Annotated in this window: 49 protein-coding genes, 5 tRNA genes and 1 pseudogene; 7 read left to right on the forward strand and 48 right to left on the reverse strand. The window is 58.1% G+C overall.

The genetic code is table 11. The annotated features are described in order from the left end of the window. A pseudogene (locus Q1J43_RS08655) lies at positions 1-127 on the forward strand (ISAs1 family transposase); the annotation flags it as partial. On the opposite strand, the gene Q1J43_RS15895 reads toward Q1J43_RS08655, so the two are convergent. The 15 genes from Q1J43_RS15895 to Q1J43_RS08725 all read right to left on the reverse strand — a co-directional run bounded on the left by Q1J43_RS15895 (position 113) and on the right by Q1J43_RS08725 (position 12,812). Further along, entirely contained in the window at positions 113-520 is a 408-nt protein-coding gene (locus tag Q1J43_RS15895; RefSeq protein WP_366141870.1) for a methyltransferase domain-containing protein, read from the reverse strand. The pseudogene Q1J43_RS08655 and the gene Q1J43_RS15895 overlap by 15 nt on opposite strands. Further along, positions 517-2,658: a methyltransferase domain-containing protein gene (locus Q1J43_RS08660; protein ID WP_301102078.1), complete on the reverse strand. Its 2,142-nt coding sequence runs from the start codon at positions 2,656-2,658 to the stop codon at positions 517-519. The genes Q1J43_RS15895 and Q1J43_RS08660 overlap by 4 nt, the downstream gene beginning before the upstream one ends. A 59-nt stretch (positions 2,659-2,717) precedes the next feature. Continuing rightward, positions 2,718-3,092 carry a holo-ACP synthase gene (gene acpS, locus Q1J43_RS08665; RefSeq protein WP_301102079.1) on the reverse strand — a complete coding sequence of 125 codons (375 nt, stop codon included), beginning with the start codon at positions 3,090-3,092 and terminating at the stop codon, positions 2,718-2,720. Next, positions 3,089-3,844: a pyridoxine 5'-phosphate synthase gene (locus tag Q1J43_RS08670; RefSeq protein ID WP_301102080.1), complete on the reverse strand. Its 756-nt coding sequence runs from the start codon at positions 3,842-3,844 to the stop codon at positions 3,089-3,091. The genes acpS and Q1J43_RS08670 overlap by 4 nt, the downstream gene beginning before the upstream one ends. Continuing rightward, positions 3,841-4,554 carry a DNA repair protein RecO gene (recO, locus tag Q1J43_RS08675; RefSeq protein WP_301102126.1) on the reverse strand — a complete coding sequence of 238 codons (714 nt, stop codon included), beginning with the start codon at positions 4,552-4,554 and terminating at the stop codon, positions 3,841-3,843. Before recO ends, Q1J43_RS08670 begins: the two co-directional genes overlap by 4 nt. A gap of 25 nt (positions 4,555-4,579) precedes the next feature. Next, a complete protein-coding gene (gene era / locus Q1J43_RS08680; protein WP_301102081.1) occupies positions 4,580-5,464 on the reverse strand; it encodes a GTPase Era in 885 nt (294 codons plus the stop codon). After that, positions 5,461-6,129 (reverse strand): ribonuclease III, encoded by a 669-nt coding sequence (gene rnc, locus Q1J43_RS08685; RefSeq protein WP_301102082.1) that lies wholly within the window; start codon positions 6,127-6,129, stop codon positions 5,461-5,463. The genes era and rnc overlap by 4 nt, the downstream gene beginning before the upstream one ends. A 5-nt stretch (positions 6,130-6,134) precedes the next feature. Beyond that, positions 6,135-6,491, reverse strand: a complete 357-nt coding sequence (locus tag Q1J43_RS08690) for a DUF4845 domain-containing protein (RefSeq protein ID WP_301102083.1) — start codon at positions 6,489-6,491, stop codon at positions 6,135-6,137. A 13-nt stretch (positions 6,492-6,504) separates the two neighbouring features. Next, complete coding sequence (gene lepB, locus Q1J43_RS08695) at positions 6,505-7,293, reverse strand: signal peptidase I (RefSeq protein ID WP_301102084.1); 789 nt, start codon at positions 7,291-7,293, stop codon at positions 6,505-6,507. A gap of 12 nt (positions 7,294-7,305) precedes the next feature. Further along, entirely contained in the window at positions 7,306-9,096 is a 1,791-nt protein-coding gene (lepA, locus tag Q1J43_RS08700; RefSeq protein ID WP_301102128.1) for a translation elongation factor 4, read from the reverse strand. A gap of 93 nt (positions 9,097-9,189) precedes the next feature. Further along, entirely contained in the window at positions 9,190-9,432 is a 243-nt protein-coding gene (locus tag Q1J43_RS08705) for a glutaredoxin family protein (protein ID WP_301102085.1), read from the reverse strand. A gap of 1 nt (position 9,433) precedes the next feature. Continuing rightward, entirely contained in the window at positions 9,434-10,876 is a 1,443-nt protein-coding gene (locus tag Q1J43_RS08710; protein WP_301102086.1) for a DegQ family serine endoprotease, read from the reverse strand. A 70-nt stretch (positions 10,877-10,946) separates the two neighbouring features. Further along, on the reverse strand, positions 10,947-11,363 hold the full coding sequence (locus Q1J43_RS08715; protein ID WP_301102087.1) for a SoxR reducing system RseC family protein: 417 nt from the start codon (positions 11,361-11,363) through the stop codon (positions 10,947-10,949). A 46-nt stretch (positions 11,364-11,409) separates the two neighbouring features. Next, positions 11,410-12,009 carry an RNA polymerase sigma factor RpoE gene (gene rpoE / locus Q1J43_RS08720; RefSeq protein WP_301102089.1) on the reverse strand — a complete coding sequence of 200 codons (600 nt, stop codon included), beginning with the start codon at positions 12,007-12,009 and terminating at the stop codon, positions 11,410-11,412. A gap of 125 nt (positions 12,010-12,134) precedes the next feature. Beyond that, positions 12,135-12,812, reverse strand: a complete 678-nt coding sequence (locus Q1J43_RS08725) for an IS4 family transposase (protein WP_366141871.1) — start codon at positions 12,810-12,812, stop codon at positions 12,135-12,137. A 17-nt stretch (positions 12,813-12,829) separates the two neighbouring features. Between Q1J43_RS08725 and Q1J43_RS08730 the strand changes: the two genes are divergently transcribed. Then, positions 12,830-13,075, forward strand: coding sequence for an Arc family DNA-binding protein (locus Q1J43_RS08730; RefSeq protein ID WP_301102090.1), 246 nt, complete (start codon positions 12,830-12,832; stop codon positions 13,073-13,075). Next, positions 13,072-13,467 carry a type II toxin-antitoxin system VapC family toxin gene (locus Q1J43_RS08735; protein ID WP_301102091.1) on the forward strand — a complete coding sequence of 132 codons (396 nt, stop codon included), beginning with the start codon at positions 13,072-13,074 and terminating at the stop codon, positions 13,465-13,467. The genes Q1J43_RS08730 and Q1J43_RS08735 overlap by 4 nt, the downstream gene beginning before the upstream one ends. Here Q1J43_RS08735 and Q1J43_RS08740 read toward each other — a convergent pair. The 9 genes from Q1J43_RS08740 to Q1J43_RS08780 form a co-directional block, all read right to left on the reverse strand. Further along, on the reverse strand, positions 13,464-13,610 hold the full coding sequence (locus Q1J43_RS08740; protein ID WP_301102092.1) for a hypothetical protein: 147 nt from the start codon (positions 13,608-13,610) through the stop codon (positions 13,464-13,466). The two genes, Q1J43_RS08735 and Q1J43_RS08740, sit on opposite strands and share 4 nt — an antisense overlap. An 8-nt stretch (positions 13,611-13,618) precedes the next feature. Beyond that, positions 13,619-15,739, reverse strand: a complete 2,121-nt coding sequence (locus tag Q1J43_RS08745; RefSeq protein WP_301102130.1) for a YgiQ family radical SAM protein — start codon at positions 15,737-15,739, stop codon at positions 13,619-13,621. A gap of 215 nt (positions 15,740-15,954) precedes the next feature. Continuing rightward, positions 15,955-16,030 (reverse strand) — tRNA-His (locus tag Q1J43_RS08750). Between the two features lie 8 nt (positions 16,031-16,038). Beyond that, positions 16,039-16,115, reverse strand: a tRNA-Arg gene (locus tag Q1J43_RS08755). Positions 16,116-16,175: 60 nt separating this feature from the next. After that, a tRNA-Pro gene (locus Q1J43_RS08760) sits at positions 16,176-16,252 on the reverse strand. A gap of 41 nt (positions 16,253-16,293) precedes the next feature. After that, the gene (locus tag Q1J43_RS08765; protein WP_301102093.1) at positions 16,294-17,160 is read right to left on the reverse strand and encodes an HDOD domain-containing protein; all 867 of its coding nucleotides are present in this window, start codon (positions 17,158-17,160) and stop codon (positions 16,294-16,296) included. A gap of 11 nt (positions 17,161-17,171) precedes the next feature. Beyond that, positions 17,172-18,281 (reverse strand): class I SAM-dependent methyltransferase, encoded by a 1,110-nt coding sequence (locus Q1J43_RS08770; protein WP_301102132.1) that lies wholly within the window; start codon positions 18,279-18,281, stop codon positions 17,172-17,174. A gap of 128 nt (positions 18,282-18,409) precedes the next feature. Continuing rightward, the gene (locus Q1J43_RS08775; protein WP_301102094.1) at positions 18,410-19,282 is read right to left on the reverse strand and encodes an alpha/beta hydrolase; all 873 of its coding nucleotides are present in this window, start codon (positions 19,280-19,282) and stop codon (positions 18,410-18,412) included. A 25-nt stretch (positions 19,283-19,307) separates the two neighbouring features. Next, the gene (locus tag Q1J43_RS08780; RefSeq protein ID WP_301102095.1) at positions 19,308-21,659 is read right to left on the reverse strand and encodes a DNA internalization-related competence protein ComEC/Rec2; all 2,352 of its coding nucleotides are present in this window, start codon (positions 21,657-21,659) and stop codon (positions 19,308-19,310) included. A gap of 176 nt (positions 21,660-21,835) precedes the next feature. Between Q1J43_RS08780 and thrC the strand changes: the two genes are divergently transcribed. Continuing rightward, a complete protein-coding gene (thrC, locus tag Q1J43_RS08785) occupies positions 21,836-23,287 on the forward strand; it encodes a threonine synthase (RefSeq protein ID WP_301102096.1) in 1,452 nt (483 codons plus the stop codon). A gap of 19 nt (positions 23,288-23,306) precedes the next feature. Here the strand turns inward: thrC and Q1J43_RS08790 are convergent, their stop codons facing one another. Next, positions 23,307-23,444, reverse strand: a complete 138-nt coding sequence (locus Q1J43_RS08790) for a hypothetical protein (protein ID WP_301102097.1) — start codon at positions 23,442-23,444, stop codon at positions 23,307-23,309. 138 nt (positions 23,445-23,582) lie between these two features. On the opposite strand from Q1J43_RS08790, the gene dinB reads away from it, so the two are divergent. Then, positions 23,583-24,731 (forward strand): DNA polymerase IV, encoded by a 1,149-nt coding sequence (gene dinB, locus Q1J43_RS08795; RefSeq protein WP_301102098.1) that lies wholly within the window; start codon positions 23,583-23,585, stop codon positions 24,729-24,731. A gap of 3 nt (positions 24,732-24,734) precedes the next feature. Here the strand turns inward: dinB and Q1J43_RS08800 are convergent, their stop codons facing one another. The 19 genes from Q1J43_RS08800 to uvrC form a co-directional block, all read right to left on the reverse strand. Next, on the reverse strand, positions 24,735-25,307 hold the full coding sequence (locus Q1J43_RS08800) for a DUF1415 domain-containing protein (RefSeq protein ID WP_301102099.1): 573 nt from the start codon (positions 25,305-25,307) through the stop codon (positions 24,735-24,737). Positions 25,308-25,447: 140 nt separating this feature from the next. Then, entirely contained in the window at positions 25,448-26,899 is a 1,452-nt protein-coding gene (locus Q1J43_RS08805) for a DUF294 nucleotidyltransferase-like domain-containing protein (RefSeq protein WP_301102100.1), read from the reverse strand. Further along, complete coding sequence (locus tag Q1J43_RS08810) at positions 26,880-29,045, reverse strand: exonuclease domain-containing protein (protein ID WP_301102101.1); 2,166 nt, start codon at positions 29,043-29,045, stop codon at positions 26,880-26,882. The genes Q1J43_RS08805 and Q1J43_RS08810 overlap by 20 nt, the downstream gene beginning before the upstream one ends. A 3-nt stretch (positions 29,046-29,048) precedes the next feature. After that, the gene (locus Q1J43_RS08815) at positions 29,049-29,417 is read right to left on the reverse strand and encodes a response regulator (protein WP_301102102.1); all 369 of its coding nucleotides are present in this window, start codon (positions 29,415-29,417) and stop codon (positions 29,049-29,051) included. Positions 29,418-29,529: 112 nt separating this feature from the next. After that, complete coding sequence (locus Q1J43_RS08820) at positions 29,530-32,271, reverse strand: sensor histidine kinase (RefSeq protein ID WP_301102103.1); 2,742 nt, start codon at positions 32,269-32,271, stop codon at positions 29,530-29,532. Between the two features lie 9 nt (positions 32,272-32,280). Then, positions 32,281-32,481 carry a hypothetical protein gene (locus Q1J43_RS08825; RefSeq protein ID WP_301102104.1) on the reverse strand — a complete coding sequence of 67 codons (201 nt, stop codon included), beginning with the start codon at positions 32,479-32,481 and terminating at the stop codon, positions 32,281-32,283. Between the two features lie 110 nt (positions 32,482-32,591). Next, complete coding sequence (locus Q1J43_RS08830; protein ID WP_301102105.1) at positions 32,592-33,038, reverse strand: SRPBCC family protein; 447 nt, start codon at positions 33,036-33,038, stop codon at positions 32,592-32,594. Between the two features lie 87 nt (positions 33,039-33,125). After that, positions 33,126-33,269, reverse strand: coding sequence for a BrnT family toxin (locus Q1J43_RS08835; RefSeq protein WP_301102106.1), 144 nt, complete (start codon positions 33,267-33,269; stop codon positions 33,126-33,128). A 114-nt stretch (positions 33,270-33,383) separates the two neighbouring features. Continuing rightward, the gene (locus Q1J43_RS08840; protein WP_301102108.1) at positions 33,384-34,337 is read right to left on the reverse strand and encodes an aldo/keto reductase; all 954 of its coding nucleotides are present in this window, start codon (positions 34,335-34,337) and stop codon (positions 33,384-33,386) included. 11 nt (positions 34,338-34,348) lie between these two features. Beyond that, positions 34,349-35,662, reverse strand: coding sequence for a hypothetical protein (locus tag Q1J43_RS08845; protein WP_301102109.1), 1,314 nt, complete (start codon positions 35,660-35,662; stop codon positions 34,349-34,351). A gap of 36 nt (positions 35,663-35,698) precedes the next feature. Further along, positions 35,699-36,451 carry an NAD(P)-binding domain-containing protein gene (locus tag Q1J43_RS08850; protein WP_301102110.1) on the reverse strand — a complete coding sequence of 251 codons (753 nt, stop codon included), beginning with the start codon at positions 36,449-36,451 and terminating at the stop codon, positions 35,699-35,701. A 43-nt stretch (positions 36,452-36,494) separates the two neighbouring features. After that, positions 36,495-36,773, reverse strand: coding sequence for a hypothetical protein (locus Q1J43_RS08855; RefSeq protein WP_301102111.1), 279 nt, complete (start codon positions 36,771-36,773; stop codon positions 36,495-36,497). A gap of 64 nt (positions 36,774-36,837) precedes the next feature. Beyond that, the gene (gene phaC / locus Q1J43_RS08860; protein WP_301102112.1) at positions 36,838-38,583 is read right to left on the reverse strand and encodes a class I poly(R)-hydroxyalkanoic acid synthase; all 1,746 of its coding nucleotides are present in this window, start codon (positions 38,581-38,583) and stop codon (positions 36,838-36,840) included. A gap of 214 nt (positions 38,584-38,797) precedes the next feature. Next, positions 38,798-39,106 (reverse strand): acetolactate synthase small subunit, encoded by a 309-nt coding sequence (ilvN, locus tag Q1J43_RS08865; RefSeq protein ID WP_301102113.1) that lies wholly within the window; start codon positions 39,104-39,106, stop codon positions 38,798-38,800. Between the two features lie 2 nt (positions 39,107-39,108). Continuing rightward, positions 39,109-40,791, reverse strand: a complete 1,683-nt coding sequence (gene ilvB / locus Q1J43_RS08870; protein WP_301102114.1) for an acetolactate synthase large subunit — start codon at positions 40,789-40,791, stop codon at positions 39,109-39,111. A gap of 404 nt (positions 40,792-41,195) precedes the next feature. After that, positions 41,196-41,269 (reverse strand) — tRNA-Cys (locus Q1J43_RS08875). Between the two features lie 56 nt (positions 41,270-41,325). Continuing rightward, positions 41,326-41,401 (reverse strand) — tRNA-Gly (locus Q1J43_RS08880). Between the two features lie 70 nt (positions 41,402-41,471). After that, positions 41,472-42,050, reverse strand: coding sequence for a CDP-diacylglycerol--glycerol-3-phosphate 3-phosphatidyltransferase (gene pgsA, locus Q1J43_RS08885; protein WP_301102115.1), 579 nt, complete (start codon positions 42,048-42,050; stop codon positions 41,472-41,474). Continuing rightward, the gene (gene uvrC, locus Q1J43_RS08890) at positions 42,050-43,873 is read right to left on the reverse strand and encodes an excinuclease ABC subunit UvrC (protein ID WP_301102116.1); all 1,824 of its coding nucleotides are present in this window, start codon (positions 43,871-43,873) and stop codon (positions 42,050-42,052) included. The genes pgsA and uvrC overlap by 1 nt, the downstream gene beginning before the upstream one ends. A 23-nt stretch (positions 43,874-43,896) precedes the next feature. Between uvrC and earP the strand changes: the two genes are divergently transcribed. Continuing rightward, complete coding sequence (gene earP, locus Q1J43_RS08895) at positions 43,897-45,081, forward strand: elongation factor P maturation arginine rhamnosyltransferase EarP (protein ID WP_301102118.1); 1,185 nt, start codon at positions 43,897-43,899, stop codon at positions 45,079-45,081. Between the two features lie 39 nt (positions 45,082-45,120). Further along, positions 45,121-45,678, forward strand: coding sequence for an elongation factor P (efp, locus tag Q1J43_RS08900; protein ID WP_301102120.1), 558 nt, complete (start codon positions 45,121-45,123; stop codon positions 45,676-45,678). Positions 45,679-45,737: 59 nt separating this feature from the next. Here the strand turns inward: efp and Q1J43_RS08905 are convergent, their stop codons facing one another. The 4 genes from Q1J43_RS08905 to fliW all read right to left on the reverse strand — a co-directional run bounded on the left by Q1J43_RS08905 (position 45,738) and on the right by fliW (position 48,877). After that, complete coding sequence (locus tag Q1J43_RS08905; protein WP_301102122.1) at positions 45,738-46,508, reverse strand: 5-oxoprolinase subunit PxpA; 771 nt, start codon at positions 46,506-46,508, stop codon at positions 45,738-45,740. Between the two features lie 20 nt (positions 46,509-46,528). Next, complete coding sequence (locus tag Q1J43_RS08910; RefSeq protein ID WP_301102123.1) at positions 46,529-47,548, reverse strand: biotin-dependent carboxyltransferase family protein; 1,020 nt, start codon at positions 47,546-47,548, stop codon at positions 46,529-46,531. Next, on the reverse strand, positions 47,548-48,312 hold the full coding sequence (gene pxpB / locus Q1J43_RS08915) for a 5-oxoprolinase subunit PxpB (RefSeq protein WP_301102124.1): 765 nt from the start codon (positions 48,310-48,312) through the stop codon (positions 47,548-47,550). Before pxpB ends, Q1J43_RS08910 begins: the two co-directional genes overlap by 1 nt. A 127-nt stretch (positions 48,313-48,439) precedes the next feature. Further along, complete coding sequence (gene fliW, locus Q1J43_RS08920; protein ID WP_301102125.1) at positions 48,440-48,877, reverse strand: flagellar assembly protein FliW; 438 nt, start codon at positions 48,875-48,877, stop codon at positions 48,440-48,442. Between the last annotated feature and the right edge of the window lie 227 nt (positions 48,878-49,104).

The raw sequence follows: 49,104 nt of genomic DNA on the forward strand, positions 1-49,104 counted from the left end.
TCGCCTCGTCCTCAATCTTTTCCGCCTCGACACCTCCAAGAAAAAAGGGGGTATCTATACTCGTCGCATTCTCGCCGCTTCTTCCGATGCTTATCGCGCCAGTCTCCTCGGGTTAAAGGGAATTTGATGCAATTGCCCTGCGGTCCACGTAAGGATCATAGCCAAAGCAATTTGCATAGCCATGCTGCTTGAGATACTCGATGAGCAGGCCATTGCTGCAGCCGTAGTCAAGTATCCGATGTTGCTTCCCGAGTCCCGCCTGCACGAGACGCTGCAGAATGACTCGATACCAGGCACGCAGAAAATAGTCGAGTTCCTGGTTTCTAATCGGGTAATTTTCGTAATAAGCGGCCAGATTCTCGACTTTCTCGCAATGCAGGGACCGGCATACGGCGCAGCGCCAAACAAGAAAAGTCCGGTCGCGAAACCGCCTGACATTGCATCGCACTCGCTGGATTTCCGCCGGCATGTTGGTCACGAGGCAGATTGGACAGTGCCGGAGTGTAGTGGTGTCCATCATGCCTCCACTAAGAGTTCTTCGGTACTTGACTGGTCCGTGTCCGCTTTGATATGGGCCACCGATAAATTTTCAGGGCACTCGAAAACGGCCAGCATTGTCGATTTCTTGCGGAAAATCCCGCCAAAGAGCCCGACAAAAAGTATCACCGGGAGGTTCCACCAGCGGGCAAATTTTAATTCAGGCAAGGACACTGTGGCGTCCACAGACCCATCGGTAACTTTATCGAGTGAATGAATCAAGCGTTGGTTTACAAACGGATAAAGCGTGTCCCAAAAATGTTGGCATTGATAGTCGACCAGTTCGAAACCAGCCAATTTAGCCAAACGCAGAAACATGGTTTTTGAGTAGAGGTGCAGGCGGTAAGGCTGGTGAAGTTCATGTTTAAAGGCGCTTAGCCGATTCAGATCCACTCTCGACGCATCCGGAGATTGGATCAATACCCGTCCTCCCGACTTAAGACACTTTGCCACTCCCCTTAGGTACGAGAATGGATCGTCCACCCTGTCTAAACATTCGATCAGCACAATGAAGTCGTAGCGCTTTTCCGGGAAAGACCATGGTCCTTCGGGGGCGGTTGGGCGCGGGAGAATATCAAAGGAGGTCAGGCCGCAGCGCCGAAACACTTCGCGAGCCACCGACGAAAGCGCACCGCTGAAAAGAATCGACGACCCGGCATTGACCCCATAGCTTTTGACGATCTTCACGAGATTACGAAGCGCATGCTCCACGAAATGATTGTTCCCGATGTGATCATAAGGATAGTCCTCGTAGTATTTCTCGAGATCAAGAATTCGCAGGGAGTGGATAGACCGGCAGGCCTCGCAGCGCCAGACCGTGGAGTATTCGTTCTGGTAACGCTGCACATCGCTGGGGACATTGACGATTTCATTGCTGCTCTCCAGCGTCCCGCGTCGGCAAAACGAACAAAAGGTCCTTTGATTCAAATGCAGAAGGGTTTCGCGGAAACGGCGCTGAGTGCTTTTCAGGCTGATTTTTTCGGCAAAGGCCTGAAACCGAATTTTTTCGCGCTGCCTTGCTTCCGTCCAGTAGTGCGCTTTCCTGTGCATCTGCGAGGCAGTCATGGGCAACTGGATTTCTTCACCGAAACGCAGGAGAGCAGCCCGTTGCAGACTCCAGGTTTGCTCCCCATGAAAAGCGAGCCCGAGGAGCGGAACACCATGCGCAAGGCTTGGATAGACCGTGGCGTCTCCACCATGACAGACCAGCAAATCGGCGTGCGGCAAGACCGCGTCCAGATTCACGAAAGCCTTGTTGATGATCTCGGGCGCCAGTTCAATTCCGGGCTTTCCGGCGATTACGACGTTGTAGTCGCGAAATAGCGGATCATTGAACAGGGCAAAAAGACTATCGCTGCTCCAGAAGGTGCCCAGACTGACGAATATCGTTCGCTTGCCCGGATCCAGCCGGGACAGCAACTCTTCCTCAGCCCCTGGATGCTGATGGTATACGGGACCGACGTAAGCGTAGTTGCCGGGGAGCGCCTGCATCGGCGAAAAGTCTTCGATGTCGGTGACCAGGTTCTGTTCTGCCTGCAATTCGTCGAAATAGTCTTTGCGCGGCCCCAGCGAATATTTCTTCCGAATACGCATGAGGCCCTTGTGCATCATGCGAAACTCCAGACTTTCCCCGGCCACCGTCAGCAACCGTAGCAGCCAGGCCGGGCAATGCATCTTCTTCGCCAGTTTGATCCCCGGATGGAACTCCGGTGCCTTGCGCGCCAATCGGCTAAAGTGGGAAAGATGTGCGATCGTCAAGGAATAACAGGTTGTTTGCGCGTATTCGGCGGCCATCCCGAGGGTGATTGAAAAGTCGCTGATGACCAGATCGGGTCTTTGCTCCCGAAGCACCCTCACTTGATCCAGGAAGATCGGTTCGAGTTCTTCCTGCCTGAGCCACGAGTGATCCAGCCTGCTTTCCATCAGCGACATCCGGGCCGCATCGATGGTCTTGCATTCAACGACCCCGAAGCCGCGGTCACGAACCGTTTGGTTGACTTTCGGATCAGCGGAGGCGGCGATGAGAATATTGAAATCCTCTTTCACGGCGTCTGCTAATTGAAGGCAGCGCAGGTAGTGAGAGAATAGGTCAAAAGGAAAGAAGATAAGTTTTCGTTTCATGGAACGATCCTCACAAAAGGCAAGCGTCAAGACTGACCTTGCCCTGTCCGCAAATGCTATTAGCATTCAAGAACAACAAAAGCCAGCGCGAAATCCTGTTCGTCACTGATCGAAAGATAGGCAAGGAGTCCACGTTCGGCTAGATATTGAGCGAGTTTCGGGGCGTAGTCAAAGGCGGGTTTGCCGAGCGTGTTGTGCACCACGACGATATTGGGCAGCGTGGCCGGGTCGGCAATACCGATGCCCAGCGCCTTGCCAAAGGCCTCCTTGGCGGCGAAACGCTTGGCCAGGAAACGCGCCGGGTCTCTGGCTTTTTCGAAGTCGGCGCGTTCGGCCGGCGCCAGCAGCTTTTCCAGCGCACGTTCGCCGTGGCGCTGGTAGAGTTTGCCAAGCCGCGCAATGGCGACGATGTCGGTACCGATCCCGGCAATCATCTGGCGAAGGTTTGCGCCTCGCGCATCAGGCGCTTCATTTCGCGAACCGCTTCGCGCAGGCCGACAAAAACTGCGCGGCTGACGATGGCGTGGCCAATATGCAATTCGCGAATACCGGGGAGTTGAGCAACGGGCTGCACGTTGAAGTAGTTGAGGGCGTGGCCGGCGTTAAAGCGCATGCCATGGCCGCGAATCGCTTCTCCGGCGCTGCGGATCTTTTCGAGTTCGGCGAGCACCGCCGGGCTTTCGGCATCGCGCCCCTTGTGATGGAAGGCATGAGCGTAAGGGCCGGTGTGGATTTCGCAGACCCGTGCACCGATGTGCGCTGCGGCATCGATCTGATCGAGTTCTGCATCGATGAAGACGCTGCTGATGATCCCGGCGGCGGAAAGACGTTCAATGGCTTTCTTGAGCTTGGCTTCCTGAGCCACGATGTCCAGCCCGCCTTCGGTGGTGACTTCGTGGCGGCCTTCCGGCACCAGCATGGCCATTTCCGGCTTGAGGCGGCAGGCGATTTCAATCATCTCGTCAGTCGCTGCCATCTCCAGATTGAGCTTGATTTGCGTCAGGGCGCGGAGTTTCTCGACATCGGCGTCCTGAATGTGCCGACGATCTTCACGCAGGTGAACGGTGATTCCATCCGCTCCACCGAGGTGGGCTTCAACGGCAGCCCAGGCCGGTTCCGGCTCATAGGTTTTGCGTGCCTGACGGATCGTCGCGACGTGGTCAATGTTTACGCCAAGTTCAATCATAGTTCCTGTAACTCCATAAAAATCCGGCGTGTCTCCAAACCCTTGCCGTCGGTATAGTGTGCAATCAGTGTCCGCATCAACTGCTTGGCTTCGAGTAGCGAACGCGGATCGGAAAAATCTTCGCGTGCCAGGTCAATCAGGGTCTTGCCGCTGACCGACAGTGCCGAACTGCCAGAGCGCAGGAGTTTCACCGGGCCATGCGCAATCTCGTAGGTGTAATGCCCGCCAACGTCAATGGGCGTGCCTCTAGCGTCACGCTCAAGCGTCAGTCCATAACCTAGCTCCTGCAGGAACGCCCGCTCAAAACAGCGCAAATCCGATTCCCGCAACGCTCCGGCAAAGCGCTGCAAGGTCTGAGCATATACCGAGAACAAACGCTCATGGGCGTCCTCACGCGGCAGAAGTTGCATCAACAGTTCGTTAAGGTAGTACGCACAAAACAGTGCCTTGCCGGTCAGCAAGGGTTGTCCGCCCTGCCATTCGGCCTTCATCAGAGTTTGCACTTCGCCCTTGCCGGCCCACGCCAATTCAAGCGGCTGAAAGGCCAGCAAGAGGCCGCGCAAAACGGAACGCGGGCGTCGTGCGCCACGCGCCAGCAGAGCGACGCGGCCAAAGTCGCGCGAGAAGACTTCGACAATCAGGCTGGTTTCCCGGAATGGGTAGCTGTGCAGCACAAAAGCGGGCTGGCCGTCGACCTTGTGCCGATGCATCACGCGTCAGTATCCAGCCCGGGATTTACTCGTAGCCAAGGCTTTTGAGCAAACGCTCATCGTCACTCCAGCCAGACTTGACCTTGACAAAGACCTCAAGAAAAACTTTTCCGTCAAACAGACGTTCCATATCCTGGCGGGCTTCCGAGGCTATCCGCTTCAGGGTTTCACCCCCCTTGCCGATGACGATGCCCTTGTGCGCCTGACGATCAACGACGATGGCCGCGCTGATGCGACGCAATGCCCCGTCAATCTCGAACTTCTCAACTTCGACGGTGGCGGCATAGGGCAATTCGTCACCGATCAGTCGGAAGAGTTTTTCGCGGATGTATTCGGCAGCGAGAAATTTCTCGCTCTTGTCAGTGATTTCATCCTCGCCGAACAGCAGTTCTTCATGCGGCAGGTGTTTGCGGGTTTCGGCGAGCAGGTCGTCAAGTTGACTGCCCTTGGCAGCGCTGATCGGAACGATCGCGGCAAAAGTATACTGCTCCGCCAGATTGGCCAGAATGGGCAAGAGCTGGGTCCGGTCCTTCATCTGGTCGATTTTATTCACCGCCAGAATGACCGGGCGTTCAGCCGGCAGAAGCTTGATGACCGCGAGGTCACGAGCGTCAAAACGATCCGCCTCAACGACAAAAATAACGACATCCACTTCGGCCAGCGCCCGCGTCACGCCACGATTCATCGCCCGATTGAGGGCATTGGTGTGCTTGGTCTGAAACCCTGGCGTATCGACAAACACAAACTGGGCGTCGGGATGGGTCAAAATGCCCATGATGCGATGGCGAGTCGTTTGCGCCTTGCGTGAAACGATGCTTATTTTTTCGCCAATAAGGTGGTTGAGCAGCGTCGACTTGCCAACGTTCGGACGGCCAACAATGGCGATATAACCCGATTTTTGTTCGTTCATGGTTGTTGCAGTCTTTCCAGCGCGCTCTGAGCGGCCATTTGTTCAGCAGCGCGACGACTGCCGCCACTGCCTTCGGTTCGAATGCGCAAGGCGTCGATCGTGCAGGAAATCCTGAAATGCTGAGCGTGTGCTTCGCCGTCGGTTCCGGTCAGTGCATACTTTGGCAGCGGCAAACGCCTGCCCTGAAGGTATTCCTGGAGGCGTGTTTTGGCGTCCTTTATCGGTTGCCCAGGAACGATAGCCGCAAGCATGCCGTCATAGAGCCTGACGATGACTGCACTTGCCGCGTCGTAACCGGCATCAAGCCAGGTCGCGCCAAACAAAGCCTCAAGAGCATCGGCAAGAATTGATGGGCGTTGCGGACCACCGCTTTTCAGTTCGCCCTCGCCAAGACGCAGGAAGGTCCCGAGTGACAGCGTCAAAGCCAATTGATGCAGACTGTCCTGGCGGACAAGGTTGGCGCGCAGTCGAGTCAGATCGCCTTCCGCTACGTCAGGGAAGCGATCGAAGAGTTGGCGTGCGATAACGCCGTTGAGAATGGAATCACCAAGAAACTCGAGCCGCTCGTTATGCGGCGAACTGTGACTGCGATGCGTCAGTGCCGTCAGCAACAAGGATGGATCCGAAAACTGGTGGCCGAGCGCCTGCTCGAGTCGATTGGTCATGCGACTTAATCACGCCCCGACGTAGAACCCTGAAAGTCGATCAACAGGCTGATGTTGTAAAAAATCGGGATGCGTTTTTCATAGGAAAACGCAATGACGACATCGTTGCCCTCTTTGGAAATGTCGAGGTCGGCCGGCGTGATCGTTGAAACGTGCTCCACCTCCATGTATTTCGAGAAACTGGCGCGGATTTCCGGGACTGTTTTTCCCGCCGAATTGACGGCAACCGCCTTGGTCGCTTTGAGAATCTTGAAGTAGGTCAAATAATCAGGCGCAACCTTGATGCCAAGCACCGCCACTAGTGCAATTAAAAAGCTCCAGAACAACAAGCCCGAAATTGCCAAACCACGCTGATTTTTCAAAGCAGGAACTCCTCTATCTAAATGAACCGATCCGTTTCAGGTCGCTGAAGTTGAACCACACGAAAAACGCCTTGCCAACGATATTTTCTTCCGGAGCAAATCCCCAAAAACGGCTATCACGGCTATTGTCGCGATTGTCGCCCATCATGAAGTAATGACCGGCCGGCACCGTACAGATCACGCCAGCGTTATTGTAGAGGCAATTGTTACGATAGCGGAACTGTACGGCATCGGAAATAAAGTCGGGGGCGTCGTCATCGTTGAGAATGCGGTGCTCTATGCCATCTGGCTTCTCGATGAACTGTTTCGAGTAGTAAAGCCGCTCCGGATGGCGATAGTCATCCACAGGCGTGGTTGCCACGGGTTGGCCGTTGATGGTAAGACGCTTGTTTTGATAGGCCACCTTGTCGCCAGGAACGCCGACAACACGTTTGATATAGTCGATCGACGGATCTTCCGGGTAGCGAAACACCATGACATCGCCGCGCTGCGGGTGATTGATGTCGATGATTTTCGTGTTGATCACTGGCAGACGAATCCCGTAGGTAAACTTGTTGACGAGAATGAAATCACCAACCTGAAGCGTCGGAATCATGGAGCCCGACGGGATCTTGAACGGTTCGACAAGAAACGAGCGCAGCACAAAAACAAGAAGGATGACCGGAAAAAAACTTGCCCCGTACTCAACCCACCACGGCTCTTTAGCCTCTGCCGTCCGGCGCTTGCTGAAGATGAAAACATCCGCCACCCAGATGGAGCCACTGACCAGCAGCAGGCAGAACAGGATCAACGCAAAATTCACACTAACACTCCCTTACTTTCCGACACGCAGCACGGCAAGAAAAGCTTCCTGCGGGATTTCAACCGAGCCAACCTGTTTCATGCGCTTCTTGCCAGCCTTTTGCTTCTCGAGCAATTTTTTCTTGCGCGAGATGTCACCGCCATAACACTTGGCAAGCACGTCCTTGCGCATGGCTTTGACGTTTTCACGCGCGATGATATTCGAGCCGATGGCCGCCTGAATGGCGACGTCGTACAACTGGCGTGGAATCAGCTCACGCATCTTGGAGGCCAGCTCGCGCCCACGATAGATCGAGTTGGCCCGGTGCACAATCATCGATAGGGCATCGACCTTTTCGCCATTGATCAGAATGTCCAGCTTGACCACATCAGCAGCCCTGAATTCCTTGAAGTCATAGTCAAGCGAGGCATAGCCACGCGACACAGACTTCAGCTTGTCAAAGAAATCCATCACTACTTCGGCCATCGGCATTTCATAAACCAGTTGCACCTGACGCCCATGGTAGGTCATGTCCACCTGGTTGCCGCGTTTCTGGTTACACAGCGTAATGACGTTGCCAAGATAGTCTTGCGGAACAAAAACCGTAATTGTGATGATCGGTTCGCGAATCTCTTCGACTTTTGTCTGCTCGGGAAGTTTTGCCGGATTTTCGACCTGCACGATGTTGCCGTCACGCATCAGGACTTCATAGACAACGGTTGGCGCCGTGGAGATCAGATCCTGATCAAATTCACGCTCCAGTCGTTCCTGCACAATCTCCATGTGCAGCAGACCCAGGAAACCACAGCGGAAGCCGAAACCCAGCGCCTGCGAAACTTCCGGTTCATAGTGCAGCGAAGCGTCGTTGAGTTTGAGTTTTTCCAGCGATTCGCGCAAGGAGTCATACTGATTGGACTCGATCGGATAAAGACCGGCAAACACCTGCGACTTAATTTCCTTGAAGCCGGGCAAGGCTTCCTTTGCGGGATTGTCAGCCAGGGTTACCGTATCGCCCACTTTGGCGGCTTGCAGTTCCTTGATGCCGGAAATGATGTAACCCACTTCACCTGCACACAAGGCTTCCCGTTGCAGCGCTTTTGGTGTGAACACACCGACCTGTTCGCACAAATGGGCTGAGCCGGCAGCCATCAGACGTATCCGGTCTTTTGGACGCAAGGTTCCGTCGACCACGCGAACCAGCATGACGACACCGACATAGTTGTCAAACCACGAATCAATCAGCAGCGCCTTGAGTGGCGCACCGGGATCGCCCTGGGGCGCGGGAATGCGCTCGATAATCGCTTCCAGAATATCTTCGACGCCAAGACCAGTTTTAGCCGAGGCCAGGATGGCGTGTGATGCATCGATGCCGATAACGTCTTCAATTTCCTGCCGGGCGGTATCCGGCGCTGCTGAAGGAAGATCGATCTTGTTGAGCACCGGCAGAACATCGACACCAAGTTCGATTGCGGTGTAGCAGTTGGCGACCGTCTGTGCTTCAACCCCTTGCGAGGCATCGACAACCAGCAAAGCCCCTTCGCACGCCGACAGTGAGCGCGAAACTTCGTAGGAGAAATCGACATGGCCCGGCGTGTCAATCAGGTTCAGGTTGTACACCTTGCCGCTGCGAGATTTGTACTGCAAGGACGCCGTCTGGGCCTTGATGGTAATCCCGCGCTCGCGCTCAATGTCCATAGAATCAAGGACCTGAGATTCCATTTCACGGTCAGACAAACCTCCGCAAAGATGGATGATGCGGTCGGCAAGTGTTGATTTGCCGTGATCGATGTGGGCGATGATTGAAAAATTACGGATGTGTTGCATTCGCATCGTATTCGCACTGCCGCGGCAAAGCCGCGCCTGAAAAAAAAGGTGCCGGCGGGCACCTTTTGTTTGTTTTGCCAGAAGGGGCGGATTTTATCGGATTTTGCCCAATAAATCACGGACTTTGGCTTCTTCGAGGAAGTAATGACAGAGTTCAGCACCCTCATGCAACAACACTGGAACCCGTTCGTTATAAAGCGCTTCAAGCTCAGGATCGGCATCAACGTCAAGAACATCAACGCTGATGCCGAACTCGGCTACCAGAGGAAGCAGCGCCAACTCCATGTCGTGGCACAGATGGCAGTACGCACGCGAGATCAGCGTCAGCGTCGTCAAATCAATCGGCCTTTTTGTCAGGCAGCCCCTTGATGGTAACAAAGGTTTGCAATTCGCCGCGCCGTACCAGCAGCGTGATCGTGGAGCCCTTGTCAAACTGCTCCAGCAATTTGTTGAACTGATCGACACTCCTGATTTCCGTGTTTTCGCCTCGTGCAATGAGTGCCAGGATGATATCGCCGGGACGCAGATCGACTTGAGAGGTGTTGCCGCGTACATTTTCGACCAGCAGACCACCTTTTATCTTCAGCTCACGTTTTTGTTCGCTGCTAAGTTCCGACACGATCAGGCCCAGTCGATTGGCCGCCTGCTCCACCGGTTTAGGATTTTTTCCGCTTCTAGCGGCTGATTTTTCTTCAACAGTTTCTCCGACCACAACCATCAGTTCACGAGTTGCCCCCTTGCGCCACACCTGCATGGCAACTCTCGTTCCCGGCTTGCTTGCGCCAACGATGCGCGGCAAATCGCCCGAAACGTTAACCGGCTTTCCGTCAAATTTGAGAATGACATCGCCCGGTTCGACTCCCGCCTTTTCAGCAGGCCCTCCCCGTTCAAGCGCATTGACGATGGCGCCTTGTGCCTTGCTCAGTCCGAAGGATTCCGCCAGTTCCTTGGTAACCTCCTGAATAACGACACCGATCCGGCCGCGACTGACTCTGCCACTGGCCTTGAGTTGGCTCTGTATCTCCATGGCCACGTCAATCGGGATGGCGAACGAGATGCCCATGAACCCCCCGGAACGGCTGTAGATCTGCGAATTGATTCCAACCACTTCACCCTTCATGTTGAACAGCGGCCCGCCGGAATTACCCGGATTGATCGCCACATCGGTCTGAATGAAGGGAACAAAATTTTCCTGCGGCAAAGAGCGCCCCTTGGCGCTGACGATACCCGCCGTCACGCTGTTGTCAAAGCCAAAGGGTGAGCCAATTGCGACAACCCATTCGCCAACTTTGAGTATTTCTGGATCTCCCATGCGCACAGCAGGCAAATTCGCCGCCTCGATCTTGATCAGGGCAACGTCGGTACGCTTATCGGCGCCAATGACTTTGGCTTTGAATTCGCGCTTGTCGGTCAGGCGAACGAGTATTTCATCTGCCGAATCCACCACGTGGGCATTGGTCAGAATATAGCCGTCGGTGCTGATGATGAAACCGGAACCCAGCGAGCGACTCTGGAATTCGCGCGGCGCCCCTGGCGTACCAGGCAGTCCCGGTTGACGAGGGATGAAACGACGAAAAAAATCAAACATCGGATCGTTTTCGTCAAAGGGAAAGGGTTGCATCCCCTGCCCGTTACTGCGAATCACCTGTGTCGTGCTGATGTTGACGACAGCCGGCCCCTGCTTTTCTACCAGTTCAGTAAAATCCGGCAGACCCTTATTCTGTGCCTGAACCGTCAAGGAAAAAATTACGAAGAAAAATGCCGTAACGATCTGCTTCATGGCGACAAACACCTCCTGTAAGTAAGCAAACGATTTACCAGGCCAGAAGATAGGGGCGAACAGACGAAATTCAATATCGGATATAGGGCTGAAAACGCTGATCAGGCGCGCCGCGCCCTTGAGCATAGCGCAGAGCCAGCCATGCGCAAAACAGGCCGCTGACTGCACCAACAATTGCTCCTGGCTCCCCCGCCAGCGCCGATCCGCCAAGCGCGCCGACGAATAGTGAGAACAGCGGCAGCCCATAGGCCAGCACCGCACTGCGCCGAACGGCGCCTTCGGCTATTGCTATGTTTACCCGGTCACCAACGGCCGATTTCCCAGGATTCAACACGCGAAAAGTGCGCGGCGTACTGCAGAACATTTTACTGATAGTGTTTCCGCCACACCCGCCCTGTTCGTGACAGCGACCACAGCCTGTTTCATCTAAAAGGACAGTTGCAAAATCGCCATCCAGGGCAGTAATGGTTCCGGGTGCATCAATCATGTCGTGATACCTGGATCAGTTACAACCATGCGTAAGGAAACGGCGCCTACCATCGGTGATCCGGAGCTGTATCAAGCAAGGGTCTAAGTTTTTCAGCCACCGCCTCACGCGCCCGAAAAATGCGCGAACGTACCGTGCCGATCGGACAGTTCATTTCCTGTGCAATGTCTTCATAGCTCATGCCTTCAATCTCGCGTAACACAATGGCATTACGCAGTTCTTCAGGCAAAGCCTCCATTGCGGCATTGACCGTTTGACCGATTTGCTTGGACTGCAATAATCGCTCCGGGGTGTTGATATCGCGCAGATAATCAGCGTCTTCGAAGGACTCTGCTTCATCGGCATCGAAGTCGGTCGATGTCGGTGCGCGACGACTCTTGGCAACAAGGTAGTTCTTTGCGGTATTGATGCCGATCCGGTACAACCAGGTATAAAACGCACTCTCACCCCGAAACGAAGGCAGCGCGCGATAGGCTTTGATAAACGCCTCCTGCGCGACATCCTCAACCTCGGCATGGTCGCGTATAAAGCGCGAAAGCAGCCGTCCAAGCTTGCGCTGGTATTTTGCAACCAACAGCTCGAAAGCTTTTTTGTCGCCTGCCTGTGCGCGCTCGACCAGTTCCTGGTCAATTTCGCGTTCGTTCATACTCTGCGGATTCCCTGTCGGACACGGTGTTGTGCTTTTCGCCAGAGTATAGCGCAACCGCAGAGACGGCGTAGCAGCAGCACTAACTCATAGAGGTAAGCCCCCGGCAAAGCTCTGTCTCTTGATCACAATTTAGCCAATCGACGCTGGCTGAATTGGTAGCCCTTGATGCGCTCTTGCAAACGAAACCAGCCATGCCACATGGTGTCCCAGCCTGGACGACCAGTACGTTTGGTCTCAGCAAATCCACCCAACTTGGCCAATGCCAAATCAGCCCAGCGGATAGAAGGGGGCAATGGCGGTGGTGGACGATGCTCGGTCGATACCCACAGAATTTTCCATTCGTCTTCGCTTAGCACCTCGTCGCACTTCCTGTCTTCTTTGCCAACTGGCGCATCTTGGCTTTCACGTAGTTGCAACAGCCGCACAGCAAGAAATGCAGTAATGGCCAACATGCGTTCCAGATTCTCTAGGCTTTGGAAGCGTTGTCGCTCTACACCAACACCGCTTTTCCACGCCTTGTGATACTCCTCGATACGCCATCGGCATTCATAATGCCGCACGACCGTCAACGCTTCCTCGGCACTGTTCACAACGAAGTTGCGGCGAATTCCGTGGTCCTTGAAGTTGCTTTTGAATCTTGCGCGAGCTGGCGATCCAGCATTCGTCCTGCACGTAAAACATCTACTCGCAGCACTTCCAAAATACATATTTTTCAGGGTGCCGAACGGCCCCAAGGGACCGGGCTCGTGAAAGTATTTTCGTCTTGACGAGGTGGTGCAGCGGAACCATAATGGTTTCATTACGGTTGGAGATTAATATGCCTACTACCTTGACGTTAAAGAATATTCCGGATTTCGTATATGACCGGTTAAAGCTTTCTGCACAAGCGCACCGCCGCAGCATGAATAGTGAAGCAATAGTTTGCCTTGAGGCGGTATTGCTACCGGCCAAGGTGACGCCCGCCGAAAGATTGGCTCGTGCTCGGGAACTCCGTGCGGCCTTGCCCAAGGGACAATTTAAGGTGCGTGACATTGCCGAACTGAAACGCGCAGGGCGGCCATGATTGTGGTGGACTCCAACGTCTTAGCGTACCTATACCTACCGGGTGAGCGCACCGTTGACGCTGAGTCGTTGCTAGAGCAAGACCCGGAATGGGCGGCTCCCGTTTTATGGCGTAGTGAGTTTCGTAACATTCTGGCTGGATATGTGCGGCGGAAAACGCTTACGTTTGAGCAGGCATGCAGCCTACAAAGCGAAGCAGAAGACCTTCTCTCTGGGTCGGAGCTTGAAGTTGACTCGCGAGCCGTTCTCGAACTGGTACGTGATAGTGATTGTTCGGCATACGACTGTGAATTCATTGCCTTGGCAATCAAGCTCGACACAACATTGGTGACGGCAGACAAGAAGGTGTTGAGAGCTTTCCCGAACAGAACCATAGCACTGGCTGCTGGCTAGTTGGTGAAGAAGCGCAATGGTAGCGCGATTGCCAATGCCGGTGTCTTCGACAGCCGCCACGGGCCATGAGCTGACTTGCTGGTGTTCCACGCTTCGCGGACAGTGACGCCGCGCTTGCGCAGTTCGCGATAGCCAGATGGCATACTCCGGCTTACTTCGCCCTGCTCTGCAATGCCTTTGTACTTTTGCGGCTTTGCGGTCGCAGTGTATCGATTCGTGTTTGCCGGGACGATTTCTTCGCCGCCCAGGTCTCTTTATGGCGCAGCCCCGTTCCCGGCGGCTGAAACGCCGGAATCAGGTGCTTCTTGCCGTTGCCAATCAGGTCGGCGCGCCCCATCTGCCTGAGCGCATCGCGCAGCAAGGGCCAGTTTTCCGGATCATGGTAGCGCAGGAAAGCCTTGTGCAGACGGCGCATGCGGCCCGAGCGGACGGTCTCGACGGCTTCCGAAGTGCGTGTGACCTTCTTCAGCGGATTGCGTTGCGAGTGATACATCGCTGTGGCAATCGCCATTGGCGTCGGCAGGAAGGTCTGCACCTGGTCGAGCCGGAAATTGTTCTGCTTGAGCCACAACGCCAGATTGAGCATATCCAGGTCGCTGGTCCCCGGATGCGCGGCAATGAAGTACGGGATCAGATACTGTTCCTTGCCGGCTTCCTTCGAGTATTTTTCGAACATCAGCTTGAACTGCTCGTAGCTGCTCATCGCCGGCTTCATCATATGCGCCAGCGGCCCAGCCTCGGTATGCTCCGGTGCGATCTTCAGATAACCGCCAACGTGATGGGTAACGAGTTCCTTGACGTACTCGGGCGAGCGCACGGCGAGGTCGTAGCGCAGGCCGGAACCGATCAGCACTCGCTTCACCCCCTTGATGGCCCGCGCTTTGCGATAAAGCTCGATGAGCGGTGTGTGGTCGGTATTGAGGTTTTCGCAGATACCGGGAAAAACACAGGAAAGGCGGCGGCACGAGGCCTCGATTTTCGTGTCCTTGCAGGCCAGGCGATACATATTGGCCGTCGGCCCACCGAGGTCGGAAATGGTTCCGGTAAACCCCGGCGCCTTGTCCCGAATCTCCTCAATTTCCTTGAGAATCGATTCTTCCGAGCGGCTCTGGATGATGCGTCCTTCGTGCTCGGTGATCGAACAGAAGGTACAGCCGCCAAAACAACCGCGCATGATGTTGATCGAAAAGCGGATCATGTCAAAGGCCGGAATTTTGGCCTCGCCATATGACGGGTGTGGCTTGCGCTGAAACGGCGAAGCAAAGACCGCGTCCATCTCGGGCGTGGTGAGCGGGATCGGCGGCGCATTGAGCCAAACGTCACGCTCGCCGTGTCCCTGAATCAGAGCGCGGGCGTTGCCCGGATTCGATTCGACGTGAAAGGTGCGCGAGGCATGGGCGTAGAGCACCGGATCGGCGACCACCTGCTCGTAGGACGGCAGGCGAATCGCCGTTCGCATCCGATCGAGCCTGGGCATGCGGGTAAGCGACTGGAACTGGATGACCTGCGGCTTGACGCCTGGCGCGTCTTTGTTCAACGCCGGCGAGTTGCTGGCCGATGCGCAGGCTGCACCCTTCTCGGGCTCCATGGCGTAAGGGTCGGCATGCCGGATCAGCGGACCCGGCGTATCGACCTCTGTCGAATCGATCTCCGACCAGTCGCTGCCGGGCAACCAGCCGCGCTGCACCATGAAGGCCGTACCCCGCAGATCACGAATCTCGGAAATTTTTTCACCCGCTCCCAGACGGTGCGCCAACGCGACGATAGCGCGCTCGGCGCTGCCAAAGATCAGCATGTCGGCTTTCGAATCTGGCAGAACCGAGCGCCGCACCTTGTCCGACCAGTAATCGTAGTGAGCGATACGGCGCAGGCTGGCTTCGATCGAACCGATCACCACATTGGCCTGTGGAAAGGCCTCTCGGCAGCGCTGGGCATAAACCACCACGGCACGGTCCGGCCGCTTGTTGGCCTCGGCATTGGGCGTATAGGCATCGTCCGAGCGGATTTTCCGATCCGAGGTATAGCGATTGACCATCGAATCCATATTACCGGCGGTTACGCCAAAGAACAGATTGGGCTTGCCCAACGCTTTGAAGGCTTTGGCCGATAGCCAATCGGGCTGACTGATGATGCCAACGCGAAAGCCCTGAGCCTCAAGCAGGCGCCCGACCAGCGCCATGCCAAAACTCGGATGATCAATGTAGGCATCGCCGGTAACCAGAATGATGTCGCAGGAGTCCCAGCCGAGCAGGTCCATCTCGGCACGCGACATGGGCAAAAAGGGAGCAATACCAAAGCGCTTTGCCCAGTACTTGCGGTAGGAGAAAAGAGGGGCGGGAACGCCGGTCGACACGTCAATTTTGGCGGTAATCATGTGGGGATTCTACAGTGATGGCGGGTCAAGCGGATCGCTCAGGCCGCAACACTGGCCTTTGACACAAATGAAAAAGCGGGATAAGAGGAATCCTCTGTATCCCGCTCTGTTACTGGGGCGACGTACGGGGCTCGAACCCGTGACCCTTGGAATCACAATCCAATGCTCTACCAACTGAGCTAACACCGCCATTGATCTGGCACGCCCGGCGAGACTCGAACTCACAACCCCCGGCTTAGAAGGCCGGTGCTCTATCCGGTTGAGCTACGGGCGCGAATTACGAGACTGTTGGGAAGCTTCTCCCTCCGGTACCGCTTTTTGATACTTTAAATACTGGTCGGGGCGGTGGGATTCGAACTCACGACCCTCTGCTCCCAAAGCAGATGCGCTACCAGGCTGCGCTACGCCCCGAGAAGCGCGCATTCTACAGACTGACCCAGCCAAGGTCAATCTCATGGCGCGGACTCCCTAAGCAGTTGCTGCGCCGTAGCCAACAGCGCAGGACGGCGTTCTTCCGGCAGCATGACCAGGCCATCGAGCAACCAGTCGAGGCTCACTCCGGGGATTAGTTGGCTGGCCTCGACGAGGTCGCTGGCTAGGGCCAGCGTTGCCGTTTCCGAGCTATCAAGCAGATGGCGTGCGGCGTTTGAGCTGGTGCGCGTCAATCGGGCACGCATCGATTCGGCACCGCGCAACAACTGGATCACCAGGGCCGGCAACTTCCACAGATCGGCACAGTGCAGGGTCAGTTGCTTGAAGGTAAAGCCGCAGCTTTGTGTTTGTGCCTGAGCGCTGCGCTGGGCCCGCCCGGAGCGCAGTTCATCTTCTGCCTTTTGCGGAATTTCTGCGGCATAGACCCACAACAGCAGATCGCCGGTGCCGGCCAGCAAGGCAGCGAGCGCAACTTCTTCCGGGTTCACATCCATGCGACCGCTAGACCAAACCCTGGCGATTTGCGCCGCGATTCGGGCGCGTGCTTCGACGGCGAGCAAGCCCTGGTTATTGTCTTCGACTTCCGGGCTTCCCAGCAACAGCGTGCGGAACTCATCGACGCCAAGTTGCATGATGGACGCCAGCGCGGTGGTTGTTTCATGATGCAGCCGATGCGATTTTTTCCGCTCGGCCTCACGCAGCAGGCACAGGCAGAGCAACGGATCCTGCAGGACGATGTCGGCCAGGTCCCTGGGTGAGAGCAGCTCGCCCTCGGCGACCTCAAGCTGGGTCATCAGCAGCTTGGAGCGGCGCATGACGGGCAGCGCCTGGTTTTGAAAGTAGGCCGCCCACTGCCCGACCCCCCATCGACTTTTCCAGGCATCCATCCCGTACCCGCTTACCCTTTCGCCCCGAGCCGCCACAACGAAGTGACTTCCGCCGTGCGCGCCGCGTGCAGCGGGTCAGTCACGTCAGCGCTACGTGGATGGGTCGGTCGCACGTCGGTACGGCCCAGCACCAACAGACCGGCCTGTTCGATCAGCGACAGCAATTCGCTGCGCGAGCGCAATTCCAGATGCTCGGCCAGATCGGAGAGAATCAGCCAGCCCTCGCCAGCCGGCGTCAAATGTGCCACCAGCCCATCGAGAAAACCGCGCAGCATGCTGCTGTCCGGGTCATAGACGGCGTGTTCGAGCGGTGAACTCGGCCGCGCCGGAATCCAGGGTGGATTACAAACGATGAGCGGCGCGCGTCCAGGCGGGAAGAGATTGGCCTGCACCACGTCAACTTGGGCATTCAAGCCCAGACGGGCGATATTGTCACGGGCACAGCAGAGCGCCCGCATATCCTGATCAGTCGCCACAACGCGGGCAACGCCGCGCCGGGCAAGCACAGCAGCGAGCACGCCGGTGCCGGTGCCGATGTCGAAGGCTAGGCTGTTGCTGGCCTGCGACTTGGGCAGTGGCGCCTCGGCGACCAGCGCCACATACTCGCTGCGCACCGGCGAAAAAACGCCATAGTGGGGATAGATACGCTCACCGAGCGCAGGAACCTCGACCCCATTCTTGCGCCACTCGTGGGCGCCAATCAGGCCGAGCAGTTCGCGCAGTGAAGCGACATAGGGCACAGCGCAGTCGCCATAGACTTCAGTGCAGGCCTGCCGAACGTCGGGCGCGCGGCGCAGAGGGATGAGGTGATCGGCGGCAAATGGAATCAACAGCATCCCGAGCGTTCGTGCGCGCTGTGCCTGCGCCCTGCGCTGCAGATGGAAGACTTCAAAGGGCGCAGGCCCAGGCTTGGGCGGCTTACGGTCAACACGCCGCGCCATGGCTTGCAGCAACTGCCGTGCGTTCTGAAAATCTCCCCGCCAGAGCAATGCCGTACCCTCACAAGCCAAGCGATACGCCACATCAGCGCTTTGCGTGTCGTCGGCCAGTTGCACGCGCGCGGGTGGGGCCACACCGGCCTCGGAGCGCCACACGGCAACGCGCGACTCACCCGCCTCCAGCCACTGAAGGGTCGGGCTCTCGTCGCCCGCTTCGCTATAGTTAAATCCAGGCACGCTGCAACCTCAGCTATACGATGAGCGAAGGGTAACACGACCCAAATGAAGTGGATCCTTGCAACAACGACCCCTCAAACGGCCAGCAGAAAACTGCGAACAATGGCGATCTGCGCCTCGTCCATGAACATCGGCGCGTGTCCGACCCCGGGCACTTCGACGACTTGCGGACGCGGCCCGCGCGTGGCCATTGCCTGCGCGGTGTCGACCGTGAGCAGATCGGACCTAGCACCGCGTATCAGCAGCGTCGGGCAGCGGATACGCTCGTAGATCGGCCACAGATCGATGTCTCCGCTGGTTGTGGCTCGTTGGAAGGACTGTGCGATAGCCGGGTCGTAGCACATTTCCAGACGCCCGTCGGCGGACTGGCGCAGGCTGGATTCAGTGAGCTGACGCCAGTGCGCATCACTTAGCGCACCAAAGGGAGCGCTGACCAGCCGGATATAGTTTTCAGCATCGGCGACGCTATCGAATTTCGGCGCACGACCGATATAGTCACCGATGCGCTTGATCGACTCGGCGGAAATGACCGGCCCGACATCATTGAGCAGCAGCCGGGTGATCGGCGAACCGTCGAGACTGGCCAGCACCATGCCGATCAGCCCGCCCATCGAGGTTCCGAGCCAGTGCACCGCCTCCACGTCAAGACGGGCAATCAGCACCATCAGGTCGGCGACGTACTGCGCAATGCCATAACCAGTCGGATCACGCAGCCAGTCACTGCGCCCGCGCCCGACCACATCCGGGCAAACCACGCGGTAGTCTGAGGCCAGGACGCGCGCCAGTTCGTCGAAATCGCGGCCATTGCGCGACAGGCCATGCACACAGACCAGGACCCGGGGATTATCGCGTGCGCCCCACTCGGTGTAGGCCATGCGATGCAAACCGGAGGGCGAGGTGCAACACACGCTGCGCTGGGCGAATTCAAAGGCGGTCTGATTGATCATTTTTTCCCCTTTGCCAGGCAGTCTATCACTGCCCGTACCAGTAGCGTCGCCGCTCATTGCGCCAGGCAGTAACTTCGGCCACCCCGGCGGCAAGCACGATGTGCGCCGCGCCCTGCTGATCGGTTCGCCATTGGTGGCTGGCAGCGTAACGTTCAAGCACCTCGGGACGCGGATGTCTGAAAGAATTGCGGTAGCCCGCTGCAAAGACCACCTGGTGCGCACCAACGGCGGCAATAAACTCCGGCGTCGATGAGCTCTTGCTGCCATGATGCGGGACGAGCAGCACCGCGCTGCGTAACAGCGCTGGCGAACGGGCAAGCAGCGCCTGCTCGTCAGCGGCCTCGATGTCAGCGGTGAGCAGAACGTCGCCGCTCTCACTGCCGATCTTTAGCACACAACTCATGTTGTTTGATTTTTTTGTTTTGATCAGGTAATCAGCGCTCTGCGGATGCAGAACCGAGAAGTGCACGCCATCCCATTCCCAGTTCTGCCCCGCACTGCAAAGCTCGCCGCCCAGTCCGGTAATCGAGGATAACAGTCGGCCTGCCGGAACCGCCGCCTGCACTGCCGTCAGGCCACCGGCATGGTCCTTGTCTCTATGCGATATGAATATCGTGTCGAGCTGTCCGACCCCGATTGCACGCAGATAGGGAACGACAACCCGCTGCCCGGCGTTGGCGTCGGCGCTGTAGAGCGGTCCGCTGTCGTACAGCAACGTGTGTCTGACCGTGCGCACAACGACTGCCAACCCCTGTCCGACGTCGAGCACATCGACCCATACCTCACCGAAGGCCGGACGTGGCGGCGGCCAGAAGAGCGCCGGCATGAGCAGGCACAGTCCTAGCCAACGCGCTGGAAAACCGCGCGGCAGCAGCAGCCAGGACACACCGGCAATGGCCAGCAGCGTGGCCCACAGGGGTGGCGCTGCTTGTTGCCACATCGGCCAGTCGGCCAGCCATTCGAGCAGCGTCATCAACTGCGCCAGCAACCAGTGATCAAGGTAGAGCAAGGGCGGCCACGGCAGCACGGCGAAGATCAACGCCAGCGGGGTAATGACAAAACTCACGAAAGGAATGGCCAGGGCGTTGGCCAGTGGCGAGACGAGTGAGAACTGCTGGAAGAAAAGCAGGAGGAGCGGCAGACTGCCAACCGTCACCGCCCATTGCGTCGCACCCCAGCGGGCGAAGGTGGCGCGCCATCCGCGCGCTTCGCCGAGGCGTGCGCTGCCGACAAACAGCAGCAGCGCCACGGCGCCGAAGGACAGCCAGAAGCCGGTGGCCAGCACCGCCCACGGATCGAGCACCAGCACCACCAGCAAGGCAAGCAGCAGGGTGCGGGAAACGCCAAGATTGCGCCCCGAGCACAGCGCCAGCGCCACTACGCTCAACATGTACAGGGTACGCTGCGCCGGCACTTCGAAGCCGGCGAGCAGCGCATAGACCAAGGCCGCCAGCCAGGCAGCAGCAACCGCGGCCTGCTGCGCCGGCAGCCACAGCAGCAGCCGCTCACTGCGCCGCCACAGCCAATTGATCAACAGCGCAAAAAGCGCGGCGACCATCGTCACGTGTAGGCCGGAAATACTTACCAGATGAGTAATTCCGGTGCGACTGAAGATCGTCCACTGGGCATTGGGTATCGCTCGCTGATCGCCAACCGTCAGCGCAATCAGCACGCCGAGATACGCTCCATCAGGCAAGGTGCTCAGAAAGCGATTGCGCAGGATATCGCGCAGACGTTCAACCACGTAGCCGGGGCGTAGCACGAAGTCGTCCTGACGTTGCATGTCGCCGCTCAAACGAATGCTGCCGGTCGCCCGGATGTTGCGCTCGAGCAGCCAGGCTTCGTAATCAAAAGCATGCGGGTTGGCGTTACCGTGCGGCCGCTTCAGGCGTACCGTAAAGCGCCAGCGCTCGCCGGGACGAACCGCCCTGGCCACACTGCCCTCCTGGGCCAGCTCGGTATCGTCCAGATCATCCCAGGCGTGATACCACGACAGCATGATCCGGCCGGGAACGGTGGCCGCCGGAGTATGCACCGACTCGACATCAAACTCGAAACGCTCGCCACGCTCAAAGCGTTGCGGCAGCGAAGCGATGACGCCGGTCAGTTGAATATCCTTCGTCTCCCAGGCTACGGGCAATTGATCGGCCAGCCGCTGCTGCGCCAGGAATCCGGCCCAGACAAAACCAAGCAAAACGCAGCAGAACGCACCGAGAATCGGCGACAATTGACCGAACGCCCGCTGCCGCCCAGTCGACATAAAAATCCCGGCCAGCGCCAGCGCCGCCAAGCCAGCCATGAGACCGGTGCCGGGCAACTCTCCCTGCACTTGCAAAAATGCGACGCCGCAAGCGAAAGCGAAAATAAAAAGACGCATAGGATACGAACCCACATCAAAGTCGACCTGAAATGCTCCATAGCACATGCTGCTACGATCATTAAACCATGACCAGGACCGTCTGGAGACCCCGCAACTCGTGTGGAGGAGGCACGGTAAGGTGCTAGACTTCCGCCTTAGGAAAATTCTGTCGTTTCATCCATCCGGGAATGACCATGTACTACATCTCGACGCGCGGCGATGCTCAACATTCGTCCAGAAAAACCTTCACTGAAATCCTGCTGGGTGGGCTCGCGCCTGATGGCGGTCTTTATCTCCCGGAGTTCTATCCACAGATAACACACACTGAGCTTGATCACTGGCGCGGGTTAGCGAACGCGTCATACGCCGATCTGGCCTTCGCCGTGCTGTCAAAATTCATTGACGATATTCCTGCCGCCGATCTCAAGGCGCTGATCGACAAGACCTATACCGCAGAGGTGTATTGCAATGGTCGCGCCGGTGACCAGGCCAGTGACATTACACCGGTGCGTTGGCTTGAGCCGGGATTGGGGTTGCTGGAGCTCTCCAATGGGCCGACGCTGGCCTTCAAGGACATGGCTATGCAGTTGCTCGGCAATCTCTTCGAGTACGTTCTGGCGAAGAAAGGCGAAGAAATCAATATCCTCGGCGCCACTTCGGGCGACACCGGATCAGCGGCCGAATATGCGATGCGCGGCAAGCACGGACTACGGGTTTTCATGCTCTCGCCCTACGGCAGAATGAGCGCATTCCAGCGGGCCCAGATGTACTCGCTGCAGGATGCCAACATTTACAACATCGCCGTGCGCGGTATGTTTGACGATGCGCAGGATATCGTCAAAGCTGTCTCCAACGACCACGCTTTCAAGGCCCGGCACAAGATTGGCGCAGTCAACTCAATCAACTGGGCACGTGTCGCGGCGCAGGTCGTCTATTACTTCAAGGGCTTCTTTGCAGCAACCCGGTCCAATGATGAACAGGTCGATTTCGTCGTACCCTCCGGAAATTTCGGAAACATTTGCGCCGGCCACATTGCGCGCATGATGGGGCTGCCGATCGGTCGGCTGGTCATGGCAACCAACGAGAATGACGTCCTTGACGAGTTTTTCCGGACCGGCGTCTACCGTCCGCGCGGTGCGGCAGAAACCTGCACGACATCCAGCCCGTCGATGGATATCTCTAAGGCTTCAAACTTTGAGCGCTTTGCCTTTGATCTCGTCGGCCGTGATCCGGCGATCATCCGCGAGCTATGGGCCAAGGTTGATGCGGGAGGAAGTTTCGATCTCTCAAAAACGCCTTGTTTCGCCGATTTACCCAAGTTCGGCTTTGTTTCAGGCAAGAGCTGCCATGCCGAGCGTTTGGCGACGATTCGCCAGACCTTTGAGAAGTACGGCGTGATGGTTGATACGCATACCGCCGACGGACTCAAGGTGGGGATGGCGGCGCGCACGACCGGGCGACCAATGCTGGTCCTCGAAACCGCGCTACCGGCAAAATTTGAAGAAGCAATTGTCGAAGCGCTTGGCCGCAAACCGGAGCGCCCCACAGCGATGCTCGGTATCGAAAACCTGCCACAGCGGGTCGAGGTGATGGACGTCAGTGTCGATGCGGTGAAACAGTTTATTGCGTTGAACGCAGGCGCCTGATCAGCGCTCTCATGCGAGCCTAGAGATAAATTACAGCGGGAAATACGGCGGCAGCGAGCAAGAGCACCAGCCACTCCAGATTATGCCGCGCCAGAAACCCGGTGAAATGCATGACCAAAACCGTAATGGCAATAACATAAAACAGTGCGAACAGCATTGAACTCCCCCTCTGTTGTCGTGCCGCCGGCAAGCGTCCGCCGCGTTCACTCTGCACCAATTATAGCGGCATCACTTGCCGCTCATGAGAGATTTTCACCGATGGTAAAAATCTCCTGAGACCACTTACCCCTTGCGTATGAACAGCATTCGCCGTATTGCCCACCTCGACATGGATGCCTTTTTTGCCTCGGTCGAGTTGCTGCGCTACCCGGAACTTCGCGGGCAGGCAGTAGTGGTCGGCGGGCGCAGCGCGCACCAGCCGGTCGAGCAGCCTGACGGCAGCCGGCGTTTTTCCCGGCTGCGCGAGTATGCCGGGCGCGGTGTCATCACCACCTCAACCTACGAAGCACGGGCGCTGGGCGTGTTCTCCGGAATGGGCCTGATGAAGTCGGCGCAACTGGCGCCGGAGGCGATTCTTCTTCCCGCAAATTTTGATGCCTACCGTGATTACTCGCGAAAGTTCAAGGCCGCCGTGGCCGGTATTGCGCCGCTGATCGAAGATCGCGGAATTGATGAAATCTACATCGACCTTGGTGACATCGCGGAAGAAACGAAGGTTTTGGCCGAGCGCATCAAACAGGCTGTCTTCGCCGCCACCGGCCTGACCTGCTCCATCGGCATCAGCCCGAACAAGTTGCTCGCGAAAATCTGCTCCGATCTGGAAAAACCGAATGGCATCACCATCCTCGGCATGGATGATATCCCGGAACGGATCTGGCCCTTGCCGGCCAGAAAGATTAACGGGATCGGTCCCAAGGCGTCGGCAACACTGGCCCGGCTCGGAATCAACACCATCGGCGATCTGGCGGCGACACCGGCTGAATTGCTGGTGAGAAAATTTGGCCAGACGACGGGAGTCTGGTTGCATCAGGTGGCACATGGCCTCGACGAACGGCCCATCGTCACCGAATCGGAACCCAAATCGATCAGCCGTGAAAGCACTTTCGAGCGCGATCTGCACGCCAGGCAGGACAGAGCGGAACTCTCCGGACTATTTACCGCGCTCTGTCGGCGTGTTGCTGATGATCTGCAACGCCAGGGCTATGTCAGCCGAACCATTGGCATCAAGCTGCGCTTTGCAGATTTTCATACGCTAACCCGCGATATCACAGTACCGATCGGCCTGAGCGATGGCGATCAGATTCGCAAGGTGGCCGGAGAGTGTCTGAAGCGCGTCCCGCTGACTCAGAAAATTCGGCTGCTTGGCGTGCGCGCCAGCGGACTGGTGCCGGCAGCAGACGCCGTATTGGCTCCGCCTGCTGCTCAGTCGGAACTGCCCTTTTAAAAGTCAGTCCTTGCCGGGCGCATCGACATCGAGGGCCCGCCAGCCTGCCAGACCCATACCTTCGAGAGTTTCGATGTTGCGCTCATAGATTGTTGCCGCTTCCGGGAAGGCCGCTACCGCGCGGTCGAGGCTCGCCTCTCTGATCAAGTGTAGGGTGGGATAGGGCGAACGATTGGTGTAGTTGCCCAGGTCGCCCGGCTCGGTATCGGAAAAGCAGTAGTCGGGGTGAAAATGGGCTACCTGCAAGGTGCCGGCCAGGCCCTGAGTGCGCACCACCACATCGACCAGGTCGAGAAAATCGGTAAAGTCGTCAAAAGCGCCAAGGACATACGGATGAATGAGCAGCGTGGTGTCCGTTTCATCGGGCGACACCGCCGCCAGATAGTGCAACTCGCGTTCAAGATCGGCGAGCAGCGTGTCGCTGTCGCCAGCCTCGCTGAGCACGTAGCGCACCTGCTTCCTGACATGCACCGCCTTGGCAAAGGGACACAGATTAAGGCCGATCACTGCACGCTCAAGCCACTTGCGAGTCGCGGCGACGGCCTCATCAGGGCTTGGGGAGTGAGTGCTGTTCATGCTTTGCCTGTGCGAGGGTGGATCGGACCGGCAGTATATCAACCCGACTTAAAAAACTCTTAAGCCACAAGGGCTGGCGCAGGGTAAATTTGTTCTAACCATCCATCGTCATTCCGGGTCAAGCCCGGAATGACAGCAAATCAGTGGATAGCGTAGTCCCTGGCCAAGCGCTGTTGCAGGCTGCGCGCCTGTTTCAATGACTCCTTGAGAATATGTCGATCGAGTTTGTGCAGGTGATCCGGGTTGACGCGATTGGGCGCCGCCGCGTTGACTCCGCCGCCGATCTGCTTCTCCAGCCGCAGGCGCTGAATATGATAGAACGCGTCGACCAGCGCCGCTGTTTCCCGGGTCGGCATGCCGCTCTTGCTCGCTGCGGCGCGCAGGCGTTCGACGGTATTGGTCTCTGGAACGCCATGGGCCAGCGCATAGATGCGTGCGGCATCAACAAAGGGGCGCGCGCCGTGTAGCTTAAGATCGATGGTATGCGCAAACGCGTGCTTGCCGTCGAAACGAAAGCCCTGCCACCAGTTAAGCGGCGATGCCCAGTTCATGGTGTTATCGACCAGTGCGCGCAGGAAAATCGGATGCGTTGGCGCCCTTTTCAGCAGCCATTCGCGCAATTCGCTGGCCAGCGACTCTTGCCCGTAGAGCACGCGGAAGTCGAAAAAAATTGTTGAGTTGAGCAGCGCGAGCGGCTGCGCCTCCTGCATCCAGGCGCCAAAAGCCGATTGCCATTCGTCGAGCGAAAGACACCAGGCCGGGTTGCTGGCCATGATCTGGCCCTGGCATAGGGGAAAACCGCAGGCATCGAGCGCTTCGTTGACGGCACGTGCAAAGGGCAGGAAGGCTTGGCGCAGGCTCGCCGCATCGTCGGCCGAGGCGGCGGCGAAGAGTAGGCCGTTGTCCTGATCGGTGGCCAGCGTCTGTTCGAGCCGCCCTTCGGAACCGAAGACCAGCCAGCACCAGGGCACGTAGGGCAGATCAAAAGCGCCGGCCGAAAGTTCGATCACCTGTAGCGTGAGCAGATCGTTGAGCGCGCAGATGCGCTGGCAGATCGCTTCGGCGCCAACCCGTTCGGCTAGTAGTTGGGCGGCATAGCGACGCACGCTGGCGGCCAGGGTCGAGAGCGTCGCGATATCCCTGGCCGCCAGAATGTCTGCCACCAGATCGGCGGCGCTGGCGCCGGGCAGGGCATAGAGGTCGGCCTGCGAAACAACGTTGAAATAGCTGCCATCCACCTCGGTCAGCACCAGGTGGCGGACGCCACGGCGCACCATGACCACGCTCGCCTGATGCGCGGTGGCATCGGCCGGCAGGGTGATCAGACCGCTGGTCATGACTACGGCGATTGGCGCTTCGAGGTCGCCGGCTTCAATGGCGATGCGGCGCAGCACGTCGCGCAGCGTGACGATACCGAGCGGCACGCGGCTGGCCGGATCAACGATGACCATGGCATCAGTGTGCATCGCGTCGAGCTGTAGCAGGGCGTCGCGAACGCTCACCGAAGGCGGCACACAGAGCGGCGCCGCGCTGCAAAGATGGCGCAGCGCGGTGTAGGGCGAGAGCGATGTTCTAGTATTTGATCCGGGCATGAAAGGTTTTTTCACTGGCGGCGCGCGCCTGACTGAGCGTGTGAATTCCCATCGCGGCGAGCAGCGGCAGCATTTTCAGAAACACTTCAGCGGTCACCATCGCATCGCCGAGCGCCGTATGACGACCGACTACCGATACGCCCAGGCGTTCGGCAATCGCTTCGAGGCGATGCGACTCCTGGCTGGGATGCAGCACGGCAGAAAGCAGCAGCGTGTCAAGCACCGGCTGGTCGAAGCGCAGGCCAAGGCGTTCTTCTTTCAACTGCAAAAAGCGCATGTCGAAAGCGGCGTTGTGCGCGACCAGTACGGTGTCGGCACAAAAAGCGCGAAAAGCGGGTAATACCGCGACAATGGTTGCTTGCCCAACGAGCAGGTTCGGCGTGATGCCATGGATGCGGATCGACTCCTCCGACAAGGCGCGCTGCGGATCGACGAGTTGGTCAAAGCATTCCTGGCCAAGCAGACGGCGATTGACGATGCGTGTCGCACCGATCTGGATGATTTCGTCACCGCCAGAGGGATCAAGACCGGTGGTTTCGGTATCGAAGACGGTGTAGGTCAGTTCGGCCAGCGGGCAGTCGTCGAGTTGGGGGCTGGCTGCCGAGCGGGCAAACAGATCGAAGTCGTAGAACTCCGGCCGGCTGCCGCGGCGCGCCAGTTCCTTGCTGCGCGCTGAGTCTCTGGGCGCTTCGACAATCGGCAGCAGGATGCGAAAGTAGGAGCGATGCGAAACGCGTTGGCGCTGAAACCAGATCTCGCCATGGCAACGATCAACCACATCACGCACGGAAAGCGGCGTCGCCTCACCGCCGGTATTCATCGAATCCATCTCCCAGCTCATCGCCGCTTCGTTGCTCATCGAGGTGCCGGCCCACATCAGATCGAGCTGCGCCAGCCGCCCGTCACGCGACAGGGCGAGCAGCACATCACGAATCTCGTATTCATCATGCAAGCGTGCGGCGAGAAAGCTCAGCGCCTGCAACAGCCCGTAGCTGTCGACACGCAGCCAGATGCTTTCATCGACGCTTTCGACCCGCCCGAGCACCGGGCAACGCTCGCCGATGCGCCCGACCGCTGCCGCCAGCAGTTCTGCGCCGAGCATGTCCTCAAGCGGCCAGCGCACGCGCAGATCGTTCGAGAAGGCGGTGGCCGCATTTTCCAGATGCTGCGACAGCGCGCGCGCCTCGTCGCGAATGACGCCGAGAAAACGCACGCGCTGCTCCGGCGTCATGTCGGCGAAGTCGGACAGGGTCTCTGCCGCAGCGCGGATGTTGCCCAGGGGACCGCGCCCACCCTCGGTTAGCGACTGGATCAGCGCATCGCGACGGGCATCACGCTCGTGGTCAGCGGTGATGTCGTCAAGAATCAGGACAAAACCGCTGAGCGCATCGCCAGCCGCCAGCACCGGCGACATGTGTGCGCGCAAGAGTTTTCCGCCGCGCGTGGCGGTCACGAAATGCGCGCCACTCGCCGCTACGCTGGCCGAAGCCTCGCCGGGAGCATGTTGCAGTCTTTCCAGCGCATGAGCGATCAGGCTACGATCAAAAACCGTGTAGATCGAACGACCGAGCCCGAGCGGTTGGGAACCAATGAACTCGCTGGTCCCGGCCGTACCCTCCGGCCCGCTCAATTCTTCGTTTGCCCGCTGGTTATAGAGCAGCACGCGACCATCAAGATTGCAGACGACGACGCTCTGGTTCAGGTCAGACATCAGCGCCGCCAGGCGACTGCGCTCTTCCTCCAGCGAGGCCCGCGCCTCGCGAACACGCGCGACGACATCGCTGTCCAACCGGTCACGAACGCTCGCCAATTGATTGACGGCCTGCCCGAGCGCTTGCAATTCAGGCGCCAGATAGTCGCTGACCCGCACCCCTCCGTGCGCGACCAGTGCGCAGGTCTCTTCGGCCAGACGACTGCTGGCGCGCACGTAGCGGCTATAAAGTTTGTGCAAGACGACCACGGCCACCACACAGGCGAGCAACAAAATCATCAGAATGGCGGCCACGCGGTCGCCAAAACTCATCGTCGCTGCGCCGCCGTCGCCCGAACCGACCTGCATCAACGCGACGACTGCGACGACCTGCGCCAGCAAAAAGAGGCAGGCCGCCACCCCGACGAACACCAGCTTTCGGGGAAAATTCAACACGCCCTAGACCCCCAGCAAGGAACGCACCTGTAGCACCAGTTCCTTGGTTGAAAAAGGCTTGGTGACATAGGCATCAGCCCCCAGGCCAAGGCCCTTGCTGACTTCCGTCTCACGCCCCTTGGCCGAAAGCATCAGGATGCGCATGTCATCAAGATCGTGATCGGCACGCAGTGCCTGACACAGGTCAAAGCCGTTCATCTTCGGCATCATCACATCGAGCAGAATGAGGTCGGGTTTTTCTTCACGCGCCTTGACCAACGCCTCTTCGCCATCAACCGCAACGAGTACGTCAAAGCCTTCCCTACGCAGCAAAAACTCAAGTGAAATGACGATATTCGGTTCATCATCGGCAATCAGCACTTTCTTGTTCATCGCGCCTCCTCGACTGCAAAAAACAATCAAACTTTACAAAACTCATATCGGCCACATCACTTCAAGTCATTGCTTCTCGTTGTGCCCGTTGCGTTGTTGTGGTTAAGCTTTTTCAAACCCCATTATCCGGCGCGAAAGGCAGAAAAAAACGAAAAGTCGCGCCCTCGCCGGGTACGCTGTCGACCCACAGGCGACCGCCGAAATGTTCGATGATACGACGACTGATCGGCAAACCGAGGCCGGTTCCGGCTGGCTTGTTGGTTAGTGAATCGCCAACCTGGCGGAATTTTTCAAAAATGACCTGCTGATCCTGCACGCGAATCCCTGGGCCGTTGTCGGCCACGCCCACCTCAAGGCCCTGGGCGCCGGCGCGCAAGCTCACGCATACCCGACCTGCATTGAGCGGAAGAAACTTCACTGCATTGGACAACAAATTGAGCATCACCTGAATCAGGCGGTCACGATCCGCCAGAATTGAAGGCAAGCCGCTTTGCAGATCAAGCTCGACGCGTGCGCCCTTCTCGTTGAATAGCTGACTCGTGGATGCCACCGACTGTTCGATGACTTCTTTCAGGTCAAGCGCACTACCACGCCAGTCGGCATTGCCTGATTCGATCTTGGCCAGATCGAGCGTCTGGTTGATCAAGCGGGCCAGGCGATCGCTCTCGCTGACCACCAGCCCAAGAAAGCGCTCGCGCTCGGCCAGACGCATCTTCGGATCGTCGCGCAGCATCTCGGTAAATGCGCGTATCGAAGTTAGCGGCGTGCGTAGTTCGTGAGTCACTGACGACATGATGTCGTCTTTGACGCGATCGAGTTCCTGCAGACGTTCGTTGGCGCTTTTCAGGTCGCGCGTGGCGGCTTCCAATTCGCGTGACTTGCGCTCCAGTTCGCGACTGTAGCTGCGTAACTGCGACGCTTCATCGAGGATGTTCATCACTTCGGACGCACTGAGCGGCTCCTCTTTGGCTACCGAAGCAACCATCACCCGAGCCGACGCGCTGCCAATGGTTCCGGCGAGCAGGGACTCGGCAAAGTGCACCAATTCAGCATCGGCCTCTAGCGCATCGATGGCTACCTGACCATGGCGCTTGGCATAGTCGGCAAACGCCGATTCAGCGCGCTGCGGGCCAAGGAAGCGACCGACCAGCGCGGTAAGATCGCTGACCTTAGCCAGCCCGCGCCAGAGCGCTGCACCAACCGGCCGCGCATACTTCAAGGCGTCGACAAACAGCCTGGCCTGGCTAGCCTCGGCTGCTGTCGGCGAGCGCATAATGGACACAGCAACGTAGGCGCCAATGTTGGCAAAAAAACTCCAAAACAGGCAGTGTGAAATCTCGTCGAGTCCGTCCAGGCCAAACAGTTGCTGTGGTCGCAGCAGGTTAAAGCCGAACGGCCCCTGCGTCAGGAAATCGGTGGCCAGCCAGCCCGACTTGGCAAATGACGGCAGCAGCAAAGTGTAAGCCCATACCAGAGAACCGGCAGACAGACCGGCCAGTGCGCCACCGCGCGTGCCGCCGCGCCAGTACATGCCGCCGATCATGGCCGGGGCAAACTGGGCCACCGCCGCGAAACTGATCAGACCGATGGCGACCAGCGCGTAGGCTTCGCCAGCCAACCGGAAGTAGAGATAGCCGAGCAGCAGGATGACCAGGATCGCCCCGCGGCGGATACGCAGCAGCAGTCGCGAAAGATCGCTGGCCTCGGCCAGCGCCGCGCCGCGCAAGTGGATCAGAGCCGGCATCACCAGATCATTGCAGACCATGGTCGACAGCGCGATGGTTTCGACGATGACCATGCCGGTCGCCGCCGACAGGCCGCCGATAAAAACCAGCAGGGCCAGCCCTTCCTGATGGTGTGCCATGGGCAGGGTGAGCACGAAGGTGTCGGCATCGACACCCTGCCCGGAAAAATGGAGCAGGCCGCCCAGTGCAATTGGCAAGACAAAGAGGTTGATCAGCAGCAGATACAGCGGAAATAGCCACGCCGCACGCTTCAGATGCGATTCGTTAACGTTTTCAACAACGGCGATCTGAAACTGGCGCGGCAGGAAGAGGATGGCCAGGCCAGCCAGCAGAGTCAGCGAGAACCACCCGGTATAGCCCTGGCCGGAGGGGATGGCAGTACTTAAACGACGCAGGCGATCGTCGTCGGCAGCGTACTGGAAGATGTCGGCAAAACCGTCGTAGATACCGTAGGTGACGTACAGCCCGACGGCCAGGAAGGCCAGCAGCTTGACCACTGATTCAAGCGCAATCGCCGCCACCATGCCCTCGTGGCGTTCGGTGGCGTCAAGGTGGCGGGTACCAAAGACAATGGTGAAGGCGGCCAGGATCAGCGCAATATAGAAACTCATGTCGGCGAACACCGGCAGTGCCGTGCTGCGACCGGGCATGACAATTTCCGGATAATTGAGCAGCAGGCTGACGCTACCCGAGACGGCCTTGAGTTGCAAAGCGATGTAGGGAACGATACCGACCACGGCGATCACCGTGACCAGCCCACCGAGCAACAAGCTCTTGCCGTAGCGTGAGGAAATGAAGTCAGCAATCGAGGTAATCCGGTTGGCCTTGGCGGTACGGATCATCTTGAGCAGCAAAAACCAGCCGAGCGCCATAACCAGCGTCGGACCAAGATAGATGGGCAGGAAACCAATGCCCGATACCGCAGCACGACCGACACTGCCGTAGAAGGTCCAGGTCGTGCAATAGACAGCCATCGACAGCGCGTAAATGGTTGGGCTGGAGATGACCGAACGTCCCTGATCAGCGCGCTTGTCACCCCACCAGGCGATGGCAAAGAGCAGCCCGAGGTAGAGCAGCGAAGCGACAACAATGACCGGGCCGTTGAGCATTGGCCTAGCCTACTCGCCGCGCCGTTCGGTGAACCAGGCCATCAGCGCAATCAGCCCGGCCCAGGCGGTAAAAACATAAACATAGATCAGCGGAATGCCAAACAGATCGACCCGGCGATCGAACAGGGAAAGCAGCGGATAGTTGAACAGCACACAGCCGCAGAGAAATACGGCCACCAGGCGCTCACCGGTAAGTATTCCACGCCGCATAGTCTCCCCCCGCTCTGAAGGTCGTTGGCTTTACTGAGATGCCGAATATGTAGTTGAGGGGTGCTGCGCGGCTTCTGGCGCAGTCCATCTCGAACGCAGTTAACCGCTAGCTAGCCTGAAATCTCGGGCTCGATGAGTGTGGCAAGCTGTGCAAGAGACTCCTGCCAGCCGAGGTAGCACATTTCGACGGGAATGACTTCAGGCAGTCCTTCTTGCAGGATGTTGATCTCCGTGCCGCAGGACACTTTCTTAAAAGTCACCGTGACCTGTAGTTCACCGGGTAAGTTCGGGTCATCGAATTTATCCGTGTAGCGAATTCGCTCGCTGGGAACAAGTTCGAGATACTTGCCACCGAACGCGTGTTCGTTCCCTGTGCTGAAATTCGTGAACAACATCCTGAAAGTTCCACCGACCTTGATGTCCATGTGGTAAACCTTGCACGTAAAACCGTAAGGAGATATCCACTTTGCCATCGCGTCGGCATCCAGAAACGCCCGATAGGCGCGCTCCGCAGGTGCACGAAACACGCGATGCAGTCGCACGGTACCTGTGGACATAGTCAATTCTCCTTTCAATGCGATTTTGAGTGGCCGATAGATATTACAGCTTTGCATGCGCCTCGGCGAAGATCTAACGCCCAGCGTTCAAATTCCGGGGCGATTCACCTGGGCATTGGTGCAGCTTCGTTCATCGTAAAACACGGTCTTGGCTTCATCGAAGCTCACTCTACGCTTTTTGACGTTAGCTTCGGCCTTCGGCTCGTCCCACTCGAAATGAAGTGTAGTCACGCGCTAAATATAACCACAATGTAGTTACACGCCCAGGTCGGCCGAGCGTACTGTTAACGCAGAGTAGCCTTTTGGAGTCGAACGAATAGCGCGGCTTTCAAAACCTCGCCAAGGTCAACCCAGCGATTCGTAGAACTCGATCATTTTCCTGCGCAGTGCAGCATCCGGCAGGCGGCCGCGCCCGGCGTTCAGGTTGTCGAGCATGTAGTCGGGCTTGTCGGTACCGGGGATAACGCAGGTTACGGCGTCGTGCGCGAGGATGTATTTCAGGAAGAACTGGCCCCAACTGGCCGCATCGAATTCCGCAGCCCAGGCCGGCAGCGCTTTGCCGTGAACGGCGTTGAACAATTTTCCGCGGCCAAACGGCAGGTTGATCAGCACCGCCGTCCCGCTGTCGCTGGCGGCCGAGAGCAGGCGTTGTTCAACGCTGCGATCGGCCAGCGAATAGTTGACCTGGACAAAGTCCGGCTTCTCGCGTTGCATCAATTCGATCAGGCGATCGTGAGCATAGTCAAGGTAGTGGGTGATTCCGATATAGCGGCAGATTCCCTGCCCCTTCCACTCGCGCAACTGGGCAATCTGCGCTGCGGCCTCGCTGTCGCGATTGCCGACGTTGTGCAACTGCATCAAGTCGACCCGGTCGGTTCGCAGGCGGCGCAGCGATTGCAGCATTTCGGCCTGTGCCGGGGCTCGGTCGGTCGCGCGCACCTTGGTCGCCAGGAAGCTCCGGGAACGAGCGCCGAGGTCGGCGACCAGGTCGCCGACGACGCCCTCGGCCGTGCCGTAGGATGGCGCCGTGTCGATCAGGCGGCCGCCGCCGGCGAGCATCGCCTGCAGCACGGCACGGCGTTCGCTGCGTTGCGCGGCATCGTCGCCAACGTCGAAAACGATTGACGTCCCGAGACCGATGACCGGCAACTGTTCGCCGCTGCTCGGGATAACGCGGGTCAGCAGGGACTCGGCCGCCCAGGCCGAGAGCTCTGGCATGGCGCTGGCTACGGCACCGCCAACGGCCAGTGCGAGAAAGTTCCGGCGTGAGGACAATGCTTCACTCGAAAAATGGCTCATTTCAGATTCCTTTACTGAGGGAAATCCCGATGCCCCAAAAAATTCTGCTGCCGCGCACGGCGCTCGTGTGCTCGACCCAGTGCGATGGCCAGCACTGCCCAGGCCAGCGCCAACGGCAACGTCACCAGCGATATCGCACCCAGTTCGAGACCGGTAGCGCGCAGTGCCGCGAACAGCCAGCCGTTGAAGGCATCGGCGCCGCGAAAGACAACAATGTCGATGACATTCTTAGCCTTGTATTTTTCGGCACGTTCGACGACGGTGAATAGCACTTCGCGCGCCGGATTGGAGATGGCGAAATTGGCGGTGCGTTGGATGGCCTGGAAAACGATGACCACGATGAGCGTCGGCGACACCACGAGGGCCAGGAAACCGAGGCCGAAGACACAGGGCAAAAAAGCCGCTGCAGCGCCAACGCCGAAACGTGTAAGCAGACGCCCTGTGGCGAGACATTGCACGGCTATCGTCAGGATGCCGATCGAGAGGTCGATCATGGCAAAAATGCGAACGCGCACTGCCGGATCGTCGGAGGCCGCCGCCACGATGCTCGCCTGCTGAAAATATAGAAAGGTGCCGGCCAGTGAAAGCAGCGCGACCCACAGCGCAATGCCACCCAGATAGGGCGAGCGCAACAGAAGAAGGATGCCGTCCAGCCAGCGTCCGCCAAGCCCCTCGGGTTCGAGTGGGGAAGCTGGCAGGGCGGCCACATCGAGTTGCGTAGCCGCTATCTCCAGTTGCCGGGCGCAGAGCACAGCCAGTTCGAGAAAGAGCGCCGCAACGATCAGCAGATTCACCGGCCCGAGCGGCGCCGCCAAGCCAACCGTCAACGCCGGTCCGAGCAGCGCTCCGGCAGAGCCGCCGGCGGCGATGAAGCCGAACAGCCGCTTGCCCTGTTCGCTGCCAAACAGGTCGGCCATGAACGACCAGAAGACCGAAACGGTAAACAGACTGAATACACTGATCCAAACAAAGAACACCCGTGCCACCGCAAGCTTGCCAACGTCGAAGGTCAGCAGCAGCCAGAAGAGAACAATGTTGGCGACGAAGAAATGGTAAACCAATGGAATAAAGCGTCGCCGTGGCAAGAGAGCAACGACGGCGCCGAACAGCGGGACGGCGCCAAGCATGACGATGAAGGTGGCAGTGAATAGCCACTGTAGGTTACGCACTCCACCGGCGATTCCCATTTCATCGCGCAAGGGGCGCAAGATGTAGTAACCGGCGAGCAAACAGAAGAAGTAGGCAAAGGACCACAGCAGCGCCGAAATTTCACCAGGACGCACCGCAACCAGACGCTCTAGCCAGCGATGCGGTAGCGCTGCCATTTTTGAATTCACAGTCCCTTGATTTTCTGGATTCCCCTAGGGCGCGGCGGTTAGCGCGCGGCGCAATTCAACCGCAGTCAAGGCCTTACCAAAGGCCGGCGTTCCCGGATCGAGCTCGCCGGCACGAGCCAGTGGGCCAACCACCACGGCGTCGAAACCGGCCTCTTGCACCAGGCGCTGGGCGGTCGACAGCGCCTGCGCGTCGTCTCCAACGAGCGGTATGGCGACGCGTTCGCCGGTGCGATGCGCCTCGCTTTGCAACTTGGCGTAGCCCACCGAGTTGAAGGCGCGAACCAGGCGTGCGCCTGGCAGCAGACGGGCTGACATGACGCCGGTCCCGGTGGCCCTGGCTTCGTTCGCCATCTCGCCGTCACGCGCAGGGATCGGGTTGCAGGTGTCGAGCACTACTTTGCCCTTGATCGAATCGCCCAGATCGCGACCCAGTTGCGGCAGCGCGGCGTAAGGCACCGAAATCAACAGCACCTCGCCAAATGCCGCGGCCTCACTGGGCGTTCCGGCATGGGCTCCGGCGCCGAGGCGTGCCGCCAGTGCCTTGTCGTATTCGAGGTCGAGTGAAGAGAACATTACTTCATGGCCGGCTTTCAGCCAGAGCCCGCCCAAGGTTCCGCCGATTCGCCCCGATCCGATAATGCCAATTTTCTGGGGCACGGTTTCAGCGGCACGCAAACTGCCTGTCATTCCACCCAGGGCAAGGCCGGCAAGGATAGCGCCGGCGCTCAAGAGGAAGCCACGCCGGCTTGACTTAACGGAGTAATAACGATTCATCATATCTCTCCAGACTAGGTTTGCTTCGGATTAAGCCACGCCACGCTCATGCCTGTTCAGTGGCCGTGCGTTTTGGATGGGTGTACACAAAGTGCCTGAGCACGAGTTTCAAGTGCAGGGCCTTGTCGGAGTGGCCGCGCCTTAGCTGTTCCTCGATGTCATCAAGAATGATGCGCTTGATCATCGGAACACCATCCGGGCTATGCACCAGATAGCTGCCAAACTCCAGAGCGACTATTTCTGGAAGATGCTCGTGCTGGGCAATGGCTTCGACCTCCTCCTCGGTCAGATCACTTAATGCCAGGCAATCTTCATAGGTTAACATGACAATTTCTCCCTTCGGTTATGGTTTAAACGATTAGGTCAGTGAGCCCTGCGCACTTTCTCTGCTATGCCCTGGCCTTGACGTAGCGGCCGGGTGCCGGCTCAATCTCCTTGTAGCTTCTGTTACCGGGTTTCTTCGGTGGCGCAACCTTTTTGCCACTGCGCTGGCCGAGCCATGCAAGCCAGTGCGGCCACCAACTGCCCTTCTTCTCGCTGGCGCCGGCCAACCACTCGTCGGGAGTGAGTGACCCCTCGCTGTCGTTGACCCAATAGTTGCGGCGGTTCTTCGACGCCGGATTGATGGAGCCCGCAATATGGCCGCTGGCCGCCAGCGTGTAAGTTGACGGGCCACCGAGGATCTTGCGTGAGAGGTAGGCGGCCTGCCAGAGTACCAGGTGGTCTTCCCGGGCAGCCATGATGTAATTGGGCACCTCGATCTTGCCCAGATCGACCTTCTCGCCGAGCATTTCCAGCTTGCCTGGAACGCGCAGGTTGTTGGTCAGATAGGTATTGCGCAGGTACCAGGTGAAGCATGGCCCGGGCAGATTGGTACTGTCCGAATTCCAGTAAAGAAGGTCAAAAGGCGCCGGCTTCTTGCCTTTGAGGTAATTGCCGACGACGTATTGCCAGATCAGATCGTTGGACCGCAAGGCCGAGAAAACGCTGGACAGATCGCGCCCGTGCATCACTCCACCCTTGCCGATCGATGCATCATATGCCGCAACCATGGACTCGGTGACCAGCGCGCCAATTTCTCCTGGATCGGAATAATCGAGCAGCGAGGTCATCAGCGTCAGACTCTCGACCGGATCCTCGCCACGGGCAATCAGTACGGCCAGTGCCGAACACAGCAGCGGGCCGCCAATGCAGAAACCCAGAGCGTTGGGTCTGGCCACGCGAGTAATTTCCTTAACCACCGCCAGCGCCTTGATTGGCCCCATTTCGAGGTAATCGTCCCAGGTATAGTGGCCCTGCTCCTCGGTGGCACTGCGCCAGGAAATCAGGAAAACAGTGAATCCCTGTTCAACAATGTAGCGAACGAAGGAGTTCTCGGGTTGCAGATCCATAAGGTAGTACTTGTTGATACAAGGAGGCACCAGCAGGATCGGCCGTTCGGCAACCTTGTCAGTGCTCGGTGAGTACTGGATCAATTGCATCAGGTCGTTCTCGAAAACCACGGCGCCGGGCGTCGTCGCGATATTACGACCAATCTCGAACGCTGATTCGTCGGTCATCGAGATGCGCCCCTTGTCCAGATCGGCCAGCATGTTCTTGATGCCCTCGGTGATACTCTCGCCGTTAGTCTCAAGGGCGGTCTTGACGAACTCCGGGTTGGTGGCAGCGAAGTTGGACGGGGCCATGGCTTCGACATACAGACGAGTAAGAAATAGCAGGCGGGTCTTGGTCGGACCGTCGGCGATCGGCATCGCCTCGGCCACTTTGGTCAGATAGCCGGCGTTGAGCAGATAGGCCTGACGCAGATAATCGTAAATCGGCGTCTCGCCCCACTCCGGCGCGCTGAAGCGACGATCGCCCGCCTCCGGCTTGACCATCGGCTCGGCGACTTCGCCGGTCTTACGCAGCAACATCGTTTGCCACAACTGGGCGTGCTGGGCGGCCAGCTCGCGCTGAAAACCAGCGAAGGGTTCGAGACTGGGCATCGACAACTGGGCCGGTTGCGCCACCGGCGCCGCCGCCGGCAACAGCATGGACAACTGCTGCTTGGTGACAAAGTCAAGGTAGGCCTGCGTCAATGACTGACCTGACTGGAAGAAACTTTGCAGCATGGCAACGGGTTGCTCTGGACTCATGGACGAGATCCTTTTATGTCTGGTTAAAACGGCGATGGTGCAATTGAACACATTGCCCGTTGAGGATAGAGAACGAGGGTAGGAATTACAAGCCCAGTGCTGAATAGCATTACCGATTCGAAGCACAACGGGCACAACGAAGAACCTGAATTCTCTTTATGTCTTTTCGTTGTGCCCGCGTTGTGCCCGTTATGCCCGTTGTGGTTAAGCGCTTTTAACGAAAAAACTCCTCCAGTCGCTCGAAGACCTCATGCTCGGCGCTGTGCCGGCGAACCGCCAGAACGTCTTCGAGCTTTTCGACCTGCTTGACCATCTGCTCCAGCCGGGCATCTTCGTTAACCATCAGCCAGATGCGGCTGATCGCACCATCGCCGACCGGCATGCAGAGGATTCCCTCGACATTGTAGGCGCGCCGCGAGAACATGCCGACAACATGTGACATCACGCCGGCATGGTTATTCACATCAAGTTCGAGCACGGTGCGCGCGAGTGCCTGACCTTCCGCTTTGCTAATTGCATTCATTTTTAACCTCCGATCATGTCTTTATTGGACGCACCCGGCGCCACCATGGGTAACACCTGCTCACGTGTATCGATGCTGGCGTGGATCAGCATCGGACCGCGTACGGACAGCGCGCGGCCCAGCGCGGCGACAGGATCATCTGCCTGGTCCAGATCAAGCGTCTGCCAGCCAAAGCCTTCGGCAACCTTGATGAAATCGGGCATCCCCCTGAATTTTGAGGCAAAGATTCGCTCGCCGTAGAACAGGGTCTGTTGCTGGAAAACAAGGCCGAGCGAGGCGTTGTTCATCAGCACAACCTTCACGTTAAGGTCTTCCTCGGCTGCCGTGGCGAATTCCTGAACGTTCATCAGAATGCTGCCGTCGCCAGTGAAGCAGACCACTGTACGCTCGGGTTCGGCCAGTGCCGCACCAATCGCCGCCGGCAGCCCGAAACCCATCGTCCCGAGTCCGCCCGAGGTCAGCCACTGGCGCGGACGGCGCAGCGGATAAGCCTGCGCCACCCACATCTGGTGCTGGCCGACGTCGGTACTGATCGTTGCCTCGTCGTCGAGGCAATCGGCGATAGCGCGGATCAGGCCGTACGGCGTGCGCGGGTCTTCAATGCCCGGCATGCGCAGCGGATGCGCTGCTTTCAATTCCGCCACCCGCGACAGCCAAGGCTCACGTAGTCTGGCGCTGACCTGCGGCGCGAGCAGTTCGAGCACGGCCTTGACGTCGCCCATAATACCGACATGTGCTGTTTTGATTTTGTCGAGCTCCGACGGATCAATGTCAATGTGGATAATGTTGGCCTGCGGACAGAAGGCGGCGACCTTGCCCGTCGCCCGGTCGTCAAAACGCGCGCCAAAGGCGATCAAGAGGTCGCATTCATCGAGCAGAAAGTTAGTGAAGCGCGCACCGTGCATGCCGAGCATGCCGAGCGACAGGGCATGATCGACCGGCATCGCACCAAGCGCCATCAGCGTCATCACACTCGGCAGGCTAGCCTTCTCGGCAAAGGCCACGGCCAGTTCAGAGGCACTGGAATGCACGACGCCACCGCCTAGGTAAAGGATGGGACGCTCGGCTTCATTGATCATCGCCGCAGCGCGGGCAAGCAGTTCGGCATCCGGCGCCGGGACCGGATCAGCCACACCGGGCGCTGGCCACTCGCTAATTTCGATGGCCTGGTTTTGCACATCCTTGGGAATGTCAACCAGCACCGGACCGGGACGCCCGGATGCGGCAAGGCGGAATGCGCGCGGAATGACGTCAAGCAACTCCTCCGCCGAGCCAACGAGAAAGTTGTGTTTGGTGATCGGGATAGTCAAGCCGTAGGTATCGACCTCCTGAAAAGCATCGGTGCCGATCATCGACCTGGGCACTTGACCGGTAATCGCCAGCAGCGGGATCGAATCGAGCTTGGCATCGGCGATGGCCGTCAGTAGGTTGGTCGCGCCGGGACCTGATGAGGCCATGCAGACCGCCACCTCGCCGCTTACCCGCGCCATGCCCTGGGCGATGAAACCGGCGCCCTGCTCATGACGGGCGAGTACATGATGGATCAGCGCCGACTGCGACAGGGCGTCGTAAATCGGCAGTATGGCGCCGCCGGGAATGCCGGACAGCGTTCGCACACCCTGCCTTTCGAGTAGACGCACGACGATCTGCGCGCCGGTGAGGGTTTCGGTTTTAGGACTTGACATGAACATCTCCTTCAAGGAACTACTGCGGTTGGCGGGTTTACCGGTCGGGCGTACAAAAAGAAAAACCCCCGCTCGGTTTGCACCGGCGGGGGTTTTGGAATTTTCAGTCGTTTTACGCTTTGACTTGTTTTTTTCCAGCCCTCGACGGCGCGATCGGTACTACGCGTACTACCGCTACGAGAGGGGCCGAAATGACGACCGTCGCCATGACCATCGCTAGCGCGATAAACAGTCCATAGGCATGTGCGTCAAGGAAGGTCATGGTCGTGGAATCAAAGTAAAAAACTGGAGGGGTGATTAGAAACGAGTATTGGGGAAAAAACAAGCCCTTGCTGATCATGGGTATTGTTTTCAAAATAAAAACGGGTTTCAGACAAAAAACCTGAAACCCGCTCTATTGTTTGTGGAGGCGCGAGCCGGAGTCGAACCGACCTACACGGATTTGCAATCCGGTGCATAACCGCTTTGCTATCGCGCCGCGCCTACCTCACGATAAGTACTGCTGAAAAGCAAAAACTGCCTTTCGCGAAAATTTGGAGCGGGAGAAGAGTCTCGAACTCTCGACCTATACCTTGGCAAGGTATCGCTCTACCAACTGAGCTACTCCCGCGTGAAGCGAGTGCGCATTATAAAGACTTGGCATGACCTGTCAACGACTTTGCCTTACTTTGTTGTCTGGATCAGTGCTTCCTGCTCTGCTCGGCCAGATGTGGCCAGGCCATTCGCATGTAGTAGCCCATTGACCACAGGGTCAGCACAGCGGCAACGTAGATCAGCCAAGTCCCGATGTATTGCACGTCAAAACGACTGATGGGTTGATGATAAAGCAACAAGGGAATGGCAATCATCTGAGCGGCAGTCTTGATCTTGCCGATCATCGACACGGCGACGCTCTTGTGCGCGCCAACCTGCGCCATCCATTCACGCAGTGCGGAAATGGTGATCTCGCGGCCAATAATGATTGCGGCAAGAACGGCGTCCAGCCGGCCGAGTTGAACCAGCATGATCAGTGCAGCAGCGACAACCAGCTTGTCGGCAACCGGATCAAGAAAGGCGCCAAACGCCGATGTTTCGTTCCAGCGCCTTGCCAGATAGCCATCCAGCCAGTCGGTCAAGCCGGCGATGACAAAAACCAACATGGCGGCAAGATCACGGCCGATGCCATTAATCCATGCGCCGGGAACGTAATAGATGCCGATCATCAAGGGAATCAGAAGGATGCGCAGCCAGGTCAGAAAAATCGGTATGTTGAAAGGCATCAATGTAACGCCGTATAGATTATTTCGGCCAGATCCCGACTGATGCCAGGAACCGCTGTCAGTTGGTCAACCCCTGCATTCGAGATGCCTTGCAAGCCGCCGAAATGAGAAATCAACGCCTTGCGTCGCTTCGGTCCAATGCCGGCAATCTCGTCAAGTCGCGAAGTTCGTCGTGTCTTGCTGCGTTGCGCCCGATGACCGGAAATCGCGAAGCGGTGAGCCTCGTCGCGAATTTCCTGAAGCAAGTGCAGCGCAGGATGTTCCGCTGCCAATTGTACCGGTTCGCGACCGTCAGCGAAAACAAGGATTTCAAGTCCGGGCTTGCGCGCTTCACCCTTGGCGATCCCGAGCATCGGCAAATGCGCTAGTCCGAGTTCTTCCAGAGCCGATAAAGCGGAGCCAAGCTGCCCTTTGCCGCCATCGATCAAAATCAGCGCCGGGGCGACACTGCCTCCGCTGGCGACCTTTTCATAACGGCGCAGCACCGCTTGCCGAATGGCGGCGTAGTCGTCGCCTGGCTGGATGCCATGAATATTAAAACGGCGGTAGTCCGACTTGCGCATTCCATTGCCTTGGTAGACGACGCAGGACGCAACAGTCGATTCGCCCTGGGTGTGGCTGATATCGAAACACTCGATACGGATTTCCTTGCCTTCTTCGCTATCCAGAGCGAGAAACTCATGCAGCGCTTCAAGTCGCGACTCCTGTCGCAAAAGCACATTGCGGCGAGCGAGAATTGCCAGCCTGGCGTTCTGCTCAGCCATTTCCACCCACATTTTTTGCATCGTGAGTCGTGGCACAAGCATGGGCACCGGGCGCTTGGCCAGTTCAGCGAGTGCCGCGGCGACTTCGCTATCAGGCAGGACCTGATTGAGGTAGATGCGAGTCGGAATGGGATGCGCCAGGTAGTGCTGGTTCAGGAAGGCGGCAAGCACCTCAAGCGGCGAACTGTCGGCAGCATTGCTCGGAAACTGCGTTTTGTCGCCTAGATGCCGGCCACCGCGCACCATAGCGAGGTTCACACAGAGCATTCCGCCCTCCTCCACAACGACGACAATATCAACGTCCTCGCCCCGCTCACTTTCGATGTACTGCTTGTCCTGCACATGGCGCAGAGACTGAATCTGGTCGCGATAAAGCGCTGCCTGCTCGAAGGCGAGTTCCGTGGCGGCCTGATCCATGGCCTCGGTGAGTCGCCCGATCACTTCCTGATGCCGCCCTTGCAGAAACAGGGTCGCCATCTGGACGTCCTGTGCGTATATTTCGGGTGCAATCAGGCCGACGCAGGGTCCTGAGCAGCGCTTGATCTGGTAGAGCAGGCAAGGTCGCGAGCGATTGTTGAACACCGAGTTCTCGCAAGTGCGCAGGCGGAACATCCGCTGCAGGAGATTGATGCTTTCGCGCACGGCAAGCGATGAGGGGAAAGGGCCAAAATAATCCGCTGTGCGATTCGTGTTGCCGCGAAAGAAGCCGAGGCGAGGTTGTTTGTCGCGAGTGATGACGATATAGGGATAAGACTTGTCATCACGAAAAAGAATGTTATAACGCGGGGCGAGGCTCTTGATCAGGTTGTTTTCGAGCAACAGCGCCTCAGCTTCCGAGCGGGTCACGGTGGTTTCCACGCTGGCAATCTGCGCCACCATCAAGGCGATGCGCGGACTCGGATGGTTCTGACGAAAGTACGAGGCAACGCGTTTTTTCAGGTTCTTCGCCTTGCCGACGTAGAGCACATTGCCCTTGGCGTCAAGCATGCGGTAAACGCCGGGCAACTCGGTCAGCGTGGCCAACAGATCTTTGGCGTCGTACGTCTCGTCCATGGGCATGAGCGGTTAGGATGTCGACTTTGATGTTATCACGTGCTTACCTCCCGCCATCCATGCCCTCCCCTGCCAGACAATCTGACTGGGATATTTTCTGCACCGTCATCGACAATTATGGCGATATCGGTGTTTGCTGGCGTCTAGCACGGCAGCTGTTTGCCGAACATGGTTTCAGGGTTCGCCTGTGGGTCGATAAATTGACGGCTTTTCATCGGCTCTGCCCGGGGATCGATCCGCACCTCTCCAGCCAGCATGTGCAGGGGATTGAGGTGCGGCACTGGAGAACTGATTTTCCAGACGTCGTTCCTGGCGACGTGGTCATTGAAGCCTTTGCCTGCCATTTGCCGGAGCCATTCACCGCAGCCATGGCCGAACTCAAACCAACACCGGTTTGGATCAATCTTGATTACCTGAGTGCTGAAGCCTGGGTCTCTGGCTGCCACGCCCTGCCCTCGCCACATTCACGTTTGCCGCTAACCAAGTATTTCTTCTTCCCCGGCTTCAGTGAAACAACCGGGGGCCTGCTGCGCGAAAGAAATTTGCAGAAAGATCGCCAGGCGTACTGCGCTTCGCCTGGGCAGCAGGACGATTTTTGGGCAAGGCTGGGTCAGCCCCCCCCCTCCTCTGAGGCTTTAGTCATCTCTTTGTTTGCCTATGCCAATCCGGCCATTATCGATCTGCTGACCATCTGGACGCAGGGCAAGGAGCCTGTCTGTTGTCTTGCGCCGATAACGCAAACGCTGTCGACTATTGAGTCATTCGCTGGCCAGACCTTGCAGGCCGGCGATGTGATCCACCGGGGCAATCTGGAAATTTGCATGCTGCCCTTCGTCACCCAGCCTGATTATGACCGCGTGCTATGGTCGTGCGACATCAATTTTGTGCGTGGCGAGGATTCTTTTGTGCGCGCCCAGTGGGCGGCAAAGCCGATGCTGTGGCAAATCTACCCGCAGGACGAGGATGCTCATCGAGTCAAACTTGACGCCTTTCTCAAGCTGTATTGCACCGACCTGCCCGAAGCGACCGGCGAAGCGCTTCGCCGGCTTCACCTGGCTTGGAACGGTGGTGACCGGATAACACCCGACGTATGGGCGCAGTGGATAGCTGCGCTTCCCGATCTGCGCAGCCACGCCGAGACTTGGGCGATAAATCGGTCAAAACAGGAAGATTTATGCAGCAGTCTGGTTCGTTTCAGCCGTTCCAAGTTATAATGCCCGGCTAAATTTTCCTCGTCATTATCGGAACGCACTATGAAAACCGCTCAAGAACTTCGCGCAGGCAATGTATTTATGGTCGGCAACGACCCGATGGTTGTCCTCAAGGCTGACTACAGCAAATCCGGTCGCAACGCTTCGGTCGTCAAAATGAAGATGAAAAACCTGCTGACCGGTTCGCCGTCCGAAACCGTCTATCGCGCCGATGACAAATTCGATGTCGTCCAGCTCGACCGCAAGGAGGTTAGCTACTCCTATTTTGCCGATCCGCTGTATGTTTTCATGGATGCTGAATATAACCAGTACGAAATCGAGGCCGACTGCATGGCCGACGCCCTGAGCTATCTCGAAGAAGCCATGCCCTGCGAAGTCGTATTTTACGAGGGCAAGGCCATTTCGGTCGCACTGCCGAACAGCCTTGTGCGTGAAGTCATTTACACCGAACCGGCCGTCAAGGGCGACACGTCAGGCAAGGTTCTGAAGCCGGCCCGTTTGTCCACTGGCTTTGAGCTCCCGGTTCCGGCTTTTGTTGAAATCGGCGACAAGATTGAAATCGATACCCGCACCAACGAGTACCGCGCTCGCGTGAAGTAAGTTTTCGCAGCGTTCACAAAAAGGCAGCCAAGGCTGCCTTTTTTTGCGCTCGATGCGCATCAGAAGAACTCCGGAATGCCGACCAGCCTGAATCCGGCCTTGAGCAGACCTTCCCTGATCGCCTGCGCCGTTACTACCGCGTCGGCGTTGTCGCCATGCACGCAGATGCTCTGCGGATTGACCGGAATGCGTTTGCCGTTGATCGAGATCAGTGCGCTCTCCTCGACCATGCGCATGACGTGTTGCAGGCTGGCCTGCGCGCCGTGGATCACCGCCCCCGGCTGACTACGTGGTACCAGGTTGCCGTCATCAAGGTAGGCGCGGTCGGCGAAAATCTCCTCGACCACCGGCAACCCCTTCTCCCGACCTGCATAGATCAACTGCGATGCCGCCGGCGCCAGCAGGACCAGCGACGGATCAAGGCAATGCACGGCGCGCGCCACCGCGTCGGCGACCTTGCGCTCGACGCAGGCGATGTTGTTCAGCGCACCATGCGGCTTGACGTGCGTGACACGAACGCCCTGCGCACGGGCGCAGGCATCCAGGGCACCAATCTGGTAAATCAGCATGGCTTCCAGTTCGGGCAGCGGAATATCCATGCGGCGGCGACCGAAACCCTGCAAGTCCGGAAACCCCGGATGGGCGCCCAGGCTCACGCCACAGTCCTTGATCAGAGCTGCCGTAGTGAGCATCACCAAGGGATCGCCGGCATGGAATCCGCACGCCACGTTGGCCGAATTGACGACACGCAGCATCGCCTCATCACTGCCCATGGCCCACGCGCCAAAGCTCTCGCCAAGATCGGAATTCAGGTTAAGCACATGGCTCATCGTTCACCCTCCTCAATGGCTTACTCGCCTGCACAATCCCAGCCCGCGGTCGGGTCGTTGTAAAGCGCCGAAACATTTGCCAGGCCGAAGGCGATGCCGCTCACCCACGTCTCCCACTGCGCTTCCCTTGCGCGCAGAGCTGCCTTGGCTTGAGCAGCATTGACAGCGCAGAAGCGGAGCATCTGCTCTGGCTGCAATTGCGCCAGACGCGGCAGATCAGCACTGATGACCGTGGCAATCTTGGGGTAGCCGCCCACCGTCTGACAGTCGGCGAGCAGGATGATCGGCTGCCCATTGCCCGGCACCTGTATGGCTCCCGGCGTCACGCCGTCCGAAACAATGTCGGCCGCCTGCGGTGTGACATGTACAAGGCTGGGGCCTTGCAGACGCATGCCCATGCGATCCTGTTGCGCGCTCACCCGATACTCGGCACGGAGAAAGGTCTGCATGGATTCGGGCTTGAAGCACTCTTCCTGTGGACCGGGCATGACGCGGATCGGGCCATCAGCATAGGCCCACGGCACGGACTGGGATTCATGATACTGCCGGTGCTCCTGGGTGGCACAGGGCAGCAGTTGGCCGGTCGCCAGCTGACGGCCATCGATACCGCCGATCATCGCTCGCTGGTAGGTCGAACGGCTGCCCAGTTGTAGCGGTGATCTGATGCCGCCAGTCACGGCCAGATACGCCGTTCCACCCGTCAGCGTGTCAATTTCCAGGCGGTCTTTAGGGAACAGCGTCAGGCTCATCCACGGCAGAAGCTGGCGCGAACGGCCATCACCGCGCATCAGCGTTGCGCAAAGATTACCGGCCAGCGCCATGCGCACCCGTCCATGTTTTATTTCAAGCGCCGGGCCGACAGCTCGAATCTCGATGCAGGCACTGTCCGGTGCGTTGCCAACCAGCGCATTGGCGCAGCGGGCAAGTAGCAAATCCAGACAACCGGAGACGGCGATCCCCATATGCCTGAAGCCGAAGCGACCAGCATCCTGAATACTGTTACCGATGCCGCCATCAATGACCTCAACCAGCCCCGACATCAGAGTGCCCCCGGCGCCAGGAGCAGGCTGTTGCGATCGAGCACACCCGCATTGGCCGCAGCTTCCATCTCCAGATAAAGCGGCCGATCAATCGCCTGCCAGCAAACGCAATCTCCCGAGTTTAGCAACGACGGCGATATCGGGTCCGCCACCGAAAACATCGGGACCGGGGTGCGGCCAAGCAGACGCCAGCCGCCGGGACTCTCCCATGGATAAACGGCGCACATCGCTCCGGCAATGGCCAGCGAACGCGCCGGCACGACCTTGCGCGGCGTCGCCAGGCGGGGAACTTCAAGAACGGCAGGCAGGCCACCCATATAGGGAAAGCCGGGCATGAAACCGATCATGTAGACCCGAAAGTTCGCTTCAGTCACCAGTGAAATGACCGCCTCTCGGCTCAATCCCTTGCTTTGCGCCAAGCCATTGAGGTCGGGTGCAAACTCGTCGTCAAAGCACACCGGAATTCGCCAGTGACGCCCGCCTTGGCTAACCGTCCCGGCCACTGCAGCCAGGCGCAGGAGCTCTTCGCCAAGATGCTGACCGTCGCTGAGCAACGGGTTGTAATACACAGTCAGCGACCTGAAGGTGGGCACCACGTCGACCACTCCTGAAAATGCTCCACCCTCGCCCAGCGCCGCGCGTGCCTGCGCAAGCGCAGCGGCAAGACCGAGCACTCGGGCATGCAACGCTGGATCGATGGTCTCTCCGAACTCAACCGTCCACGCCGAATCCCCCAGTGCCAGCAGGCGAATTTTCATAGTCATGAATCAGTCCGCCACGTGCTCTGGCAAGCAGGAGGTGATCCCCGGAAAGAAGTACATCAGCAACACCAAACTGGCGAATGTTTTCGGTGTGGAAATTGTCGGCTTCTATGCCAATATTGCCCTGAGCTCAGCGGGCGCGATACAGCAGGGTCGGGTGAACCTCCTGAAGTACCTTCTGCATCCCCTTGCGGCTTTTTAGATTGAGAATCACCGGCGAACGGGTGTTGGCCGCGATTTTTCCGCCAGCGGCCTGGTCACGATAAACGACCACCACCACCGCCGCGTCTTCAGGGGCTTGCAGTCCGACCAGCGCGCAATCGGCATCCGAGAGTTCGATCTGATATTCAATGTCGAGCGCTTCAGGTGCGACAATCGGGAACATGACCTGCGTATCATCAACCGACTGCAACCAGAAAACTTTGGCTGCGGTCGCCTTGCCTTCCTCATGAAAAAGCTTGAAGCGTTTGCAGTTCTCGAAACCAGCAATGCCCTCGGGGAAGGTAAACAAGCTTTCCGGATCAATCGTGACATTCGTCAAACCAAGGCGTTCAATATCAATTTTCATGGAGTCTTCCCTGACCTTCGTAAACGCCCGATTGGCGATGGCTTCATTTAACCCGAATCGGATTGCCTCTGCAACAACGAGCCTTGTCCAACGTGGTATGAGCCTGAACGAGGCACGTATTTCCACCCAGGAATGAGCCTGAAGGAAAGCAATTGCGGGTGAATTGAGATGTAGGTTGATCATGGCAAGGATGGTGATCAACATGAACGAAACACGACTGACGACGA

The organism is Propionivibrio sp. (genome assembly GCF_029255185.1).
In the GTDB taxonomy this organism is placed as follows: domain Bacteria; phylum Pseudomonadota; class Gammaproteobacteria; order Burkholderiales; family Rhodocyclaceae; genus Propionivibrio.

Coding starts and splice junctions, on each gene's coding strand:
- Q1J43_RS15895 (WP_366141870.1), bottom strand. CDS start 520: ATGATGGACACCACTACACTCCGGCACTGTCCAATCTGCCTCGTGACC.
- Q1J43_RS08660 (WP_301102078.1), bottom strand. CDS start 2,658: ATGAAACGAAAACTTATCTTCTTTCCTTTTGACCTATTCTCTCACTAC.
- acpS (WP_301102079.1), bottom strand. CDS start 3,092: ATGATTGCCGGGATCGGTACCGACATCGTCGCCATTGCGCGGCTTGGC.
- Q1J43_RS08670 (WP_301102080.1), bottom strand. CDS start 3,844: ATGATTGAACTTGGCGTAAACATTGACCACGTCGCGACGATCCGTCAG.
- recO (WP_301102126.1), bottom strand. CDS start 4,554: ATGCATCGGCACAAGGTCGACGGCCAGCCCGCTTTTGTGCTGCACAGC.
- era (WP_301102081.1), bottom strand. CDS start 5,464: ATGAACGAACAAAAATCGGGTTATATCGCCATTGTTGGCCGTCCGAAC.
- rnc (WP_301102082.1), bottom strand. CDS start 6,129: ATGACCAATCGACTCGAGCAGGCGCTCGGCCACCAGTTTTCGGATCCA.
- lepA (WP_301102128.1), bottom strand. CDS start 9,096: ATGCAACACATCCGTAATTTTTCAATCATCGCCCACATCGATCACGGC.
- Q1J43_RS08710 (WP_301102086.1), bottom strand. CDS start 10,876: ATGAAGCAGATCGTTACGGCATTTTTCTTCGTAATTTTTTCCTTGACG.
- Q1J43_RS08715 (WP_301102087.1), bottom strand. CDS start 11,363: ATGATTGATGCACCCGGAACCATTACTGCCCTGGATGGCGATTTTGCA.
- rpoE (WP_301102089.1), bottom strand. CDS start 12,009: ATGAACGAACGCGAAATTGACCAGGAACTGGTCGAGCGCGCACAGGCA.
- Q1J43_RS08725 (WP_366141871.1), bottom strand. CDS start 12,812: ATGAAACCATTATGGTTCCGCTGCACCACCTCGTCAAGACGAAAATAC.
- Q1J43_RS08730 (WP_301102090.1), top strand. CDS start 12,830: ATGCCTACTACCTTGACGTTAAAGAATATTCCGGATTTCGTATATGAC.
- Q1J43_RS08735 (WP_301102091.1), top strand. CDS start 13,072: ATGATTGTGGTGGACTCCAACGTCTTAGCGTACCTATACCTACCGGGT.
- Q1J43_RS08740 (WP_301102092.1), bottom strand. CDS start 13,610: ATGCCATCTGGCTATCGCGAACTGCGCAAGCGCGGCGTCACTGTCCGC.
- Q1J43_RS08745 (WP_301102130.1), bottom strand. CDS start 15,739: ATGTCGCGTGCCGAGATGGACCTGCTCGGCTGGGACTCCTGCGACATC.
- Q1J43_RS08765 (WP_301102093.1), bottom strand. CDS start 17,160: ATGGATGCCTGGAAAAGTCGATGGGGGGTCGGGCAGTGGGCGGCCTAC.
- Q1J43_RS08775 (WP_301102094.1), bottom strand. CDS start 19,282: ATGATCAATCAGACCGCCTTTGAATTCGCCCAGCGCAGCGTGTGTTGC.
- Q1J43_RS08780 (WP_301102095.1), bottom strand. CDS start 21,659: ATGCGTCTTTTTATTTTCGCTTTCGCTTGCGGCGTCGCATTTTTGCAA.
- thrC (WP_301102096.1), top strand. CDS start 21,836: ATGTACTACATCTCGACGCGCGGCGATGCTCAACATTCGTCCAGAAAA.
- Q1J43_RS08790 (WP_301102097.1), bottom strand. CDS start 23,444: ATGCTGTTCGCACTGTTTTATGTTATTGCCATTACGGTTTTGGTCATG.
- dinB (WP_301102098.1), top strand. CDS start 23,583: ATGAACAGCATTCGCCGTATTGCCCACCTCGACATGGATGCCTTTTTT.
- Q1J43_RS08800 (WP_301102099.1), bottom strand. CDS start 25,307: ATGAACAGCACTCACTCCCCAAGCCCTGATGAGGCCGTCGCCGCGACT.
- Q1J43_RS08805 (WP_301102100.1), bottom strand. CDS start 26,899: ATGCCCGGATCAAATACTAGAACATCGCTCTCGCCCTACACCGCGCTG.
- Q1J43_RS08815 (WP_301102102.1), bottom strand. CDS start 29,417: ATGAACAAGAAAGTGCTGATTGCCGATGATGAACCGAATATCGTCATT.
- Q1J43_RS08820 (WP_301102103.1), bottom strand. CDS start 32,271: ATGCTCAACGGCCCGGTCATTGTTGTCGCTTCGCTGCTCTACCTCGGG.
- Q1J43_RS08825 (WP_301102104.1), bottom strand. CDS start 32,481: ATGCGGCGTGGAATACTTACCGGTGAGCGCCTGGTGGCCGTATTTCTC.
- Q1J43_RS08830 (WP_301102105.1), bottom strand. CDS start 33,038: ATGTCCACAGGTACCGTGCGACTGCATCGCGTGTTTCGTGCACCTGCG.
- Q1J43_RS08840 (WP_301102108.1), bottom strand. CDS start 34,337: ATGAGCCATTTTTCGAGTGAAGCATTGTCCTCACGCCGGAACTTTCTC.
- Q1J43_RS08845 (WP_301102109.1), bottom strand. CDS start 35,662: ATGGCAGCGCTACCGCATCGCTGGCTAGAGCGTCTGGTTGCGGTGCGT.
- Q1J43_RS08850 (WP_301102110.1), bottom strand. CDS start 36,451: ATGATGAATCGTTATTACTCCGTTAAGTCAAGCCGGCGTGGCTTCCTC.
- Q1J43_RS08855 (WP_301102111.1), bottom strand. CDS start 36,773: ATGTTAACCTATGAAGATTGCCTGGCATTAAGTGATCTGACCGAGGAG.
- phaC (WP_301102112.1), bottom strand. CDS start 38,583: ATGAGTCCAGAGCAACCCGTTGCCATGCTGCAAAGTTTCTTCCAGTCA.
- ilvN (WP_301102113.1), bottom strand. CDS start 39,106: ATGAATGCAATTAGCAAAGCGGAAGGTCAGGCACTCGCGCGCACCGTG.
- ilvB (WP_301102114.1), bottom strand. CDS start 40,791: ATGTCAAGTCCTAAAACCGAAACCCTCACCGGCGCGCAGATCGTCGTG.
- pgsA (WP_301102115.1), bottom strand. CDS start 42,050: ATGCCTTTCAACATACCGATTTTTCTGACCTGGCTGCGCATCCTTCTG.
- uvrC (WP_301102116.1), bottom strand. CDS start 43,873: ATGCCCATGGACGAGACGTACGACGCCAAAGATCTGTTGGCCACGCTG.
- earP (WP_301102118.1), top strand. CDS start 43,897: ATGTTATCACGTGCTTACCTCCCGCCATCCATGCCCTCCCCTGCCAGA.
- efp (WP_301102120.1), top strand. CDS start 45,121: ATGAAAACCGCTCAAGAACTTCGCGCAGGCAATGTATTTATGGTCGGC.
- Q1J43_RS08905 (WP_301102122.1), bottom strand. CDS start 46,508: ATGAGCCATGTGCTTAACCTGAATTCCGATCTTGGCGAGAGCTTTGGC.
- Q1J43_RS08910 (WP_301102123.1), bottom strand. CDS start 47,548: ATGTCGGGGCTGGTTGAGGTCATTGATGGCGGCATCGGTAACAGTATT.
- pxpB (WP_301102124.1), bottom strand. CDS start 48,312: ATGACTATGAAAATTCGCCTGCTGGCACTGGGGGATTCGGCGTGGACG.
- fliW (WP_301102125.1), bottom strand. CDS start 48,877: ATGAAAATTGATATTGAACGCCTTGGTTTGACGAATGTCACGATTGAT.